Source organism: Nocardia sp. NPDC050435 (genome assembly GCF_040655395.1).
In the GTDB taxonomy this organism is placed as follows: Bacteria; Actinomycetota; Actinomycetes; order Mycobacteriales; family Mycobacteriaceae; genus Nocardia.
Genome location: NZ_JBFAJW010000012.1, coordinates 1 through 56,098 on the forward strand (window position 1 = coordinate 1; position 56,098 = coordinate 56,098).

Annotated in this window: 51 protein-coding genes (1 of these 51 cut by a window edge); 23 read left to right on the forward strand and 28 right to left on the reverse strand. The window is 69.6% G+C overall.

What is annotated here, in order from left to right; genetic code table 11:
- Positions 1-321: 321 nt before the first annotated feature.
- The 4 genes from AB0I43_RS31580 to AB0I43_RS31595 are packed head-to-tail and all read right to left on the reverse strand — an operon-like array spanning position 322 to position 5,634.
- Positions 322-1,644: a pyridoxal-phosphate dependent enzyme gene (locus AB0I43_RS31580; protein ID WP_356976215.1), complete on the reverse strand. Its 1,323-nt coding sequence runs from the start codon at positions 1,642-1,644 to the stop codon at positions 322-324.
- A complete protein-coding gene (locus tag AB0I43_RS31585) occupies positions 1,644-3,125 on the reverse strand; it encodes a decarboxylase (RefSeq protein WP_356976217.1) in 1,482 nt (493 codons plus the stop codon). The genes AB0I43_RS31580 and AB0I43_RS31585 overlap by 1 nt, the downstream gene beginning before the upstream one ends.
- Entirely contained in the window at positions 3,122-4,387 is a 1,266-nt protein-coding gene (locus AB0I43_RS31590; RefSeq protein ID WP_356976219.1) for a heavy-metal-associated domain-containing protein, read from the reverse strand. The genes AB0I43_RS31585 and AB0I43_RS31590 overlap by 4 nt, the downstream gene beginning before the upstream one ends.
- Positions 4,384-5,634: an aminotransferase class V-fold PLP-dependent enzyme gene (locus AB0I43_RS31595; RefSeq protein WP_356976221.1), complete on the reverse strand. Its 1,251-nt coding sequence runs from the start codon at positions 5,632-5,634 to the stop codon at positions 4,384-4,386. Before AB0I43_RS31595 ends, AB0I43_RS31590 begins: the two co-directional genes overlap by 4 nt.
- Before the next feature lie 108 nt (positions 5,635-5,742).
- Between AB0I43_RS31595 and AB0I43_RS31600 the strand changes: the two genes are divergently transcribed.
- Positions 5,743-6,174 carry a pyridoxamine 5'-phosphate oxidase family protein gene (locus AB0I43_RS31600; protein ID WP_356976223.1) on the forward strand — a complete coding sequence of 144 codons (432 nt, stop codon included), beginning with the start codon at positions 5,743-5,745 and terminating at the stop codon, positions 6,172-6,174.
- Here AB0I43_RS31600 and AB0I43_RS31605 read toward each other — a convergent pair.
- From AB0I43_RS31605 to AB0I43_RS31625, 5 genes are all read right to left on the reverse strand, one after another.
- A complete protein-coding gene (locus tag AB0I43_RS31605; RefSeq protein WP_356976225.1) occupies positions 6,168-7,214 on the reverse strand; it encodes an NADP-dependent oxidoreductase in 1,047 nt (348 codons plus the stop codon). The two genes, AB0I43_RS31600 and AB0I43_RS31605, sit on opposite strands and share 7 nt — an antisense overlap.
- A 54-nt stretch (positions 7,215-7,268) precedes the next feature.
- Complete coding sequence (locus tag AB0I43_RS31610) at positions 7,269-7,703, reverse strand: CBS domain-containing protein (protein WP_356976226.1); 435 nt, start codon at positions 7,701-7,703, stop codon at positions 7,269-7,271.
- 97 nt (positions 7,704-7,800) lie between these two features.
- Positions 7,801-9,060, reverse strand: coding sequence for a helix-turn-helix domain-containing protein (locus AB0I43_RS31615; RefSeq protein ID WP_356976228.1), 1,260 nt, complete (start codon positions 9,058-9,060; stop codon positions 7,801-7,803).
- A 190-nt stretch (positions 9,061-9,250) separates the two neighbouring features.
- A complete protein-coding gene (locus AB0I43_RS31620; RefSeq protein ID WP_356976229.1) occupies positions 9,251-9,478 on the reverse strand; it encodes a hypothetical protein in 228 nt (75 codons plus the stop codon).
- 221 nt (positions 9,479-9,699) lie between these two features.
- The gene (locus tag AB0I43_RS31625) at positions 9,700-10,497 is read right to left on the reverse strand and encodes an SAM-dependent methyltransferase (RefSeq protein ID WP_356976231.1); all 798 of its coding nucleotides are present in this window, start codon (positions 10,495-10,497) and stop codon (positions 9,700-9,702) included.
- A gap of 321 nt (positions 10,498-10,818) precedes the next feature.
- On the opposite strand from AB0I43_RS31625, the gene AB0I43_RS31630 reads away from it, so the two are divergent.
- Positions 10,819-11,043, forward strand: a complete 225-nt coding sequence (locus tag AB0I43_RS31630; protein ID WP_356976233.1) for a DUF397 domain-containing protein — start codon at positions 10,819-10,821, stop codon at positions 11,041-11,043.
- A gap of 89 nt (positions 11,044-11,132) precedes the next feature.
- Positions 11,133-12,020 carry a helix-turn-helix transcriptional regulator gene (locus AB0I43_RS31635; RefSeq protein WP_356976234.1) on the forward strand — a complete coding sequence of 296 codons (888 nt, stop codon included), beginning with the start codon at positions 11,133-11,135 and terminating at the stop codon, positions 12,018-12,020.
- 1,167 nt (positions 12,021-13,187) lie between these two features.
- Here AB0I43_RS31635 and AB0I43_RS31640 read toward each other — a convergent pair.
- The gene (locus AB0I43_RS31640; RefSeq protein WP_356976236.1) at positions 13,188-13,493 is read right to left on the reverse strand and encodes a hypothetical protein; all 306 of its coding nucleotides are present in this window, start codon (positions 13,491-13,493) and stop codon (positions 13,188-13,190) included.
- 401 nt (positions 13,494-13,894) lie between these two features.
- Positions 13,895-14,368: a DUF2599 domain-containing protein gene (locus tag AB0I43_RS31645; RefSeq protein ID WP_357433141.1), complete on the reverse strand. Its 474-nt coding sequence runs from the start codon at positions 14,366-14,368 to the stop codon at positions 13,895-13,897.
- Between the two features lie 106 nt (positions 14,369-14,474).
- Between AB0I43_RS31645 and AB0I43_RS31650 the strand changes: the two genes are divergently transcribed.
- The 3 genes from AB0I43_RS31650 (at position 14,475) to AB0I43_RS31660 (ending at position 18,609) form a co-directional block, all read left to right on the forward strand.
- Positions 14,475-15,593, forward strand: coding sequence for a lipase family protein (locus AB0I43_RS31650; RefSeq protein ID WP_356976240.1), 1,119 nt, complete (start codon positions 14,475-14,477; stop codon positions 15,591-15,593).
- A gap of 208 nt (positions 15,594-15,801) precedes the next feature.
- Positions 15,802-16,977 carry a lipase family protein gene (locus tag AB0I43_RS31655; protein WP_356976618.1) on the forward strand — a complete coding sequence of 392 codons (1,176 nt, stop codon included), beginning with the start codon at positions 15,802-15,804 and terminating at the stop codon, positions 16,975-16,977.
- Positions 16,978-17,223: 246 nt separating this feature from the next.
- Entirely contained in the window at positions 17,224-18,609 is a 1,386-nt protein-coding gene (locus AB0I43_RS31660) for a lipase family protein (protein ID WP_356976242.1), read from the forward strand.
- A gap of 19 nt (positions 18,610-18,628) precedes the next feature.
- Here AB0I43_RS31660 and AB0I43_RS31665 read toward each other — a convergent pair whose 3' ends face one another.
- Complete coding sequence (locus AB0I43_RS31665) at positions 18,629-18,838, reverse strand: hypothetical protein (RefSeq protein ID WP_356976244.1); 210 nt, start codon at positions 18,836-18,838, stop codon at positions 18,629-18,631.
- Between the two features lie 310 nt (positions 18,839-19,148).
- Positions 19,149-20,699 (reverse strand): acyl-CoA carboxylase subunit beta, encoded by a 1,551-nt coding sequence (locus tag AB0I43_RS31670; RefSeq protein WP_357433143.1) that lies wholly within the window; start codon positions 20,697-20,699, stop codon positions 19,149-19,151.
- 267 nt (positions 20,700-20,966) lie between these two features.
- Here AB0I43_RS31670 and AB0I43_RS31675 point away from each other — a divergent pair, with 267 nt between their 5' ends.
- Entirely contained in the window at positions 20,967-21,917 is a 951-nt protein-coding gene (locus AB0I43_RS31675) for an acyl-ACP desaturase (protein WP_357433145.1), read from the forward strand.
- Complete coding sequence (locus AB0I43_RS31680) at positions 21,914-22,969, forward strand: alpha/beta hydrolase family protein (RefSeq protein ID WP_357433147.1); 1,056 nt, start codon at positions 21,914-21,916, stop codon at positions 22,967-22,969. Before AB0I43_RS31675 ends, AB0I43_RS31680 begins: the two co-directional genes overlap by 4 nt.
- Here the strand turns inward: AB0I43_RS31680 and AB0I43_RS31685 are convergent.
- Both AB0I43_RS31685 and AB0I43_RS31690 read right to left on the reverse strand, forming a co-directional pair.
- Complete coding sequence (locus AB0I43_RS31685; RefSeq protein ID WP_357433149.1) at positions 22,964-23,923, reverse strand: MaoC family dehydratase N-terminal domain-containing protein; 960 nt, start codon at positions 23,921-23,923, stop codon at positions 22,964-22,966. The two genes, AB0I43_RS31680 and AB0I43_RS31685, sit on opposite strands and share 6 nt — an antisense overlap.
- Positions 23,916-24,533, reverse strand: coding sequence for a YdcF family protein (locus AB0I43_RS31690; protein ID WP_356976254.1), 618 nt, complete (start codon positions 24,531-24,533; stop codon positions 23,916-23,918). Before AB0I43_RS31690 ends, AB0I43_RS31685 begins: the two co-directional genes overlap by 8 nt.
- Positions 24,534-24,873: 340 nt before the next feature.
- On the opposite strand from AB0I43_RS31690, the gene AB0I43_RS31695 reads away from it, so the two are divergent.
- A complete protein-coding gene (locus tag AB0I43_RS31695; protein WP_357433151.1) occupies positions 24,874-26,091 on the forward strand; it encodes an alpha/beta fold hydrolase in 1,218 nt (405 codons plus the stop codon).
- A 211-nt stretch (positions 26,092-26,302) separates the two neighbouring features.
- Entirely contained in the window at positions 26,303-27,355 is a 1,053-nt protein-coding gene (locus tag AB0I43_RS31700; RefSeq protein WP_357433153.1) for an alpha/beta hydrolase family protein, read from the forward strand.
- Between the two features lie 2 nt (positions 27,356-27,357).
- Here AB0I43_RS31700 and AB0I43_RS31705 read toward each other — a convergent pair whose 3' ends face one another.
- The 3 genes from AB0I43_RS31705 to AB0I43_RS31715 all read right to left on the reverse strand — a co-directional run bounded on the left by AB0I43_RS31705 (position 27,358) and on the right by AB0I43_RS31715 (position 34,338).
- On the reverse strand, positions 27,358-28,950 hold the full coding sequence (locus AB0I43_RS31705; RefSeq protein WP_357433155.1) for a glycosyltransferase family 39 protein: 1,593 nt from the start codon (positions 28,948-28,950) through the stop codon (positions 27,358-27,360).
- Positions 28,947-31,325: a hypothetical protein gene (locus AB0I43_RS31710; RefSeq protein ID WP_357433157.1), complete on the reverse strand. Its 2,379-nt coding sequence runs from the start codon at positions 31,323-31,325 to the stop codon at positions 28,947-28,949. Before AB0I43_RS31710 ends, AB0I43_RS31705 begins: the two co-directional genes overlap by 4 nt.
- 901 nt (positions 31,326-32,226) lie before the next feature.
- Positions 32,227-34,338, reverse strand: coding sequence for an acyltransferase domain-containing protein (locus tag AB0I43_RS31715; RefSeq protein WP_357433159.1), 2,112 nt, complete (start codon positions 34,336-34,338; stop codon positions 32,227-32,229).
- Between the two features lie 382 nt (positions 34,339-34,720).
- On the opposite strand from AB0I43_RS31715, the gene AB0I43_RS31720 reads away from it, so the two are divergent.
- Positions 34,721-35,716: an alpha/beta hydrolase family protein gene (locus AB0I43_RS31720; RefSeq protein WP_357433161.1), complete on the forward strand. Its 996-nt coding sequence runs from the start codon at positions 34,721-34,723 to the stop codon at positions 35,714-35,716.
- Between the two features lie 3 nt (positions 35,717-35,719).
- On the opposite strand, the gene AB0I43_RS31725 is transcribed toward AB0I43_RS31720, so the two are convergent.
- Positions 35,720-36,940 carry a helix-turn-helix domain-containing protein gene (locus AB0I43_RS31725; protein WP_356976266.1) on the reverse strand — a complete coding sequence of 407 codons (1,221 nt, stop codon included), beginning with the start codon at positions 36,938-36,940 and terminating at the stop codon, positions 35,720-35,722.
- 307 nt (positions 36,941-37,247) lie between these two features.
- Here AB0I43_RS31725 and AB0I43_RS31730 point away from each other — a divergent pair, with 307 nt between their 5' ends.
- Together AB0I43_RS31730 and AB0I43_RS31735 are read left to right on the forward strand one after the other, a co-directional pair.
- A complete protein-coding gene (locus AB0I43_RS31730) occupies positions 37,248-37,724 on the forward strand; it encodes an HAD-IIIC family phosphatase (protein ID WP_356976267.1) in 477 nt (158 codons plus the stop codon).
- Between the two features lie 102 nt (positions 37,725-37,826).
- Positions 37,827-38,177: a DoxX family protein gene (locus AB0I43_RS31735; RefSeq protein WP_356976269.1), complete on the forward strand. Its 351-nt coding sequence runs from the start codon at positions 37,827-37,829 to the stop codon at positions 38,175-38,177.
- A gap of 8 nt (positions 38,178-38,185) precedes the next feature.
- Here AB0I43_RS31735 and AB0I43_RS31740 read toward each other — a convergent pair whose 3' ends face one another.
- The 3 genes from AB0I43_RS31740 to AB0I43_RS31750 all read right to left on the reverse strand — a co-directional run bounded on the left by AB0I43_RS31740 (position 38,186) and on the right by AB0I43_RS31750 (position 40,906).
- Positions 38,186-39,772: a GMC family oxidoreductase N-terminal domain-containing protein gene (locus AB0I43_RS31740; protein ID WP_356976271.1), complete on the reverse strand. Its 1,587-nt coding sequence runs from the start codon at positions 39,770-39,772 to the stop codon at positions 38,186-38,188.
- 123 nt (positions 39,773-39,895) lie between these two features.
- Positions 39,896-40,243 carry a DoxX family protein gene (locus AB0I43_RS31745; protein ID WP_357433163.1) on the reverse strand — a complete coding sequence of 116 codons (348 nt, stop codon included), beginning with the start codon at positions 40,241-40,243 and terminating at the stop codon, positions 39,896-39,898.
- 81 nt (positions 40,244-40,324) lie between these two features.
- On the reverse strand, positions 40,325-40,906 hold the full coding sequence (locus AB0I43_RS31750) for a TetR/AcrR family transcriptional regulator (protein WP_356976274.1): 582 nt from the start codon (positions 40,904-40,906) through the stop codon (positions 40,325-40,327).
- 84 nt (positions 40,907-40,990) lie between these two features.
- On the opposite strand from AB0I43_RS31750, the gene AB0I43_RS31755 reads away from it, so the two are divergent.
- The 3 genes from AB0I43_RS31755 (at position 40,991) to AB0I43_RS31765 (ending at position 43,249) form a co-directional block, all read left to right on the forward strand.
- Entirely contained in the window at positions 40,991-41,392 is a 402-nt protein-coding gene (locus tag AB0I43_RS31755) for a nitroreductase/quinone reductase family protein (RefSeq protein WP_356976619.1), read from the forward strand.
- Between the two features lie 10 nt (positions 41,393-41,402).
- On the forward strand, positions 41,403-42,284 hold the full coding sequence (locus AB0I43_RS31760) for a sigma-70 family RNA polymerase sigma factor (protein ID WP_356976275.1): 882 nt from the start codon (positions 41,403-41,405) through the stop codon (positions 42,282-42,284).
- A 215-nt stretch (positions 42,285-42,499) separates the two neighbouring features.
- Positions 42,500-43,249, forward strand: coding sequence for an SDR family oxidoreductase (locus tag AB0I43_RS31765; RefSeq protein WP_356976276.1), 750 nt, complete (start codon positions 42,500-42,502; stop codon positions 43,247-43,249).
- 2 nt (positions 43,250-43,251) lie between these two features.
- Here AB0I43_RS31765 and AB0I43_RS31770 read toward each other — a convergent pair whose 3' ends face one another.
- From AB0I43_RS31770 to AB0I43_RS31795, 6 genes are all read right to left on the reverse strand, one after another.
- Positions 43,252-43,845, reverse strand: coding sequence for a TetR family transcriptional regulator (locus AB0I43_RS31770; RefSeq protein WP_356976278.1), 594 nt, complete (start codon positions 43,843-43,845; stop codon positions 43,252-43,254).
- A gap of 22 nt (positions 43,846-43,867) precedes the next feature.
- Positions 43,868-45,337: an FAD-dependent oxidoreductase gene (locus AB0I43_RS31775; RefSeq protein ID WP_356976280.1), complete on the reverse strand. Its 1,470-nt coding sequence runs from the start codon at positions 45,335-45,337 to the stop codon at positions 43,868-43,870.
- A gap of 13 nt (positions 45,338-45,350) precedes the next feature.
- Positions 45,351-45,752 (reverse strand): carboxymuconolactone decarboxylase family protein, encoded by a 402-nt coding sequence (locus tag AB0I43_RS31780; protein ID WP_356976282.1) that lies wholly within the window; start codon positions 45,750-45,752, stop codon positions 45,351-45,353.
- A 28-nt stretch (positions 45,753-45,780) separates the two neighbouring features.
- Positions 45,781-46,659 (reverse strand): NAD(P)-dependent oxidoreductase, encoded by an 879-nt coding sequence (locus tag AB0I43_RS31785; protein ID WP_356976284.1) that lies wholly within the window; start codon positions 46,657-46,659, stop codon positions 45,781-45,783.
- Positions 46,656-47,405, reverse strand: a complete 750-nt coding sequence (locus AB0I43_RS31790) for an SDR family oxidoreductase (protein WP_356976286.1) — start codon at positions 47,403-47,405, stop codon at positions 46,656-46,658. The genes AB0I43_RS31785 and AB0I43_RS31790 overlap by 4 nt, the downstream gene beginning before the upstream one ends.
- Before the next feature lie 84 nt (positions 47,406-47,489).
- Positions 47,490-48,962 carry an aldehyde dehydrogenase gene (locus AB0I43_RS31795; protein WP_356976288.1) on the reverse strand — a complete coding sequence of 491 codons (1,473 nt, stop codon included), beginning with the start codon at positions 48,960-48,962 and terminating at the stop codon, positions 47,490-47,492.
- A gap of 302 nt (positions 48,963-49,264) precedes the next feature.
- On the opposite strand from AB0I43_RS31795, the gene AB0I43_RS31800 reads away from it, so the two are divergent.
- The 7 genes from AB0I43_RS31800 to AB0I43_RS31830 all read left to right on the forward strand — a co-directional run.
- Positions 49,265-50,470, forward strand: coding sequence for a cytochrome P450 (locus tag AB0I43_RS31800; protein ID WP_356976290.1), 1,206 nt, complete (start codon positions 49,265-49,267; stop codon positions 50,468-50,470).
- The gene (locus AB0I43_RS31805) at positions 50,470-51,255 is read left to right on the forward strand and encodes an SDR family oxidoreductase (RefSeq protein ID WP_356976292.1); all 786 of its coding nucleotides are present in this window, start codon (positions 50,470-50,472) and stop codon (positions 51,253-51,255) included. The genes AB0I43_RS31800 and AB0I43_RS31805 overlap by 1 nt, the downstream gene beginning before the upstream one ends.
- Positions 51,252-51,470, forward strand: coding sequence for a ferredoxin (locus tag AB0I43_RS31810; RefSeq protein ID WP_357433165.1), 219 nt, complete (start codon positions 51,252-51,254; stop codon positions 51,468-51,470). Before AB0I43_RS31805 ends, AB0I43_RS31810 begins: the two co-directional genes overlap by 4 nt.
- On the forward strand, positions 51,470-52,018 hold the full coding sequence (locus tag AB0I43_RS31815; RefSeq protein ID WP_356976294.1) for a nuclear transport factor 2 family protein: 549 nt from the start codon (positions 51,470-51,472) through the stop codon (positions 52,016-52,018). Before AB0I43_RS31810 ends, AB0I43_RS31815 begins: the two co-directional genes overlap by 1 nt.
- The gene (locus AB0I43_RS31820) at positions 52,012-53,247 is read left to right on the forward strand and encodes a hypothetical protein (protein WP_356976296.1); all 1,236 of its coding nucleotides are present in this window, start codon (positions 52,012-52,014) and stop codon (positions 53,245-53,247) included. Before AB0I43_RS31815 ends, AB0I43_RS31820 begins: the two co-directional genes overlap by 7 nt.
- Before the next feature lie 16 nt (positions 53,248-53,263).
- Positions 53,264-54,847 (forward strand): acyl-CoA synthetase, encoded by a 1,584-nt coding sequence (locus tag AB0I43_RS31825; RefSeq protein ID WP_356976297.1) that lies wholly within the window; start codon positions 53,264-53,266, stop codon positions 54,845-54,847.
- An 81-nt stretch (positions 54,848-54,928) separates the two neighbouring features.
- Positions 54,929-56,098: the 5' portion of a succinic semialdehyde dehydrogenase gene (locus AB0I43_RS31830; RefSeq protein ID WP_356976298.1), read on the forward strand. It continues 411 nt past the right edge of the window; the window shows 1,170 of its 1,581 coding nt (coding positions 1-1,170); it begins with the start codon at positions 54,929-54,931; its stop codon lies beyond the right edge, outside the window.

Consider the following 56,098-nt stretch of genomic DNA (forward strand, 5'->3'; position numbering starts at 1 on the left):
CGCTTGGCTACACACCTACAATCACCACCGCGGCCACACCGCACTGGGCGGTCACCCACCAGCCAGCCGCGTTCCTAACCTCTCGGGTCAGTACACCTAGGCCGGCGCCGAGGGCGCTGTCATGACGAGCGCGGCCGCCATCGCGCCGAAAGTGGTTGCCGCCGTTGCCGCTGTGCGCTTGGACCGAAACATGCCGGATCACCCTCTCGCGCCAGGCGGGTTGTGCAGTCCCCCGAAGCCCCCTGGCTTCGGGGGACTCGATCCTCCCAGTGTCCGCGCATCGCGCCCCGGACACGCGCGAAACGGCCGTGAAAATCCTGCTCACGCACCGTTTTCCAGGGGCAGTCCGGCGTCGCGCCAGGCCGTGACGCCGCCCGTCAGTGTCGCCGCGTCGTAGCCGTCGCGGCGGGCGAGCGCGGCGAAGCGCCGCGATATCTCGCCGACCGGGCAGACGAAGATCACCGGCCGGGAGCGCGGGAACGGAATGCCCTGGGCGAGCATGTCGTCGAGTTGATCGTCGCGAATGTTCAACGCCCCTGGTACATGTCCGATCCGGTAGGCCATGGCGCCGCGGGTGTCGACGATGACCGGCCGCCCGGCAGCGTCGAGGTCGGCCAGCTCCGCGGGCGTCAGGCCCGGCACCGCGGCCAGCTCCGCGGCGGTAGCGGGCGGCCGGCGATCGGTGCGCCCGAACAGATGCGGGCGGCGCTTCTTGAGGTAGGACAGATAGGGCTCGAGCCGGTCGCAGACGATGACGACCGCGACCAGCGGCTCGGTGCGCCCCGCGAGGTCCAGCGCGCCCAGGGTGTCCAGGGCCGCGGCGTAGGCCGCACCGCTGGTCGGGCCCGCCAGCACGCCGTGGCCGGTGGCCAGACGCAGCGTCGCGTCCACCGCACGGCCCGCCTCGATCGTGACGATGTGGTCGTAGAAATCGGGCTGGAACAGGCCGACATCCCACATCTCGGTCTCCGAGCGGATGCCGGGGATGAAGTCCGAGCGCTCGGAAACGACGGCGACGGTGCGCAATTCGGGATTGTGCTTGCGCAGGTAGGTGGCGGCGCCGCGGCTGGAGCCGGTGGTGCCGAGGCCGCCGATGAGATAGTCGACGCGGGCGATGCCGTCCGCGGCCAGGTCCTCGTGGATCTCGCGGCCGGTGCCCTGGCAGTGCGCCTCCACGTTCTTCTCGTTGGTGTACTGCGAGGGGTGGTGATAGACGCCCGGTTCGGCGGCCATGGTCGCCTCGATCACCGAGTAGACGTCGTTGGGCGTGGTCGGATCCGGGCATTCCGACAGCCCCGGCAGCTCCACGATCTCGGTGCCGAGCAGGTGCAGCAGCTCGCGGACCTCGGTCACCTTGATCCGGTTGGTCACCGCGCGCAGGCCGACGCCGTGCAGCGCGCCGAGCACGCGCAGCGCCTTGGCGGTATTGCCGCTGGACGCCTCGATCAGGCGTTGCCCGCCGGCTTCCAGGCGGCCGAGTTCGTCGCGGATCATCGCCCAGGCCACCCGGTCCTTGACCGAGCCGAAGGGGTTGTGCGACTCCAATTTCGCGTACAGCTCGACACCGGCCAGGCCGTGCACGGCCGGATCCAGGCGCAGCAGCGGGGTGTTACCGATCAACTCGGTGATGTGGTCGTAGCGCATTACGGCGCACCGGTGGACCGTCGGGCGGCGACGTGCGGAGCGTGTGACGGCACGTCCGGGCGGGGCGCGTAGTCGACGTCGCGGCAGATCTGGAAATCGCCCCCGTGCGACTCGACCGCCAGTTTGGCGGGCAGCGGGTGCATCGAGGCCCGGGCGGCCGACAGATCGGAGTGGTAGGCGGCGGTGTTCGGGAAGATCACCGGATCACCGGGTTGCGGGTACTCGGGCAGCCACACCTTGTGGTTGGTGATCATGTCGCGTTCCAGGCACAGGCGGCCCGCGAAATACACTCCGGCAGAGCCTGATCCGGGTGCGGGGGAGCGGTGACCGTGCCCGGGCAGCACGATCGGATCGACCATGACCTCCTGATCGGCCGGCGTCACCGAATCCCGGCTCAGATCCAGGTTGACCAGCACGGTGCCGTCGGCCAGTTCCTTGACGAAGACCACCCGCGCCATCGTCACCCCGGCGTGATCGACGAGTGCCTTGCCGGGTTCGATCCACAGGTCGAGCAGATTGTCCGCGGCGATCCGCGCCACCGTGCGCCCGCCGTGCCGCTCCAGCGGGGCGGTCAGGACATCGGCCAGCATATGCTGTGCCGCAACGGTATTCGCGTACTTGTGGAACACCGGCGTGCCGTGCACCGCGCCGCCCTCGAGGTGGTAGCCGAAGGTGTTGCTGGACCAGCTCATCGGCTCGCCGCGCCCCAGCAGCGACTCCCGCAGCGCGTGCACATAGCCGTCGAAGGCGGCCGCGTCGGCGGTGAACACCTGCCGCAATCCGCCGCCGAGATCGAGCACCGTCGGGCTCAGGCCCTGGCCGTAGGCCTGCTCGATCAGGTCCAGGCACGCTTCGACCGCCCGCACGCGTTCGGCCGTCTCGCCGGAATCGATGTGAAAGGCGAAGCCCAGCAGTGAGATTCGGTCACGATGCGCGCGCAGCAGGGCGAACGCGCGGTCCACGTGTGCCAGCGGCACCCCGAACCGGCTCACCGGAGCGCCGGGAAACCCCGAGACCCGCAGCAGCACCGGGACCGGCGCGCGCGCACCGGCCAGCTCCGCGATCCGGCCCAGCTCCCAGAGGTTGTCCACATTGACGGTAGCGCCGCAGGCGAGGAGCTCGCGCAGGAACGCCTCGTCCTTGGGGCCGGTCGCCTCGACGCGCCGGGCGCCGAAGCCGGCGGCGAGCGCGCTCGCGAGCTCCCGCGGCGAGGCCACGTCGATCGACACACCGGCGCGCTCGGCGGTGCGGACGAAGGCGCGCGAGTCGTTCACCTTGTGCGCGTAGCAGATCCGGTGCCGGGGCACGTGCTCGTCCAGCACCGTGCGCAGGCGCTCCAGGTTCTCGGCGTAGACCTGCGGGAACACCAGGTGCACCGGCGTGCCGAACCGGGCGAGGGTGTCCGCGACGGCGGCACGGCTGTCGAGAAAGGAACGCACCAGTGGGTGGATCTCGGCCGGCAGGGCGGGCGCAGGGGTCATACCGCGGATTCCGTCGGCTGCTCGGCGGGCTTGTCGGCCACCGGGTTGTAGCCGCCGTCGCGGATCGCCTCGAAGGCCCGCGCGCGATTGCGCGGGCTCCGGAACTCGGCCACCACGCGCTTGCTGAGCAGATCGACCTCGGCGACCTTGATGCCCATGTTCTCCAGCACGCCGGTGATGGTGCGGACGCAATGCTTGCAGGTCATGTCCGGCACATAGAAGACCTGATCGGCCGCCGTGGCCGCGGCGTCGGCGGTGAGCGGGTCGAGATCGCCCGGGACCTCGGCGAGTTCGCAGCGCGCGGCGAGCTGGGTGAAGACCGCGACGAACTGATCCACCACCAGCGGCAGCAGGCTGTAGTGCGCGCCGTCGAGCTGATGCGGCATCGCCGCCAGGCAGGCGGGCCGGGTGCCCGCGGGCAGCAGCGCGTACTGGCGTGAGATCTGATCGAGGTCCTCGTGGTATTTGGCGATCGCCTCGGCGGTGCTGAGCCCCTCGGCGGTCGTCGCGCGCCGCATCACCTGGTGCGCGTCGTCGATGGTGGCGTCCTTCATCGCGCGCAGCGTCGCCACCGTCTCGGCGGTGTAGCGCACGGTGCCGTCGGGCTGGGCGGCCAGCGTCACCGGGATCATGCCGCGCCGGTAGGTCGAGGCCTGCAGCTCCCAGTACCAGCGGGTCGCCACGGCGGCGAAGACGCCGGAATCGTGCATGCCGTGCGCGAATTCGGACGCGGTGCGATACGGCGTCTGCCGGGCCAGCAGCGCGTGCTGGGCCAGTGCGCGACCGGTCGCCTCGATGCCGACCCGGAAGATCTCCAGCGGCTCGTGATCGGTGGTGGTGCCGTTGAGTACCGCGTGCTCGCGCGGGCCGAGCGCGGCGATGCGGTCGGCCAGCGCGGTATTCGCGGCGACCGCGTGCCAGAGCACCAGCGCCGCCTCACGGGCCAGGATCGGCACGATCGGGCCCAGGCCATCGGCGCGGTAGTGGCCGGTGCCGGGCACGCCGGCGCTGTCGGTCCAGGTGATCCGGTGCGTGGCGCTGGTGACCTGATAGGGGCGGCACGGGCGCATGAACCGCTCCAGATACAGCCGCTGGGAGTAGGTGAGGTGGCTGTTGGGCTCGGTGTGCAATGCCACGGCGGTGTACTCGACGCGCAGCCGCTCGGGCACCCGCAGCGGAGTGTCGAACAATCCGGGCTGGGCCAGTGTGGCCAGCACCCGGGACGCGGCCCGCCGGTCATAGCGTGGCATATCGATGGTCACGAAACCTCCTCGGCAATCGTCTCGACGCATGCGGTGAACCGGTCGATCTCGTCGAAGGTGGTGTAGACCTGCGTGCTGACCCGCACCGAATCGGCGTCGGCGCCGGAGGCGGTCGTGCAGTGCAGGCCGGTGCGCACCAGGAAGCCGAGCTCGCCGAGCACGAAACCCAGGTCGGCGGCGGTGATCCCGGCCAGGGTGAACGAGACGATGCCGTAGCCGACCGCGCACGGCGCGTAGGCCGGCCCGGGCAGGAACTCGCAGCCGGGCACCCGGCGCAGCCCCTCGATCAGGCGCAGGGTCAGCTCGCGGTTGTGCGCGGCCACGGCGGCCATGTCGAAGGACTCCAGCACCTCCAGCGCGCTGCCGAGCGCGAGGATGCCGGGGATGTTCTGGGTGCCGCCCTCCATCAGCTCCGGCATGCCCGTGCGAGTCAGGCCGGCCTCGGTGAGCTGGACCCCGGAGTTGCCGCCGGGCAGGAACGGCAGCAGCTGATCATGAATCCGGCGGTGGCAGTAGAGGATTCCGGTACCGGGCGCGCCGAGCATCTTGTGCGCGGCGAAAACGGCGAAATCCGCGCCGAGTTCGGTGACGTCCAGCGGCAGGTGACCACCGCTCTGGCTGCAGTCGAAGCAGAGCAGCACCCGGGGATCGAGCCGGCCGCGCAGCTCCTCCAGCGTCGTCAGGCCGCCGTAGACATGGTGCAGGTGACTGGTGGTGACGAGCCGGGTGCGCGGGGTGAGCTTGGCCAGGATGTCGGCCGTGTCGGCCTCACCGGTCGCGGTGCTCCGGTATTCGACCAGCTCGATGCGGCGGCCGAACCGGGCCAGCAGCTGCCGCAGATGGTGCCAGGGATAGACATTGGAGGCGTGGTCGACCGGGTTGTAGAGGATCTGATCGCCGTCGGCGAGCTCGGCCAGCCCCCACGACAGCGCGACGGCGTTGAGCGCCGCGGTGGCGCCACCGGTGAAGACCACCTCGTCGCTGTGCTGCGCGCCGATGAACGCGGCGGCGCGGTCGCGCACCCGCGCCAGCCGGGTGCTCAGGCCGGTCGCCCACGGGTAGGTGCCGCGGCCGGCATTGGCGGTGCGGGAGGCGTGGTAGCGCTCGATCGTCTCGATCACCGGGCGCGGCTTCTGCGTGGTCGCCGCGCTGTCGAGGTAGACCTCGCTGGACTCGGCCAGCGCGGGGAACAGCTCGCGGACGGATTCCGGAATATGGGGCGCTCTTGCGGGCGCTGATGGGGGCAACGAACGCTCCCTTCACAGGATGCGCGTGGACGCAATCCACGATACGCACTTCCCGACACGTGTTCGAAGGTTTCTCGTGGACAACGTTTTTCGTACTACCGTGGTGCCATGCCGCTGAACTCCGAAGAACGACAGCAGTTTCTCGCCGAGCCGCATATCGGCGCGCTCGCGGTGACCGGTGCGGCCGGGCGTGGCCCGCTCACCGTGCCGATCTGGTATCAGTACCGTCCCGGCGGCGATCTCTGGCTGGTCACCGGCGCGGAGTCGCAGAAGCTGACGGCGCTGCGCGCGGCCGGCCGCTTCAGCCTGATGGTGCAGCGGGTGCAGCCGACCGTGCGCTACGTGACGGTGGAGGGCCCGATCCTGCGCATCACCGAATCCAGCGACGACGAGCATCGCGAAGTGGCCGCGCGGTATCTGCCGGCCGACAAGGTCGAGGGCTATCTGAAGGCGGCCGAGGCCTTCGGCGCGATGTCCACCGTGCACATGCGCCCCGAGCACTGGCTCTCCGCCGATCTCGGCGGCGACGAGAACTACTGATCGAGCACGAGCACGACCTTGCCCGGGCCGTGCCCGTGCTCCATCTCGTGGTGCGCCCGCGCGGCCTGGGCCAGCGGGAAGCTCCGGGCCGGGCCGGGCAGCCGGAGGACCCCGCGGCACACCAGTTCCGCGACCTGCCCGGCGAGCCGGACCACGCCCGGTCCGGTCAGCCCGCACACATCGGTGACGCCCAGCCAGGCGGCGGAGAAGTCGACCACGGCGGGCGGGCGCGCTCCGAGCCGGCCGGGGCCGGTCGCGGCCTTGCCGCGTTGCACGGCGTCGAAAACCGCGTCGATGCCGTGCGGCGCCGCCGAGGTCACCCCGAGTTGCGCGGCGGAGAAGTCGGCGAGCGCGACGATGCGGTCGGCGCCGCCCCGCAACGCGATCGCCGCGCCGAGTCCGCCGTGCTGCGCGACATCGAGCACGGCGTCGACGCCGCGCGGAGCCAGCGCCCAGACCCGGTCCGCGAGCCCGGGGCCGTACGTGGTCGCCGCCGCGCCGAACGAGCGCACCAGCTCCTGGTTGCCCGCGGCGGCGGTGCCGACCACGGTGACGCCCGCGGCCACCGCCAGCTGTGCCGCCATCGAGCCGACAGCGCCCGACGCGCCGTTGATCAGCAGAGTCTCCCCGCGCTGCAACTCGAGCAGGTCCAGCGCTTTGACGGCGGTGTTCACCGCGATCGGCAGCGCGGCAGCCGCGGTCCAGCTCAGCTCCTCGGGTTTGCGGGCCAGCGAGCGGCTCAGCGCGTATTCGGCGTAGCCGCCCGCGCGCGTCCAGCCGAACACGGGGTCGCCGATCGCGAGGCCGTGCGCCTCGGGGCCGAGCGCGTCGACCACGCCCGCGATCTCCCAGCCGGGAAACTGCGGGAAGCAGTCGTCCCCGAAGGACAGCGCGCCGCACCGGATCTTCCAATCCGACGGGTTGACCGCGGCGGCGCGCACCGCGACCCGCACCTCGGCACCGGTCGGTTCGGGAATCGGCACCTCCCGGATCCGCAGTACCTCCGGCCCGCCGAACCCGTCGAACGCGATTGCCTGCATGCGCCCCACTTTAGGGGCGCTACCAGGGGTTTCGGTCCAGCGACGCGGGCCGGGCTAGTAACGACCCTGGATGTACTCGGTCAGCCGCTGGCGTTCGGTGGCGAGTTCGGAGATCGCACTCTTGACCACGTCGCCGATGCTGACGATGCCGACCAGCCGGCCGTCCTGCACCACCGGCAAGTGCCGGATCCGGTGCTCGGTCATGGTTTTGCGCAGTCCGTCGACCGGGTCGGCCGGCGTGCAGGTGCGCACCTCGGAGGTCATGATCGCCGAGACCGGACTGTCGAGCACCGGGTCGCCGAACTCGTGCAACCGGCGCACCACATCGCGCTCGGACACGATGCCCGCGATCGCGGCGTTGTCGGGGGAGACCACCACGGCCCCGATATTGTGCTGCGCCAGCACGCCCAGCAGCGTGCGGACGGTGGTGTCCGGTGTGACGGTCGAAACGTCGTGGCCCTTGCGCCGCAAGATCTCCGCTATGCGCATCATTACCTCCAGATGGCCGGGACTTCAGGATCTCGCGTCCCGCCGCCGCGGACCCGGACTTCGGCGCATCGAGTGCACAACAGATTCGCGCGGAAACTTAAAGCCGCCGTGCGACCGTTCGATCGAGGTCGCGGGCCAGCAGCGCGATCGAGGCCTGCGAGATGCCGGCCGAGGTCGCGAGATCGATCGAGGTGAGCTGCGCGATGCGCCGCAGCCGGTAGTCGACGGTGTTCGGATGCACGTAGAGCTGACGCGCGGTGAGCTGGCGGTTCATGTCGTTGCCGAGATAGGCGCGCATCGTGTCGAACAGTTCGGGGTGCGCGTCGAGCGGATCCAGGATGGTGGCGATGCGCCGGGTGGCCGGGCCGCCGCGGGTCAGCTGGTACTCCACCGCGAGGTCGGACATGTGATAGAGCCCGGCCGCGCGGCCGCCGACCCGGACCAGGTTGAGCAGTTCGTGCGCCTGGTCGGCGGCTTCGGGAATCTGATCGGTGTCGGAGGTGACCAGCGTGGCGGTGAGCGGAACCTCGGCGGCGGTGGCGAGTTCGTCCAGCGTCTCGGCGGTGAGGTCGAGCCCGTCCGCGCCGCTGGGAATGAGCAGGGTGCCGCCCTTGGTGGACAGCAGGGCCAGCGCCCGGGAGTCGAAGGCGGTGGCCAGTGCGGACTGCAGTCGGCGTAGTTTGCGGCGGGCCGCCACCTCGGCGGCGACCCGCGGGTCGCGTTCGTCCGGATGCTGCGGAATCGACAGGGCCACCACGTGATAGGACTCGGCCACCGGCATGCCGGCCTGGCGCGCCAGTGCCGAGCTGCCGCGCCCGCTGAGCAGGGCCGAGGCGAGAGTCTGTGCGGCGGTCTGATGTTCGCGCGCGACCAAGTGCTGTTCGTCGACGTAGGCGTCGGAGACCGCGACCGTGATGGCCTCGAGCAGTTCGAGCATGAGGTCGCTGGCGACGAGGAGTTCGTCGACGTCGTCGGCCTTGGCCTGGGCGGTGACCAGGCCGAGGGCGATTCGAATGCCCTCGTGGTAGGCGCGCAGGATGGTGCCCAGGGGTACTGCCTCCCTGGCCCATTGAGTAGCCGCCTCGCGCACCTCGGAGAGGCGTTCGTCGTCGGGGACGGCCCGGCGATCGAACATCTCGGCGGCCAGTTCGAGCACGCTGCGAGTCAATTTGGTGACGTCGCCGCGCAGTTGCTCGCCCGGCAGGGTGCGGCACGGCGCCATACAGGTGGCGAAGTAGCCGACCATTCGCGATGCCACCCGGTCGGTGTTCTGCAAGGGGACCGAGGCTGGTCTGCCGCCGATCTCCAGTGCCACAGCGGGTAGTTCGGTGGTCAGGTCCAACGCGGAGAAGGTCATAGGTGTCGCTTCCGATGCCACATCGGACGTAATAGAACCGCGTCCGAATCGTTGCATCACTATACGAAAAAGTTATGAACGCGGGGAAGCTTCAGCAAGATCCACAGTGCGGGTATCCACTGGGTGGGACGTGGTTCGCCCTGGTAGAGCCCGGGTGATTTGTTGTCAAGGGCACCAAGCGATTTGGTGGTTATTCGTCGTCCAGGCCGGCGGACAGATAGGCCGCGGCGGCGAGCCACTGGCGGCATTGCGGGCCGTGCACCTCGTGGGTGTAGAGGATTTCGCGGGCGCGCCGGTAGGTGAGACTGCCGGGCTCGTTGCCGCACTCGCTGCCGAAATCGGCTCCGGGATGCCGGGTTTGGCGACCGGCGGCGCTCGCGGTGGCAACTCGGTGGGGAGTTCGGAATGCCTGGTTCATGTCGACCGCCCTCGCGTGTGCGATGGGGAGGCGAATCTGTGTGGCAACGCCGGCTCGAACTCCCTGCGTACCTCCCCGGTTAACTGCATTCGAGTTTATGCGTCTGCGCCTTGCAGATGCAAGTACATTTGCACGCTCGACAGCCGCCGCTGAACATTTACTGCCGCATAACAAAAGACAGTTCCGACCAGTTGGTCGGAACTGTCTCGGGGAGAATGTTTCTAAGGCTTGCGAGCGACTCCGCCGTACGCGGAAATCGGGCGGATCTCACCGACCTCGGTGGCGTCGGCGCGCCACTGGGTGATCGAGACGAAACCGGGCTCGACCATTTCCAGCCCTTCGAACACCGCTTCGAGCTGATGCTGCGGGCGCGGAATGTAGGGCGTGCCACCGGTTCCCGCGTAGTTCTCGCACAGCGCGACGTAGGCCTTGCTGTCGTCGGTGCCGTCCCAGAAGACCAGGTAGCTGCCCGAGGGCACCGCGGCGAGCACCGTATCCACGATGCGGCGCGCGTCCTCGTAGGTGCGCGCGTGGCCGAGCACGCCCATGAACATGACGCCGATCGGCTCCTCGAAATTGAGCACGTTCTTGGCGTCGGCGATGATCCGGTCGGGGTAGTGGTAGTCGGCGTCGATGTAGGTGGTGACGCCCTCGGCGGTGGTGCTGGTCAGTAGCGCGCGGGCGTGCGTGAGCACCAGCGGGTCGTTGTCGACGTAGACGATTTTCGCTGTGGGCGTGACGCTTTGGGCCACCTCGTGGGTGTTCTGCATGGTCGGCAGGCCGGTGCCGATGTCGAGGAACTGCGTGATGCCCTGCTCGTTCGCGAGGAACTTCACGGCCCGGATCAGGAACTGCCGGGACTGCACGGCCATGGTGCTGATGTCCGGGTCCACCTCGAGGCCCGCGTCGCCGGCGACCCGGTCGATTTCGTAGTAGTCCTTGCCCCCCATCCAGTAGTTCCAGATACGGGCCGAATGCGGGATATCGGTCCGGATCAGTGGGGCGTGGTCATCAGGCATGGCGGTTGTACTCCTCGGCGAGCGGTGTCCCGCGGCGCGCCGCGAACGGCTGTCGCGAATGGCTGGTGTATCCGATGTGCACTGTGACACTACAAGATTCGCCATCCCGAAGCGGGGCGGATGGCCGAGCTGAACACGCATTTTTCGGGCGTGTCGGGAATGGCACCGAAAAAGCCGACCAGTAGGTATGAAAATCCTTGTGCGCCATGGTGAACTTCGTGCTACCGTTCGAATGTCGGTGCAAATGCAAGAACATTTGAGAGTGCAGATGCAAAACCGGCCTCGAAGGATCTCTACACTGCGGAACCGAGGAGTGGGGAAATGTCCGACACCACCACACACAAGATCGAGAGCGCTTGGCGTAAGAGCTCGTTCAGCGGTCCCAGCGGCGGTAACTGCGTCGAATTGGCGCAGGCTTCCGGCGGCCTGGTGGCGATGCGCAACTCGCGCGACCCCGAGGGTGCGTTGATCTTCTACACCCGTCCGGAGATCGACGCGTTCGTCCGCGGCGCAAAGGCGGGAGAATTCGACGATCTGACTTGCTGAGCGGTAACATTGCGGTCGGTGCGGTGTGTCTCTAGACGGCGCGTTTGTGACACACTGGTGGGCAACCTCGAGTATCGGAGACGAACTCCATGATCGCAGAACCCGATGACGACGGTCGCGTGCAATCGGTTGTCGCGGAACGTGGTCCGACTGTGCTTCGGATCGCGCTCGGCGGACAGTTACGAAAACTCCGGGAGAGTTGCAACATCACCCGAGAGGCCGCAGGCGACGCGATCCGTGGATCGCACGCCAAGATCAGCCGTCTCGAGTTGGGCCGCACCGGCTTCAAAGAACGCGACATCCGTGACCTGCTGACGCTCTACGGGATCACCGATCCCGACGAACGCGAGCGGTTCCTGGATCTGGCCAGGCGGGCCAACGAACCCGGCTGGTGGCATCGCTACTCCGACCTGCTGCCGTCCTGGTTCGGCACCTATCTCGGCTTGGAGCAGGCCGCGAGCAAGATCCGTACCTACGAAGCGCATCTGGTGCCCGGGCTGTTGCAGACACCCGATTACGCGCGGGCCGTGCTGTCGCTCGGCAGCGACGACGCCGACACCGATCGTCGCGTCGCCGTGCGGCAGCATCGCCAGGAGTTGCTGTACCGCGTGGACCCGCCGGTGCTGTGGGCCGTGATCGACGAGGCCGCGCTGCACCGGCCGGTCGGCGGCCCCGGCGTGCACCGGGATCAGATGCGGCATCTGTGCAAGCTCGCCGCGTTGCCGAATGTCACCGTGCAGGTGCTGCCGTACGCCGCCGGCGAACACGCCGCGGCGGGCAGCTCGTTCAGCATTCTGCGCTTCTCCGAGCGCGAACTGCCGGACATCGTGTATCTCGAACACCTCACCAGCGCTCTGTATCTGGATCGCCGGCAGGATCTCGAGATGTATCTGACCGTCATGGACAGGCTCAGCGTGCAGTCGCTGCCGCCGGACAAGTCCATCGAGCTGATCACCGAGTACGCGGCGAAGTTGTGAGAGGCGCGCTGTAACCTCCGTGAGATCCGCGCAACCGTACAAACGCAAGAGTGCGGGCGACCGAATCGGTCGCCCGCATTCTTCGTCGTAGGGGGTAAGACGCGGGAGTGAATTCGCCTCGGCGACGAGTGGATTCGCGGACACTTGCCGCGACGCCACGCGGCCATGGTCGTGCCCGCGGGTGAATCATCCGTTATTCGAACAGAACTGGCCGTGGTGCGCGCATGAGAGGGCCGGTTCGACGGAATGCTGAGGTTCGACAGATCCGGGCTTGGTGCCCGCCTGAGCGGGCCGGGTCGCACGGAGTGCTGGAGTTCGAACAGAACCGGGCTGCGGTGCCCGCCTGAGCGGGCCGGGTCGCACGGGGTGCTGGAGTTCGAACAGAACCGGGTTGGGTGCCCCGCCGGAGCGGGTGGGTTCGCACGGAGTGTTGGCGTTCGAACAGAACTCGGCTGCGGTGCCTGCCGGGTCGCACAAAGTGCTGAGGTCCGAACAGATCAGACTGGGTGCCCGCCGGAGCGGGTCGCGTCGCACGGAATGCTGAGGTTCGAACAGAATTCGGCCGTGGTGCCCACCGGTGCGGGGCGGCGTCGCACGAGATCGTGACGTTCGAACAGAACCCAGAACCCGGCCGTGGGTGCCCACCCGAGCGGGCGGGGTCGCCGGAATGCTGGCGTTCGAACAGAATCCGGCCGTGGCGCGCCATGGGCGGGCCGGTTCGACGGAATGCTGAGGTTCGACAGGCCCGGGCTTGGTGCCAGCCGGAGTGGGTGGCGTCGCACGGAATACTGAAGTTCGAACAGAACCGAGCTGCGATGCGCGCCGGCGCGGGTCGCGTCGCCCGGAATGCTGGAGCTCGAACAGAACCGGGCTGCGGTGCCCGCTGGCGCGGCCGGTTCGCACAGAGTGCTGAGGTCCGAACAGAACCGGGCTGGGTGCCCGCCGGAGCGGGCGGCGTCGCACGGAATGCTGAGGTCCGAACAGAATCCGGCCGTGGTGCCCGCCGGAGCGGGCCGCGTCGCACGGAATGCTGAAGCCGGCCGACGTGGCGCTCCGGTAGGGCGACACGGTATCGGCGGCGAACTGATCTCTCGGGTGTCGCGGTGGCGCCGGTGGGCGTGACCGAACCCGATAGGTATTGCGGCGCAGCGGAATCGGCTGCGGCGCCTACTGCTTGATGCAGCTGGACGCGATGCGCCAGAACGTCGACGGCTGCAGGAGGTTCATATCCCAGTCGTCGGCCATGGCGTGCGCGGTCGAGACGATCCGATCGATGTCGAAATCGTTTCTGGTGGCGGCGCCGGTGGACTCGACGGCATGGATGACGAACGCGACTGCGGTGTCGCGCGAGTGCGCTGCTTTTCGGTGGCCGCTACGGGCCGACGATGTACTCATGGTTGTACCGTTCGCTGGCTGGTCGGCCAATGCGGCATCGGCGAAGCCGAGCCGGCCGCCGTAGTGTGGTTGGTTCATCTGAACGCCCCTCTGGTCTGGCGGCAGCAAACCTTTGGCAACATGACCATCGGCTCGCTCACGCGGCCTCCCCTGGTTGTCCCCTGTAAAGCCCTGCGGGTTGAGTTTAGGGCGGCTGGCCTTTCAGATGCAAGTACATCTGCACTATCGATTGCATTCGCACTGAGCGTTTTTCACGATTCCGGCGGGTATCGGCACCGTCCCGACCGGGTGGTTTGGTTGATCCCCTCGTGACCGCATTGTGAATTCGTGACAAGGGGGCCCGCGGTTGGGTCGAACGGGGTGCGATTCGGCCGGTCGGAGCCGGATTTCTGGAGCATAGCGGCCGACCTCGGGAAGGGGGTCGCGGGAGTGCGTCCAGGGTGCTCGACGGCCGAATAGCTGGCTAATTCCAAGCTATTTCAACGCTCGGGTCCGCCCGGATTGCAGGAGGCGTCGACCGTGGCTTGATAGCCGACCGCCGGCCGCCACGGTTCGAGATTCCAGCTCGGCTTGTCCGGCTGTACCAGCCGCGCCCACACCCAATGGCAGATGAATTGATCGCGCATTCCCGGTGAATTCGCGTCGGGAGCCGCGTCCACCACCTCCTGCCAGGCACGATCGTCCGAACCCGGATAGCTCGTGCGGCGGCCCGCGCTGGTCGGATAGACCAGCAGGCGCGCGCCGTCGACGGCCGTGGTCCACTCGACGTCCTCGATCAGCGGGACGCCCGCATACGGATCGACAGTAGGGGTCGCGGCGACGGCAGCACGTGTGGTAGTCGGCGGCGCGACGGTCGACGGCGCGGCCGCGGGCGGCGCGGCGTCCGAGCCGCAACCCGCCAGCGTGAGGGCGCACGCCAGCGCCGCGAGCCGCGGCCACGGGTGATTCGGCACGGTAGGGGCCTTTCTATCGGGACGATCGACTCTCGAGCCTAGCCAGCGGCGGCCCCACCGATTGTGGTGTCTTGCCCCGGCGCTCCGGCCTGGCAATAGTCAGGCGGTGCGAAGGACTCAGATCATGGCGGGGGTGGCGGGGGTCGTGATCGCACTCGGGGCCGCGCCCCCGGCGGGCGCGAGCGCTCCGGAGGCGGGCGTGGTGACGGAGGTGGCGTCGGCGCCGGAGCAGGTGCGCCTGGCCGACGCGGACTCCGCGCGCCGCCTCACCTATTGGTCGCGCGGGCCACGCGGCCCGATGCAGAGCACCGAGATGGTGTATCTGCCGCCCGGGCCACCGCCGCCCGGGGGCTGGCCGATCGTGGCGTACGCGCACGGCAGCGTCGGCATCGCCGATCAGTGCGCGTTCACCCTGCAACCGCGCGCCTACTACCTCGACGAGGTGTATCCGGCGCTGCTGCGGGCGGGCTACGCGGTGGTGATCTCCGACTATGTCGGACTCGGCACGCCCGGCACCCATCCCTACCTGGATGGCCCCTCGCAGGCGCGCAGTGTGATCGACGGGGTGCGCGCGGCCCGCGCGGTGGCGCCGGAGCTGAGCGATCGCTGGGCCGTCCTCGGGCAGTCGCAGGGCGGGCAGACCGCGTTGTTCACGGCGCACCTCGCCGCGGCGTACGCGCCGGAGTTGCGGCTGCGCGGCGCCGCGGCCACCGGCCCGCCCTCGAACCTGGAACTGCTCGCGCCGCTGCTGGGCCCGTGGGTGCCGCGACTGCCGCTGCGCATGACGACGGCCTACTTCGCCATGATCGCCGCCGGGTTACGGGCCAGCGCACCGGAACTCGATGTCGACAGCTACCTGACCCCGGCGGGGCGCGCGGTGCTCGAGGTCGTGGAGACCACCTGTGTGACCGAGGCCGACGAGCGGGTGCGCGACGTGGCGATCGGCGACATGCTGAGCCGGCCGCTGCTGGATCCCGCACTGCTCGCGGCGGTCTCGTCGATGCTGCGCATTCCGGTGGCCGGGCACACCGTGCCGCTGTTCGTCGGGCAGGGTGTGGCGGACACGGAGGTGCCCGCGCCGCTGAGCGCCAAGCTCGTCGCCGAATTGACCGCGGCCGGCGCGGATCTCGAGGTCGGTGTCTACCCGGGTAATCACCTGGACGCCGCGCGCCAGGCCTTCCCCGATGCTCTGGCATTCCTGGGCCGGGTGCTCGCCCGCGACTGAGCGAAACGCCGAGCCTAAGGCGGATGGTCCACCGGCACAGGTCGTATAGATCAAACTTGTGAATTGCCAACATATTCGCGGCGGGTACTCACGCTCGACCGCGGATTTGATTGAAGATGATCACGAACGTTGGACCAGGGAGAGGCTTACGTCGATGGGTGTTGCCCTACGTTCGGACAAGAGGGGACTGTCGCGGGTGGTGGGCGCGATGGTGCTGGGGTTTGTCATGGTGCTCGCCGCGACCGGCGGTGCGCACAGTGCGCCCCTCTACCCCGAACCGGATCCGGACCCGTTCTATGCTCAACCGCCCGGCCTGGCGGACTCGGAACCCGGCGAGGTGCTGGGCATCCGCGCGATGCCACCGCTGGCGATTTTCCCGGACACGACCGTCACGCTGGTGCGGTTCCGGTCCACCAACTCCGAGGGCGATCCGATCGCGGCCACCACCACGGTGCTGACGCCGCGCTCGCACCAGCCCAACGGGCCGCTGCTGTCGTTCCAGCACATCATCAACGGGCTGGGCTCGGAATGCTCGGTCTCCCGGGTGCTCTACACCAAGGACCCGAACCTGATGGTGCGCGAGGCGCCGGGGTGGAACGTGATGTTGCAGCGCGGCTGGACGGTCGCGCTACCCGATCACCTGGGCCCGCAGTTCGCCTACGGCGCGGCCAAACTCGGCGGCCAGATCACCCTGGACGGCATCCGCGCGGTGAAGCGGGTGCAGGAGTTGCGCGTGCAGGACAGCCCGACCACGATGATCGGCTACTCGGGCGGCGGGATGGCCACGGCCTGGGCTGCGGCGCTGCAGCCGGAGTACGCGCCGGAGCTGGAGATCGCCGGTGCGGCGATGGGCGGCGTGCCGATGAACCTGGTGAAGATGATGGAGGGTCTCGGGCTCGGGTCGCATCCGGTGTTCGGTCTCGCGCTGGCCGCCGGGCTGGGGCTGGAGCGGGAGTACCCGGAGCGTTTCCCGCTCAGCGATCAGCTCAACGATCGGGGCTTGGCGGCGCGCGCGGCGATCGCCAACAGCTGCACCAACGACATCATCGCCACCGGCGCCGGGCGCGGCGCCATGGACTTCGCCAAGACCACGTCGATGATCAACGACGCCGACGCCCGCGCGGTGGTCGAGGAGAACAGTCTCGAGCTCTACCACGGAATTCCGCAGACACCGGTGTTCGAGTGGCATTCTCCGATCGACGGCCTGGTTCCGGTCGACGCGATTGTGAACACTGACAAACGGTGGTGCGCCGGCGGGGTCCGGGTGCAGGCCGAGCAGATTCCGGTCCCGGATCATCTGACGGCCGCGGTACTCGGGATTCCGCAGGCGCTGGGCTGGCTGGACGCGCGCTTCCGCGGGGAGCCCGCACCGAGTAACTGCTGAGTCGCGCTACGCCTTCGATGGCACGCGCATCCCGCTCGTCACGAGTGGGATTCGCGTGCCATTGTTGCGATTCGGCGTCATGACGTCGTCAAGTGGGGCGCAAACGGGCATCCGGTCTTTCGGTTGCGGCTAGCCTGAGTTTCCTGTGCCCGGTTCCGCAGGGCATTTCGGGGGACTGACAGCACACAGATCCGAAGGCGCGGCGGGGTGCAGGAGACATCGTCGTCGCACCCAGGGGCTTGTGTCATGAGATCTTCGCGCCTATTGCTGGTCACCGCGCTGCTTTTGTGCCCGCTCTTCGCCGCTCCGGCCACCGCGCAGCCGCCGCTGCCGCCGGTGCCCGATCTCTCCGGCGGCCTGTTGCCGGGCATCCAGCAGTGGATCGATCAGGTGATTCCGCCGCCGCCGATCGATCCGGTGCCGCATCCGAACGCGCCGGAGCTGGTCGAATCCGCCGGGGGCGCACCGGGTCTGGCGGCGCTGTGGCAGGCCACATTGCCGAGCAATGTCGGGGACGCGATATTCGACGCGTGGCCGGCGAATCTGGACGATTACGCGCCGGGGGAGATCATCGAGGTGCGCGATGTCACCGCGACCGCCGGGGTGCTGGTGCTGGTGCCGTTCCGGCAGGCGCTGCTGCTGAAGTACCGCACCACCGACGCGCACGGGCGGCCCTCGTTCGCCACCGCGACCCTGGTGATCCCGCACGGGGAGTGGACCGGGCCGGGCGATCGTCCGGTGGCGGTGAACAATCTGCCGATCGACGGGCTGGGCCGGGACTGCACGCCGGGCTACAGCCTGGCGCACGGGCTGGCCGCGGAGATCAGCGTGACCGACTATCTGCCGCCCACTACGCAATTGGCGCTGCTGCGCGGCTACGCCGCGCTGATCCCGGATCATCAGGGCCCGTGGATGGCCTATGCCGAACCCTATGTCGCCGGGCACGCGGTACTCGACGCCATCCGCGCGGTGCGCGCGCAGTTGCCGGCCGACTACGGCGCCAGCAAGTTCGCCATGCTCGGCTATTCCGGCGGGGCCATCGCCACCCACGGCGCGGTGAAACTGCTGACGCCCTACGCGCCCGAGCTGACCGGTGTGGTGGTCGGCGCGGCGCTGGGCGGCGTGCCGGCCGATTACGAGATCCTCGCGCGCAGCATGAACGCGAACCTGGCCTCGGCGGTGTTCATGGGCGCCACCTTCGGCGTGGCCCGCGAGCGTCCCGAAATCCTGGGCCGGATGAACAATTTCGCCCAGTGGGTCTCGACGTCGCCGCTGAAGGACACCTGCGGCAGCGTCTTCGGCGCCGTCGGCATCTTCATGCTCCCCATCGACATCGCCGCGAACTTCCCGGACCCGCTGAACTCCGCGTTCGCCGCCGAGATCTATCGGGTGACGCGCATGGAGGACATGAAATCCGCTGTGCCGCTCTACATCTACAACGGCGAGCAGGAGTTCTGGATCCCCGCGGAAGGCGCTCGCAATCTGTATCACGAGCAGTGCGCCCTCGGCGTGCCGGCGGTGTATCGCAGCGTTTTCGGTGAGCACATCATCGGCGCCGCGCTCGGTTACCCCGAGGCGCTGGGCTGGCTGGACGAGCGCCTGCGCGGAGTGGCGCCCACCAGCGAGTGCTGAGTGCCGTTGGCGGGCTTGCTCATTGCCGGGTCATCACCGTGCGCTGCACCGGCCCGGACCAGCCGCACGGTAGGTCGCAGGTGGCCGAGATGGTCACCAGCGCCTCGCCGTTGCGCGCCGACGGCGCTCGAACCTCGGTGGCGCGTGCCGGATATCCGCAGGCCGGGCACTTGCCGAAATAGTTCAGAATCTCCCTGACGACCGTCCCCGGCTCGTCTCCTTCTCTCATAACTCGACAGTAGGCGGTTCTAACATTTTGTGCCGTGGATCACAGTGAGATTTGTCGGTGTCACAACACCGGATCGGGCGAATGGTGAAAGGCGACAAGGGGGCCGGGCGGGTGTGGCGGGTCTGCCGAGATTTGGGTAGGGAACAAACGCGGCCGACCCGCCACCGGCCCGATCCCTACGCGGCGAACGAAGGACCGGGCCTTCCTGAAAGTAGGCCACCCGCAACGGGTTCGGCGATCCGGGCGACAGAATCCGGAGATTCCATCACCCCCGATCACGCCGGTTGTGACGCGCCACAACCCGTTCGGTTCACATCGGAAACAGATTGTGCTTGCGCGGGTTCGGCCGCCGGGTCCCGCTCTTGTCGCGCAGCAGGCGCAGCGCTTTGCGGATCTCCAGCCGGGTCTGCGACGGCTCGATGACGGCGTCGATGTAGCCGCGCTCGGCGGCCGTCCACGGTGTGGCCACCGTGGCGTTGTAGAAGTCGATCATCTGCGCGCGCACCGCGTCCCGCTGCTCCGGGGGCGTCACGGCGAGCTGCTTGCGGCCGACGATGCTGACCATCGACTCCGCGCCCATGACCGCCAGGCGCGCGGTCGGCCAGGCCAGGCTGATGTCCGCGCCGAGCTGCTTGCAGCCCATCACCGCATAGCCGCCGCCGTAGGCCTTGCGGGTCACCACGGTGACGATCGGGACCGTCGCCTCGATCAGCGCGCGGAACATCCGCCCGCCGCGCTTGATGACGTGATTGCGCTCCTCGTCGACCCCGGGCAGCACGCCCGGGGTGTCCACGACATAGATCAGCGGAACGCCGAACGCGTCGCAGAGCCGGATGAAATGGGCCGCCTTGTCCGAGCACGCCGCGTCGAGCGCGCCGCCGAGCACCAGCGGCTGGTTGGCGACCACGCCGACCGGTCGGCCGTCCACCCGGGCGAATCCAGTGATGAGGTTCTGCGCGCTGCCCGCGCCGAGCTCGTGGAAGGCGCCGTCGTCGAAGACGCGCAGCAGGATGTCGTGCATGTCGTAGCCGACCTTGTCCGAATCCGGGATGAACCGGTCCAGCTCGCGGTCGCTGTCGGTGATCTCGGGCTCCAGCCCCGGGTTGATCACCGGCGCCTGCTCCAGGCAGCTGCTCGGCAGGTAGCTCAGGTAGTCGCGGGCCCAGTCGAAGGCGGCCTGCTCGGTCGCGGCGACGTGGTGCACCGTCCCGTTGATCTGCAGCGCCTCGGCGCCGCCGAGTTCCTCGGCCGTCACCGCCGACCCGGTGACCGCCTTGATCACCTCCGGGCCGGTCACGAACATGTAGGAGTCCTTGGTCGCGACCAGAACGTCCATATTGATCGGCCCGTAGACCGAGCCGGCCGCGCACTTGCCCAGCATGATCGCCACCATCGGCACGTAGCCGGAGAGGTCCTCCTGCCAGCGGCACATGTTCGCGTACCAGGCCAGCGAGGTGACGCCGTCCTGGATCCGGGCGCCGCCGGAATCGTTGACGCAGATCACCGGGCAGGCGTTGTTGAACGCGAACTCCATCGCGGCGTTCACCTTGCGCCCGAACATCTCGCTGACCGACCCGCCGTACACGGTCTGATCGTGGGAGATGACCACGACCGGCCGGCCGTCGATGTAGCCGCGGCCGGTGACCACGCCGTCGCCGTACATCGCCTCGCCGCCGCCGGGCTTGCGCACCAGCGCGCCCAGTTCGACGAAGGTGCCGGCGTCGAGCAGCATGTGCACGCGCTCGCGTGCGCTCGGTATGCCTTTGGCCTTGCGTTTCGCGATGCCGGTCTCACCCGCGGGTTCGGAGGCCAGCTCCAGGACATCCCGGAGGTGATCCAGCTTTTCTCGCGTAACGCTCATGTGCTTGGTGTAGCCCTTCGAACTCATCGTGGCCGCCGGTGCTGCCGATCGATCGACGGTAGCCCAGGTGCGGCGCTCGATGCTATCGGTGTGCCGGGGTAGCGCGGAGCGATTCGCGCGAACCCGCCGGCTTGTGACTTCACCCAACCTCTCCGGTAGTCGCTGGTGAGATGCCTGATTCCGAGGTAGAAACAGGCAGCGGGGGGTGTGATTCGGCTTAATCTCGGTTCCACCTCGTAGCCCGGGGGTGGACAAAGGGAGTTAGCAGTGCCGAGCAGCCTGACCGATCTGGATATCCTGCGCGAACTGGAGCCCGCCGCCGAGCGTTTGCTCGAGGACCATCTGCGCAAGGCCAAGTCCTGGAATCCGCACGATTACGTGCCCTGGGACGACGGCCGCAATTTCGCGGCCCTCGGCGGCGAGGATTGGGCGCCCGGGCAATCGCGGTTGTCGGAACTCGCGCGGGTCGCGATGGTGACGAATCTGCTCACCGAGGACAACCTGCCCTCCTATCACCGGGAGATCTCGGATTCGTTTTCCCTGGATGGCGTCTGGGGCACCTGGGTCGGCCGGTGGACCGCCGAGGAGAATCGTCACGGGATTGTCATGCGCGACTATCTGGTGGTGACCCGCGCGGTGGATCCGGTAGCGTTGGAGCAGGCTCGAATGGCGCATATGACCACCGGCGTCGCGAAACCCGAGAAAGGACCGCAGTTTTTGCGTTCGGTCGCTTATGTGACATTGCAGGAGTTGGCCACTCGGATCAGCCACCGCAACACCGGAACGGCCTGCGGTGAACCAGTGGCGGAAGCTATGCTGCAGCGGATCGCCGCCGACGAGAACTTGCACATGATCTTTTACCGGAATCTGAGTGCCGCCGCGCTGGATTTGGCGCCCGACGAGATGCTGCGCGCGATCACCGATATCGTCACCCGTTTCCAGATGCCCGGGCTCACCCAGCCGAATTTCCGTCGGAACGCGGTATTGCTGGCCAAGCACGGCATCTACGATCTGCGCCAGCACCTGGATGTGGTGGTGCGGCCGGTGCTGCGGGCCTGGAATGTCTTCGAGCGCACCGATATCTCCGGGCCGGGAGAGCAGGCCCGCGACGAATTGCACGCCTATCTCGAGGAACTCGAGGTCAAGGCGCGCCGCTTCGAGGAGCAGCGCGACCGGGCCGCGGCCAGAGCCGAGCAGCGAGCCGCCGTCAGCGCATGAACCGACGACTACCCCAGAGCGCCGCGGTGATCCTGACGATCGCCGCGGTCGCCGCTGTGCCGGTGGTCGCGGAAGTCCGTGCCCAGCCCGACATTCCGGTGCTGGACCAGGGCGCGCCCGCCACCACCACGCCGCCGCCCTACGATCCCAAGATGACGCGCACCGGCCTGCTGCGCACCGAACCGGTGGGTCCGCGTCGCGAGCGCCTGCACATCGCCTCGGCGGCCATGCGCCGCGAGATCACCGTCGACGTGCTGCGCGGCAGCGGCGACGGCCCGCACCCGGTGCTGTATCTGCTCGACGGCGTCGACGGCGACCCGACCTCGGCCTGGATCACCAAGGGCCGGGCGGCGGAGTTCTTCGCCGACAAGCCCGTCGACGTGGTGCTGACCAGCGGCGGCACCGGCAGCATGTACTCCGACTGGCTGCGCCACGACACCGCGCTCGGGCTGAACCGGTGGGAGACCTTCCTCACCGAGGAGCTGCCCCCGATCGTGGAATCCCTGCTGCGGTCCAACGGCAAGCGCGCGATCGCGGGTGTGTCGATGGGCGCGCAGGCCGCGATGATGCTCACCCAGCGTCATCCGGGCCTCTACGGCGCGGTGGCCGGGATGAGCGGCTGCTACTCCACCGCGGACCCGCTGGGCCACGCCGTCACCACGATCACCGTCGCCTCGCGCGGCGGGAACGTGGAAAACCTGTGGGGCCCACCGAGTTCCCCCGAGTGGGCGGCGCACGATTCGCTGCTGGGGGCCGAGAAGCTGCGCGGCACAGCGATCTACCTGTCCGCCTCCAGCGGCGCGCCGACCACCGCGGACCTGATCGCCATCGCGAACTCGTCCTCGATCGTGGACGCGCTGGCGATGGCCGGCGGCGGTACGGCGCTGGAGGCCGGTGCGCGCCAGTGCACCGAACGGTTCGCCGCCCGCCTCACCGAGCTGGAAATCCCGGCCACCGTGGAGTATTCGCCGCAGGGCATGCACACCTGGCCGGACTTCGAGGCGCAGCTGCCGCGCGCCTGGGAAGTCCTGGCCAAGGCCCTGGGCCTATAGCCCCAGCGCCGGGAAGCGCATCTCCGCCGCGGCGTAGCCGAACAGCCGCCGCCCGTCGGCGCGCGCTTCCACCGCCACCGTCGCCTTGCGCCGGCGCGCGTCCAGCGAGGTGACCCGGCCGCGGAACTCGATCGGGCAGGGCTGATCCGGCGGCACCCGCAGGGCGTGCGTGTAGTGCGCGAACTGGGCGCGGAAGCGCAGCACCGCGGACGGGTCGCCGGACCAGGCGCTCAGGAACCCGGCCGCCAGGCCGAGTTTGAGCATGCCGGGCGCGATCACGGCGGGGCGATCGTCGGCCGCGCCCAGCACCCGCGCGTAGCGGGTCAGGTCCATGCGATCGAGCTCGATCACCTGGGCCGGGATCTCCGAACCCACCCGCAGGGCGTCGAAATCCAGTGTGGTGCGCGGCATTCGGAGCGAGACCGGCCGGGAGAGGGTGGCCGGGCGCAGCGGGCCGGGCAGTGTCGGCCGGGCCGGGCCGGGCGCGCCCTCGCCGGTACGGGCCAGCAGCGCCGTGGAGCCGGTCAGCACCACCGCGCCGCGCTGGTCGGTGAGCACGGTCTTGATCGCGAGCACGTCGTAGGCGGCGAAATGCCGGAACGATTCGAAAAAGGCGCGGCAGGTCAGCCGATCGCCGGCGACCAGTGGCCGGACCGGGTCGAGCAGCTGATCGGCGTGCAGGATGCGTTGCGGATCGTAACCGGGCACCAGGGTGTCCAGGATTTCCCGCTGGGCCTGGATGAGAATTATCGACCCGAAAGTCGGCGGCGCGATGAGGCCGGGAAAGCCGAGCGCGGCGGCCGCGGAGTCCCGCCAGTGCGCCGGATGAAAGTCGTGCACCGCGAGCGCGAATTCCCGGATGCGTTCCCGGGTGACCCGGTAGCTGGCGGCGGGGAAATTCCGCAGCGTCACGGGCGCGCCCGCGTGCGCGAATGCGGCGGCGAGGTCACTCATGATTTGCCACCTCCCGGGCCGGACCGAACGGCAGGGCCAGCAGGGGAATCCGCTCCGGTGTGAGTGTTCCGCTCACCTCGACCCCGGCCGCCACGAAATCGGCGGCCGCGCGGTCGATGTGATCGGCCGAGGTGACCACGACCGCGTCGCGGGCGCCGATCTCGCGCATGATCCGCGCCGAGTACGCGGCGTTCTCGACCGTGCAGGTGGCGTCGGAGTCCAGGTGGATCCGGTCGGCGGGGATGCCGCGCGCGACCAGCCAGCCGGCCATCGCCTCCGCCTCGGTGACCCCGTTGCGCGGATTGCCGCCGGTCACGATGATCGGGGCGGCCGGCGCGAGCAGCGCCTGGACGAATCCGGTGTGCAGCCGGGAGACCAGTTCCGGGCGCATCTCCCCGTCGGGGAGCAGGCCGTAGCCGAGGACCACGATCGCCGTGCCGGGCGCGCGGAACCCGAGTTCGGTGGACGTCGTCGGCACGGGATCGGCGATGGCCGACCCGGAGTTCTCGGCGTGGGCGACCGCGGCGCCCAGGAGGACCGCGGTCACGCCGGCCACTCCGGCCGCGAGGCGCAGTATCCGGTGGACTGGCCGGGTGTTCGTGTCGAGCATGGCGATCTCCGTTGATTAGCCACAATGTGGCCGCCGGTGGCTGTGATTACTTGAATCATGATTGCCCGGTAATCCGCGAAGTGCGCTCGTGTTTTCCGTATTTGAGGAGAATGCACGCCGGTGAGGCGGCGGAATTGGGAGTTCTCGTACATTCGGAAAATCCGTGCTTCAGATGGCACTGTGCCCGATCCCTGTTCTGGAGAAGCGCTTTCGTGAGGTCTCCAGATACCGATCTGTCACGTCGTTTTCCGGATTGCGCGGTTCTAGCGTTCTGCGCAGTCCCAGTGCTCGCCACCGGCACGGCGGGTGCGGGGCACTGCCGATAACAGGAAGGCTACTCATGAAACGAAGTACCTGCGGCCGCCCGGCCCGTTGGAGAGGGACCGGTGCCGCGGTGGCGATGGGCGTGACCGTCCTGGCCATGAGCTTTGCCGGCGTTCCGGCGCAAGCCGAGCCGGCCCCCGCACCCACCGAGCAGACCCTGGCCGATTACATCCGGGCGGGCCTGAAGGTCCAGCCCGTCGCCGACTCCGGGAGCGGCACCGGGTCGGCCTGCGACTCCGGCAGCGGCGCGGGCTCGGGCAACGGCTCCGGCGACTGCTACGGCGGTTCCGGGTCCAGCTCCGGCTCGGCGGGCGGATACGCCAGCGACACAGTCGGTTACGGCCCCGCCCAGAGCTCCTGGCTGGCCGCCTTCGGCTACGGCCTGCTCAACCCCGACGTCGCCCCGCCGGGCACCAACGATTGGAACTGCAAGCCGACCGCGGAGCATCCGCGACCGGTGATCGCGGTGCACGGCACCTGGATGAACGCCTACAACGGCTTCGCCTACATGGGCCAGCCGATGAAGGACGCGGGCTTCTGCGTGTTCACCTTCAACTACGGCCGCTCCAACCTGCTCGAGGGCGGCGGCCTCGGTTCGGTGCTGCCCGGTGTGATGGGCACCGGCTACATCCAGGATTCCGCCAAGCAGCTGGCCACCTTCGTGGACCGGGTGCTGGCGGCGACCGGCTCGGACGAGGTCGACATCGTCGCGCACTCGCAGGGCGGCTCGATGTCGAACTGGTACACCAAGTTCGAGGGCGGTGCGGCCAAGGTGAAGAACCTGGTCACCTACGGCGCCACGCACCACGGCACCAGCCTGGACGGCATCGGCGCGCTGGGCCGGGCGATCAACAACCTGGGCATCGACATCCTCGGGTTCATCGAGATCTTCGTCGGTCACGCCGGCATCCAGCAGACCATCGGCTCGGATTTCGTGAACCAGCTCAACGCCAACGGTGACACCGTCCCCGGCGTCGACTACACGGTCGTCGGCACCCGCTACGACGAGGTCACCAACCCCTACGAGCTGACGTTCCTCAAGCCGGGACCGGGGGCGCAGGTCGCCAACATCACGCTGCAGGACGGCTGTGAGCAGGACCTGTCGGATCACCTCACGGTGATGTACTCGCCGCGTGCGCTGTCCATCGCGCTGCGGGCCCTGGACCCGGTGGGCCACCCGCAGCTGGTGTGTACCTTCAACCCGTGGTTGATCGGAGGTGGCGGCTCCCTCTGAAACTCGGTGCCCCGCGCGTCGCCTCGACCCTGACTCCCCGAGGGTGGCGCCGCGGGGCCCCGAAACGCCGGACGTGCGCCCCGGACAGGGCTGCCCCTCGCACCTGTTCCCCGACGCCCGCCCCGGCAGCCGGCCCCACCGAGCGGAATCCGCAGACAGTTCCCGCTCGGTGGGTTCCGGCGTTTACTGGTTTCCGACACAAGGAGTTTCGATGCGCGCCTTCACGGTCGCGGTGGTTTCGATTGCCCTGCTGGTGATTTCGCACGGATCAGGGGTCGCGTCGCCCGGCGACCCCGAACCGATACCGGTGCGGGCGTTCTCGGCGGCGCGTCCGGCGCCCAACGGGTCGCACCTGGTTGCGGCGGTACAGGGCGAGGGCCGGGTGGTGGACCTGACCGTGCATTCCGCGGCGATGGGGCGACCGGTGACGGTCGCGGTGCTGCCCGCCGCCGATCCCACGCGGCCCGCGCCCGTGCTGTACCTGCTCAACGGCGTGGACGGCGGCACCGACACGCCCCACTGGACCGACGGGGCCAACTGGCTCACCAAAACCGATGCGGCACAGTACTTCGCCGACAAGCAGGTGACCGTGGTGGTGCCGATCGGCGGCCAGGGCAGCTTCTACGCCGACTGGCGCGCCGACGACCCGGTGCTGGGCCGCCAACTCTGGACGACGTTCCTGACCGGTGAGCTACCCCCGATCGTGGACACCGCCTTCGGCGGCACCGGCGCCAACGCGGTGGCGGGCTTGTCGATGGCCAGCGGCGCGAGCTTCCGGCTGGCGCTGGCCGCGCCCGGGCTGTACCGGGCGATCGGCTCCTACAGCGGCTGCATCCGCACCAGCGACGTCCGCGGCCAGGCCATCGTCGACGCGGTGGTGGCGGCGCGGCGGGGCAACGCGCTGAACCTGTGGGGCCCGCCCACCGATCCGGCCTGGGCGGCCAACGATCCCTACCTGCACGTCGAAAAGCTGCGCGGCACAACGATCTACGTCTCGACCGGCACCGGCTGGCCGGGTCCGCTGGACACGCTGGACGGGCCCGGCGTCGGGCGCAACCCGGTCAAGCTGATCGATCAGCTGGTGATCGGCGGCGTGCTGGACGCGGTCACCAAGGTGTGCACCGAGCAGCTGCGGGACCGCTTCGCCGAGCTGGCGATGCCCGCGACCTTCGATTTCCGGGCCAGCGGCACGCACTCCTGGGGCTACTGGCAGCAGGACCTGCACACCTCCTGGCCGCTGTTCGCCGCCGCGCTCGGCGCCTAGGCTCAGCGCGCGGTGCCGTCGACCAGCGGCAGCCGGCGCATCCCCGGCCACGCCTGCGACCACGGGCGGGCCGGGTAGCGGCATTTCCACACCGAGACATGACGATTCACGCTCGGCACGCCGAGCCGGTCGTCGACGCGGACCAGTTCGACCGCCTCGGCGAATTCCAGCCCGAGCGTGGTCTGCGGTCGGTCGATGCCCACGTAGAGGATGGTGGTCGCCGTGTCCGGCGGCGGCGGGAAGTACGCATAGCCCCTATTGGTGCTGTACACCGCCGGGAAGCCCAGCGCCGGGCCGTAGTGGTCCAGTGCCGCTGCCTGCCAATAGTTCTGGGTGACCAGCACCAGGCCCGGCAGCTGCTCGGCGGGCACCAGGCGATAGGCGGCGTCGACGCCGGCGATCAGCCGTTCCCAGCCGCTGGGCCCGAAAAGCCGCATCCGCCAATCGAATTGCGAGTAGCGGTCGGTGGGCTGGCGCAACTGTGATTGCGGCAGCGGCAGCACCAGCACCACCGACACGCAGATCGCGGTGGCCAGCGCCGTGATCGCGACGCCGAACGTGCGCACCCGGCGCGTGAGCCCCACCTCGGCCAGATACACCGCGCCCGCGGCGAGCAGACCCGGAAACGCGGCGGCCATGTAGTAGGGCCGCAATCCGCCGCCGAGTACGCCGACCAAGCCGAGCGCCACCATGGGAATCAGGAACCGGTAGGGCCGTACCAGCTCCGAGCGGAAACCCGCCCACATCCCGGCCAGGATCAGCAGCCCCAGCGGACCGGTGAGCAGCACGGCCTGCCACGGCATCGCCACCAGCGGGCTCGTGGCCAGCTGCTCGGCCCGGATGACGGCGCTCATGCCCAGCTGCGGCCAGCCGTTGGCGTACTGCCACAGCACCGCCGGCAGACCCGAGAGCGCCAGCACCGCCGAGCCGAGCCACCAGCCCGGCCTGCGGAACACCTCGCGCGGGCCCAGCAGCGCGAAGCCCAGCGCGATGCCCGCCCACACCAGCGGAACCAGCCACTTCACCTGCACGGCGAGCGCGGCCAGCAGGCCCGCCAGCACCAGCAGATGGTCCGCGCGGAATCGGGAGCGCCGGAGTTCGCGGGTGCGCACCCAGCGCAGGAACAGCCAGCTGATCCCCGCGGTCAGCGTCGCGTCCAGCGCATAGGTGCTCAGCATCGCCGCCTGCAACACCGCCGCCGGCGTCACCGCGTACGCCAGCGCCGCCATCGCCTGCGGGCCCCGGCCGCCGCGCAGCTCCCGGGCGATCAGCGCGCTGAGCACGACGGCGAGGAGCGTCATCAGCAGGGCGGGCAGGCGCAGCACCGTCGCCGAGCCAGGGGCGAGATCGTCGGCGAGCGCGGCCAGCAGCGGCACCGCGGGCCCCTGATCGGCGTAGCTCACGGCCGGATGATGGCCCGCCCCGATGAAATACAGTTCGTCGCCGCCGAGGGCGTAGCGGTCCAGCCGCGCGAAATACAGCACCCCCGCGGCCGCGGTGATCGCCGAGACCTCCCGCCAGGCGAAAGCCGGCAGCGGCGCGCCGCCGTCCCGTTCGACGGCCCGGACCGCGCCGGCGACCGTCTCCCCGGTCATTCCGGCGCGCCCGGTGCCGGGAGGGCCAGCGTCAGCGCGGCCAGTACGAGGGCGAGCAGCGCGATCGCCGAGAGCACGGCGATGCCGCCGCCGAGGGTGTACGAACGGAAGAACACCGCCGCCAGAGTCGCCGAGCCGAGCCCCGCACCGAGCTGTCCCGCGCTGAGGAGAACGCCGATACTCGTGCGTGTCCGGACCCGGCGCGCTGCGGTGAGCAGCGGCCGTGCGCCGTAGACGCCGACGCCGAGCCCCGAGAGAAAGATCGGGAGCACCGCGAACCGCAAATCGATTGCGCCGCCGGTGATCTGAAGGTAAGCGCCGCCGAGTGCCGCCCAGGCGCCGAAGGCGGCGATACCGATCGCGAAGACGGCTCCGCCCCAGCGCCGCGCGAGCCCGGGCGCGGCGGCCACGCCGGCGGCGGCACCGAGCCCGAAGGGCGTCAGCGCGAGAGCGGCGCGCAGCGCGGAGAAGTGCAGGCCGTCCTGCAACATGCCGGAGACGGCGAAGACGAAAGTGGTGAGCAGAGCGGCGAACAACGCCACCAGCAGTGCGTCGAGCGCGAAGCGCCGATCGGCGAACAGTTCCAGCGGGACCAGCGAACTGTCACCGCGCCGCGCGAGCGCGGACTGCTGCCGCAGGAACGCACCGAGCAGCACCACGGCGACACCGCCGAGCAGCACAGCGCCCGGCCGCCAGCCACTCTGATGGATCTCGGCCAGCGCAAGCACCAGCGCGAACAACGCGATGCCCGCCATGACAACCCCGCGCATCGGCAACGGCTCCCGCCCCACCGGCCCACCCCGCAGACAACGCGCGCCCAGCACAAAGGCGATCAGCCCGAACGGCACGTTCATCAAAAACGCCGCCCGCCAGCCGAACCCACCCACATCCGACACAAAGAGCCCGCCGACCACCAATCCCACGCCGCCCATAACAGCAGCCAGCGCGATCACCATCGACTGCCGTTGCCGCGCAACGCGCAAAGCCTTCGCCGCCACGCAGGCGGTTCTGTGCGTCGCCCACGTCGGTGCGACTCCGGCGGCTCGCGCCGCCACCCCCGCACCGGCGTCTCCCTGCCCCGCCACTACGACCCCGACGGCTTGCGCGGTCATCCCCGCACCGGCTCGATGCGCCACCCGCGCCGTTTCGATTTCGACGGCCTCTGCCGCCACCCCCGGGGCGACGGCCTTCTGCGCCACCGCCGCCAGTATTACGGCGACGGCCTGGGCTGCCACCCCCGCACCGGCGGCCCCCTGCGCCACCCGCGCGAGCGCGAGCTCAGCCCCGCTGTCCGCCAGCGCGCACCACGCCGACGCCGCCGCATAAGCCGCCACGGACCCGAGAAACATTCCCCGCCAACCGAACCGCTCACCCAACCGTCGCGCACTCCCCAGCGAACAGGCGAACGCCACCGCAGAACCCGCCACGACCAGCACCCGCTGGGCAGGCGAAACCGGCAGCTCCGCAGCGATACTCGGCAGGGCGAGGCAGATGGTCACCATGTCGACCAGCTGCATGAACAGCGCGATCAGACACCCGGCGACCGCCAGCCGGGAAATCCCGGCACCGCTTTCCCGCGCCGCAACCAGCGCACGCCCGCGCACCGGCACCAACGCACCAGTCCGCGGTACTACCTCCATGTCGCGACGAGGCGGAGCGACCAGGACACCACCGCTGCCCGGCGCGGATACCGCATCGCCGCTGTGCATCGAAGCGAACGCTTCACCGTAGCGGGGCGTAATACTCGCGACACCGGCATGCTCTGCGGCGCGCGCACCGTTCTCGTGGAAAAGCGTTGCAGCACTGCTGTCGTGCGGCCTCGGTACAGCGCCACCACGCGACCAAGCCGCTGCATTGTCTGCGTACGACCAGTCCGGGGCGCCGCTGTCGCGCGTCGAAGTCAGCGCGCTCCCGCCGAACGACATGTCGCCGGAATACGGCCGTTGCATTCCGTCACCGGGTGAGAGACCGGCCGCACCGCCGCGGCCGATCGGCCACCCTGCGTCGCCGTCGTGCTGCCGGATCGGACTCTCGCCCGCGCCAAGCCGGAGCGCAGCGTTGCCGCCATGCGCCCAGGCCGAGGTGCCCTGGCTGTGCCAGACCGCGGTGTCGGTCTCGGGCTGGGGCGCAGTGTTACCGCCATGCGTCCAGGCCGAGGTGCCCTGGCTGTGCCAGACCGCGGTGTCGGTCTCGGGCTGGGGCGCAGTGTTACCGCCATGCGTCCAGGCCGAGGAGCCCTGGCCGTGCTGGAGCGCGGTGTCGGTCTCGCGCCGGAGCGCAGCATTGCCGCTAGACGGCCAGGCCGAGGTGCACTCGCCGTGCCGGAGCTCGGCACCAGTCTCGAGCGCCGCGCCGATCACGCCATTGGGGGGCATCGGGGCAGAGCGTTGGTGTGAGGTGGCCAGGCCGGAGGGTACGCCCGTGGCCACGCTGAGCCACCTGCGTCGCCAGGCGAGGCCGCGGCGCTGCTTGCCTGTTGCCTCGGTGAGGTCTCGTAGGTGGTGTTGCCGCGCTGCCGGATTCGGTCGTGACCGTTGTGCGGGCGGACTTCAGCGCTACCGTCGGACTGGGAGACCGGCATTCCGCCGTCGTACGTGTGGGGCAGCACCCAGCCGGCAGGGGCCTCGCTGAGGTTCGACCAGGGCCCGCCACTGTCGCGCCGCGAGATCGGGAGGCCGCTCTCGTCGGGCCGGGGCGGGGCGGGGATTTCATCCGGCCGGGTTGCAGGGCCCTGGCCTTGCCGGCGCGCATTATCGGTCTGGTGCGGCGCGTCGATCACCCCACCGTTGTGCAGCGCACCGGTGTGCGGTGGCCATGTTGGAGAGTCCGCGCGCTGCCAGACGCGGTCTGCCGCGTCGCGGGGAAGCACGACAGGACTTCCGCTGTGTGGTGGGATTGCCGCTCCGGTGTCGTACCCCGTTGCTGCGAAATCATTTTCGAGGAACGACGAACCAGGCTGCTGCGGCGGAGCCATGCGTGAGTGCTGGCCGCCGTTTACCTGTGGCCATGCTGTGCTGCCACTGCGTGGCGTCATGTCCGCGTCGCGCGTTCCGGACTGTGGCCCAGCGCCGGGATCGGTCTGGCCGGTGCGCTCGTATCGCACCTGACGGGCGACCGGTTCGCTCCAGGTCGCCCGGGCGGTGAGGCGGGAGATGGCGTGGCGGGCGGCGGGTTCCTGGGCTTCCTGCCAGGCGATGGGGATGCCTGGTGGGCGCTGGGGGTGGGTTCGCTCGGTGATTCCGGTGTGCGGGTTTCCGGGGTCCGGGTGTATCCCGGTCACTGGACGCCGACGGGTTGGGGGAGGGGTGCGGTCGAGCGGGTGTGGTGCCAGAGGTCGCGGGGTGGGCGGTGCGTGGTGGGGCGGTCGGGTGGGAAGAGGGCCGTCAGGTCGAGGGCGCCGGCGGCGTAGAGATCGGTCAGGGTGCGGCGGACGCTTTCCGAGTCGGAGCGGGTGCGGTCGAGAGTGTGTGCCGCCGCGCCGATTACGCCGGTGTCGCGCAGGATTCGGCGCACCTCGTCCGAGAGCACCGGGTGGGCGCCGATCTCCAGGAACACCCGGTTGCCCGCCGCGGCCGCCGTGCTGACGGCGGCGGCGAAGCGGGCCGGTCCGGGCAGGGTCGCGCACCAGTATTCGGCGTCCCAGTCCGCGCCGGTGACGGGTGCGCCGGTGATCGTGGAGTACAGCGGGATGGTCGGCCGCTGCGGCGCCAGATCGGTGAGCGCGGTGCGCAGATCGCCGAGGGACAGGGGTGTCAGGGCTCGGTGGTGGGCGACCCGCACCGCGTCGCGCAGCGACAGCGCGCCGGTGAGGTAGGCGGCGGCGATCTCGCCGGTGCCGTGACCGAGGACACCGGCGGGCCGGATCCCGAACTCCGCGAGCTCGGCCACTAGGGCGACCTGCACCAGGAAATTCGCGGGCCCGGCGAGGTCGACAGCGCCCGCGTGGCAGTCGGTCTCGCCGCGCATCAGCAGTTCGTCGAGGATCGACCAGCCCGCCACGGACTGGAACTGCGCGTCGACCGCGTGCGCGGTGGCGGCGAAAACACCGTCCGCGCTGAGTAGTTCGCGGCCCATGCCCCACCACTGCGCCCCGGCCCCGGAGCAGACGAAGACCAGCCCCTCGCCGTGCCGCGCCACAGCGCGCGCCGGGTCGGCTCCCGCGCCCGCGGCGAAATGCCGCAGCCGCCGGACCAATTCGCCGGTGTCGCCGAGCAGCATGCCGGTGCGGAACGCGTGGTGGGTCGTCTTGGTCCACACTGTCTCGGCCAGTCGTCCGGGATCCGCGCCCGCCGAGATCAGGTCGGCGTACCGGGTGGCCGTGGCCCGCACCGCGGCGGCGCTGCGGCCGGACAGGGGCAGCACGCCGTAGTGACGCGCGGTCCCGCCTGGCGACCATCGATGTTCCCGCAGCGTGACCCGCGCGTCGCCGAAATCGTTGACCGCGATCGTCATACGGTTGTCCGGCCCCGGAGAGTCGATCGGGATGCGCGAGGCGGCCGCGTGCAGACGCCCTCGGTTCGGGAGGACGCGGCGCTGGATAGCCAGCGCCGATTCGATAACACCGGCGATCCCGGCGAGCGCCGGTTCGGCACCGTCGAGCGTATGTTCCCACGCGCGAACACGGGCGGCTCCCCGAACTGCGCTCCCAGCACGCCCTCTCGTCTCGCCAGCAACTCCCGGGGCCACGCTCCCGGCAGGTCGTGCCATCTCGTCGGCGGTTCCCGGACCCGCGCTCCCAGCACGCCCTGCCGTATCGTCGGCAACTCCCGGACCCGCGCTCCCGGAACGCCATGCTGTCTCGCTGGCAGTGCCTGGAGCCGCGCTCCCGGCAAACCATGACGTCTCGCCAGTGGCCCCCCGCCCCGCCTCGACCACCGCGTAGACCCGATCGCCCGCGCGCACCGCGTCGCCGAGCTTCTTCAGCACCACCATCCCACCGCCCTCATCGCCGTCGAGAGCCGCCTCCAGCAGATGCACCCCACCCGCCACCGCCACAGCGCACTCCCCGCGGTCCAGCGCCCGGCAGGCCAGCTGGAGCGCGTCGAGCGAGGACGAGCAGTCGGTGCCGCCGGATCCGCCCAGCACGTGGGAGATGCGGGGAGCGAGCCCGTTGGCCGCCCCGGCGGCATAGACCTCGACCGGCACACCGGCGACACCCGCGTCGTCCAGCGCGTCCCGCGTGACGTCGAGCAGCAGGCGCTCCCGCGGATCGAGCCCACCCGCCGCGGGCGGCGCGAAACCGAAGAAGTCCGGGTCGATCTCCCAGGGATCGGCCGGGCGATCCGCGCCACCGTGGTGTTTGCCGATGAGGAACTGCCAGAAACTCTCGGGCGTATCGATGCCGCCGGCGAATCGGCAGCCGATTCCGATAATTGCGATGTCAGACACGAAGTTCCTTCCGAACTCGGGCACCGGAATTGCGCCGCGCTGCGCCGACGTTTTCGGTTCCGGATAATGAGTGCCCGAATTCACCGGGCGTCCGGATCTGGTTCACGGTACGCACGGCGGCGCCGCCCGAGAACTGTTCGAGCGCAAGATTTTGGCAGTACACAGCGTTGTCCGGGGTGGACTGTGAATCGCACCAATAGCGGCGGGCGGCCGCCGCGACCGTACCGGACAGTGGTAGTTCACAGCGCGCCCGCCGGGTGAATTGTGTGGCGGCGAGAAGGTTGCCGCAACCGATCGGAAACGCTCGTGCGGTCGGTACTGTCGGCCCCGCCGGCGCTCGCCGGAATGGTCGAATTCACTGTGATTGGGGAGCCGGAAGCCGATGAAGAGACGTTCCTGGGGCCCGGTCCTCGCCCTGCTGGCCGCCGCGGTGCTGGTGCCCGCGCCCGCCGCGGCCGAGCCCGAGCACGCGAAGATCACCGGGGCCTGGCCCAAGGACGACCGCACCGTGCAGGTGCGCGTCTACTCGGCGGCCATGCGTCAGGACATCATGGTCGACGTGCTGCGCCCGGCCGACCGCTCGACGCCCGCCCCAGCGCTGTACCTGCTGAACGGCGGTGGCGGCGGCCAGGATTCGGCCACCTGGCAGAAGAACACCGACGCGCTCGGCTTCCTGGCGGGCAAGCACGTCAACGTGGTGCAGCCGGTGGGCGGCAAGTGGAGCTACTACACCGACTGGCGCGCGCCGGACCCGAAACTCGGTCTCTACAAATGGAAGACGTTCCTCACCGAGGAGCTCCCGCCGCTCATCGACGCCGAATTCGGCACCACCGGCGTGAACGGCATTGCCGGACTGTCGACTTCGGGCACCGCGGTGCTGCAGCTGCCGATCGCCGCGCCGGGCCTGTACCGGGCGGTCGCGGCCTACAGCGGCTGCGCGCAGACCAGCGATCCGATCGGGCGCGAGTTCATCAAGCTCGCGGTGGAGAGCTGGGGCGGCGGCGACACCGCGAACATGTACGGCCCGCCGGAGGATCCGATGTGGGCGGCCAACGACCCGTACCTGCACGCCGAGCAGTTGCGCGGGCTGGAACTCTACGTGTCCACCGGCACCGGTGTGCCGGGCATGTACGACGTCTACAACGGCAGCCACATGCAGCCCGGTCCGCGCGGGTTCGTGAACCAGTTGGTGCTGGGCGGGGTGATCGAGGCCGCGGTGAACTGGTGCACGCACAATCTGCGCACCAAACTCGATCAGCTCGGTATTCCGGCGACCTACGATTTCCAGCCCACCGGCACCCACTCCTGGGGCTACTGGCAGCAGGCGCTGAAGGACTCGTGGCCGGTGCTGGCGCGGGGACTCGGTGTGGCGGAATAGGTTTCAGGTCGTGCGGTAGGACCGCGCGACCAGAGCCGAACGCAGATACCACAATCCGGAGGGCTGGGCCGGGTCGAACCCGGTGAGCTGGGCGATGCGCTTGAGCCGGTAGTCCACGGTGTTGGTGTGCACGTGCAGCACCCGGGCGGTGCGCTGGCGATTGAGGTTGTTGGCGATGTGTCGCTGCAGGGTTTCCAGCAGTTCGGGATGCTCGTCCAGGGTGTCCAGCAGCGATCCCAGGTATTCGCGGCCGGGGCCGGGCCGGGTGAGCTGGTATTCGAGGGCGAGTTCGTCGAAGCGGTAGAGCCCCGGCACCATTTCCAGTCGCTGCACCATGTCCAGCAGTTCGTGCGCCTGATCGGCGGCGTCTGGGATCAGGTCGGGGGTGGCCTGCACCAGCGTCGCGGTGAGGCCGACCTGCGCGGCGTGGGCCAGCTGCACCACCAGGGCGTCGAGTTCGGCGCTGTCGAACATCTCCGCGGGAATCAGCACGGTGCCGCCGTCCACGCTGAGCAGCGAGAGCGCGTTGTTGCGGCAGCGCGCGGCGAGCTCGGTCTGCACCCGGCGCAGCTTGCGCCGCGCCACGACCTGGCCGTCCACCGCCGGGTTGGACTCCTCGCGGTGCGGCGGAATCGACACGGCCACTACGTCGTAGGACGGCGCGATGGTGATGCCGCACTCGCGGGCCATGGTGGAGGTGCTGTGCCCGCCGAGCAGCGCGGAGGTGAGCGTGTGCACCGCGGTGTGGTGCTCGCTGACCGCCGAGCGCAGTTCACGGACGTAGGCCACGGAGATGGCGGAGGTGATCTGGTCCAGCATCTCGAGCACCATCTTGGCGCCGTCGACCATGTTGTCGTAGTCGGTGAGGCTGGCGTTGGCCACGACGAGCTCGAAGCCGATCTTGAAACCCTCGTGGATGGAGTGGTGGATGGTGTCGATGGGCACGCCCTCGCGGGCCCAGCTCGCGGCGGCCTCCTGCAGGCGGGCGAGCTTGGCCGGGATGTCGTTCCCGTCCAGCATGCTGACCGCGAACTCCAGGCAGACCCGGGTGATCGTGGTGACGTCGCCGGAGATGGCGTCGCCGGGCAGCGTTCCGCACGGCACGACGTTTTCCACGAAGTGGCCGACCATCTGCCGGGAGAGCGAGCGAACGTCCTTGAGCGAGGACGACATCGGTTTGCCCGACAAAGTCAGGCTCACCCGACCTGAACTGTCGACGGTCATTGGCGACTTCCTTCCACCCCCGAAATTGCTGTGTGGCGCATTCACACTAACCGGCGTTCTGGATTCACGGATCGATTCGGCGGTCAATGTACGATCGGATAGGCATCTACCAGGCAGAATTGTGATTTTGCACAGATTAGGGGAATTCGAGGGGCTCCCGCGGGGGTCGCGACCCAACCGTTCTGCTCCCGGTACCGGTAGTATCGCCACAACGGCCCGGCACCCGATAATCGGGGGCTTGCCGGAGATGTGCTGGGCACGCAAGGTGGGAAGCGGAGTGGTGCGACGAACGATTGGGGGCAGGGGTATGCGACCGGCTCTGAGATGTCTTGTCTGGGAACTGGACAACACATTGTGGGAGGGCGTCGTCTGCGACGCCACCGGCACCACGCCGAAGCCGGACGCGCTGCGGACGCTGCGCGCCCTGAGCGACCGCGGCATCTGGCACGCCGTGGCCAGCCGCAGCGACCGCGCCCGCACGCTGGACGCGCTCTACCGGCACGGCCTCTACGATATGTTCTCCGCCGTCGAGATCGGCTGGGGCCGTAAGTCGTCCGCGATCGTCCGGATCGCGCAGACGCTCGGCCTGCCGCTGGAGGCGATCGCCTTCGTCGACGCCGAGCCCATCGAACGCGCCGAGGTCGCCCAGGCGCTGCCCCGGGTGCGTTGCTACGCCGCACGCAACGTCGACGTGCTCACCGCGCTGCCCGATTTCCGGCCCGTGCTGCACTCCCGCCCCACCCCGACCCCGCCCATCGGTTTCGACCGGGTGCCCGCGCTGTAGCAGGCCCGGCGGATCGCGCCCGATTCGCGCCGAGCTGTTCCCTCGGACGTCCTCGCGTTCTACATTGGAACGGTCAACGGGGGTGGCATTCGAGGAGACGCTATGTTCGTCGCAACCGTCATCGTTTCAGTTCTGCTGGCCGTCGGCCTGATTCCGTCGGCCTATTTCAAGATCTCCCGCAAGCCGGAGTTCGTCGAGGCTTACGCGAAGCTGGGCGTGCCGGAGAACCGCCTGAATCTGCTGGCCGCCGCCCTGCTCGCGGGCGCGGTGGGCCTGGTAGCCGGGCTGTGGTGGCCGCCGATCGGCATCGCCGCGGCCATCGGCCTGATCCTCTACTTCCTTGGCGCGCTGGCCTTCCACGTCAAGGCCCGCGACTACAAGACCATGGCCCCGCCGGCGATCATCCTCGCGCTGTCGGTCGCGGCGCTGGTGCTGCGGCTGCTGAGCATGTAGCGCCGGGCTCAGGTCGCCAACAGGAACTTCGCGGCCTGTTCCCCGATGAACACGCTCGGGGCGTGGGTGTGTCCGCGAATCAGCGTGGGCATCACCGACGCGTCGGCCACCCGGAGTCCGCTCACCCCACGGACTTTCAGCTGCGGATCGACGACGCTGGCGGGGTCGGTGCCCATGCGGCAGGTGCCGGCCGGGTGATACAGGGTGTGCGAGTAGCCGTTGAGTGCCAGCTCGAGCGTGCCCTCCAGCTCGTGCGGCGCCCGGGGCGGATAGATGAGCGGACCGAGCACCGCCTTCATGGCCGGACTGGCGGCGAGGGTCGCGCACACGCGTAAACCCGCCATGACCGCCTCGCGGTCGGCGCCCGCACTGTCGGAGAGATAGCCCGGATCGATCACCGGTTTCGCGCCGGGATCGGCTGTGGCCAAGCCGATTCGGCCGCGGCTGTGCGGGCGTAGCAACACCGTCGCCAGGATCACTCCGTGCTCGGTCGGCTCCTGCAGCCCCTCGTAGAAGAACGGCGCCGGCGCGTAGATCAGCTCCAGATCCGGCAGCTCCAGTTCGGGACGCGAGCGGATGAAGCCGTAGGCCTCACCGACATTGGAGGTGAGCATGCCGCGGTGCCGCACCAGGTAATCCAGGAGCTGCCGGGGCTTTTCGGCGTCGAAGAGCGAATCGGCGGACACGCTGTAGCCGATGCCCGCGACCAGATGGTCCTGCAGGTTCGCCCCGACCTCGGAATTGTGCTGGAGCGTCGCGATGCCGTGGCGGCCCAGCTCCACCATGTCGCCGATGCCCGAGAGCATCAGCAGCTGCGGGCTGTTGATCGCGCCGCCGCAGAGCACCACTTCGCGGCGTGCGCGCACCGTGAAAGTCTCCGTGCCCCGGCGGTATTCGACCCCGACGGCGCGGGTGCCGTCGAAGAGCACCCGCGTCGCCAGCGCTTCGGGCAGCACGGTGAGGTTCGGGCGGCGCAGCGCGGGCTTCAGGTAGCCGTCGGCCGTGCTCCAGCGCCGGCCGCGGCGCTGGGTGACCATGGTTTCGCTGAAACCCTCGGGCTGCGGGCGATTCGGTGTCTCGACCGGGTAGCCCGCCTCCCGCGCGGCCGCCAGATACGCGGCCGTCGAGGCGCGCGGGCTGCGCTGCTTGGCGATGTGCAGCGGGCCGGTCGCGCCCTCGTCCGGGAACTGCGCGTCCTGCACGTTCTCGATCCGCCGGAACTGCTCGATCGCCGCGCCGAACCCCCACTCGTCGCCCGCGAGCAGTGCCCATTCGTCGTAATCGGCTCGGAACCCGCGTACCCACATCATCGCGTTCATCGAGGACGAGCCGCCGAACATTTTCCCGCGCGGCCAGTAGATCTGCCGGTTGTCGAGTTCGGGTTGCGGTTCGGTCAGGTAATCCCAATCCACTTCGGAACGGAACAGTTTCGAGAAGGCCGCCGGAATATGCGCGAATTTGTTCTTGTCGGGCGGGCCGGCCTCGAGCACCACCACCCGCGTCCCACGATCCGCGCTGAGCCGGTTGGCGAGCACCGCTCCCGCCGACCCCGCACCCACGATCACGTAATCCGCTGTCAGCTCATCGGTTGCCATCGCCTGACTCCATTCCGCACCGCGCCTCCCCAACATACGAGGCCCGCACGGCCGGTAGCCCCGATTTCTGTAAAACAGCGGAGCGCGCCCCGATCCCGCGCGAGGCGCCGCGTTATCCGGTGCTCAGGCGAGGGGAAACAGGGCCGCCGAGGCCGCCGCCGCCAGCAGGAAGGGGACGGGATAGGCCAGCTGGGAGTAGGCGCGAGCGCGCAAGAGGGTGGCGATGGCGAGCAGGAAATAGACGGTCAGCGCGAGGGCGGCGGCCAATGCGAGCGCGGGCGCCGCCAGGCCGATCAGCAGACCGAGTGCGCCGGCCGCCTTGATCGCGGCGAGCGGATAGATGCTCCACTCCGGGATATCGATCCGGCGCATATTCTCTCGAACCCATTGCGCTCGAACGACATCGACACCCGCTGCGATCGCGGCGAGTGCGGCCGCGACGACGGTGGTGACGAGGTAGACGGTATTCATGGAGACATCCCTTCGGTGCCGGACACGGTCGTGTCCGCTACCGGGCTGACGGATGCCGGCCACGAAAGGTGACAACGCAGGTCAGCGGCACAGCGACGCGGCGAGCCGCCGGGCTACGGCGGCGTCGAGCGGTTCCTTCGAGATCGTCAGCCGGTACCACAGCAGCCCGTAGGCCTGGTCGACCAGGACTTCCGGATCGAGGGCCGCGTCGAGATCGCCCCGGTCGATCCCGCGCTCGAGAATGCGCCGCAGCGTGGCGCGCCGGTCGCGCGCGAATGCCGCCAGCAATTCGGCGGTCTGCTGGTCGTGCTGGGCCTCGGCGAGGATCGCGCGCAGCAGGGGAGCGGCGGGCGGAGTGGACGACGCGGCGAAAGTCGCTGCCAGGAAAGCCGCGACGTCCGCGTGCGCGTCGCCGGTGTCCGGATCCGGCGCGCTCGCGCGCGCCCATTCGGCCATCGCCTCGGCCAGCATCGCTCCCTTGGACGGCCACCACCGATAGATGGTCTGTTTGCCGACGCCCGCGGCGGCCGCGATCTCGTCCATCGTGGTGTGCAGGACGTCGCCGCCGGCGCGGCCGAGCAGATCGATCGCGGCGGCGAGGATCGCGCGACGGGCGGCGTCGTTGCGGCGGCGGCCGGTGTGCGGGCGTGGTGAGGGTGGCATCACCGTGAATCCTAGCGTTGACGGAACTCCAAGTCTCGGCAAGACTTGTCGAGACTCGCAGTTTCGACAAGGGAAGTGATCGTGCTGTCTACTTCGACCAAGCGCCGCCGGGTGAGCTGGTTCCATCGGCGGATCGCGAACCCGGTGATGCGGCCGCTCGCGGGCCATGTCCCGGGCAACGCGCTGCTGGAGACGACCGGCCGGCGCACCGGGCTGCCCCGGCGCACCCCGATCGGCGGCCGCCGCGTCGATCAGACGTTCTGGCTGGTCAGTGATCATGGCCGGGAATCGCACTATGTGCGGAACCTGATCGCGGATCCCCGGGTGCGCGTGCGCATTCGGTCGCGGTGGTATCGGGGCGTCGCCGAGATCATGCCCGGCGATGACGCGCGCCGGCGGTTGCGATCGCTGCCGTGGTTCAACAGTATGCTCGTGCGCGTGCTGGGGACCGATCTGCTGACGATCCGGATTCGGCTGGATCTGTGAGGGATGCCGGGTGAGCGGTCAGGACGGGCTGGGGGAGCGGTTCGACGCGCAGCGTGCGCGGCTGCGCGCGGTGGCCTACCGGATGCTGGGCTCGGTGGCCGAGGCCGAGGACGCGGTTCAGGAGGCGTGGTTCCGGTTGGCGCGGGCCGAGTCCGGTGCGATCGAAAACCTGGACGGCTGGCTGACGACGGTGGTGTCGCGGATCTGCCTGGACATGTTGCGCTCGCGCGTGGCGCGCCGGGAGGAACCGCTCGATCCGGCGGGCGAGGCGATCAGTCCCGAGCGCGATCCCGAGCACGAGGCGGTCCTGATCGATTCGGTCGGTCGGGCGCTGCTGGTGGTGCTCGGCGCGCTCACGCCCGAGGAACGGGTCGCTTTCGTCTTGCACGACATGTTCGCCGTCCCCTTCGGTGAGATCGCGCCCGTCGTCGGCCGCACCGCCGCGACCACGAAGAAGCTCGCCAGCCGTGCCCGGCTCCGGGTTCGCGGCGAATCCACTACTCCCGTAGCCGAACTCGTCGAGCAGCGCGACGTCGTGACGGCGTTCCTCGCGGCCGCTCGCGACGGTGACCTGTCGGCGCTGCTGGCGGTGCTCGCTCCGGAGGTGGTCCGCACCGCTGATCCCGCCGCCCTGCCGCCGGGCATGGCCGTCGTGGTGCGCGGAGCCCAGGCCGTGGCCGGGGAAACCCTTGTGCTCCAGCGTCGTTCGCAGGTCGCGGTGGTGGCTCTGCTCGACGGCGCGGTCGGCATCGTCGTCGCGCCCGGCGGTGTCCTGCACTCGGCCGTGCGCGTCACCGTGGACCGGGGGAGGGTCGCCGCGTACGAAGTGATCGCCGACCCCGTGCGCCTGCGCGATCTGGACATCGCGATCCTGCCGGAGCAACTCGCCTGAACGCCGGAGTGGGTGGCCCGCCTCGAACTCGTAAGGGCATCCAGAGGTGTAGATATGCGCATCTAACTATGTCAGCGCCTAGGGCGGCAACGAAGAAAAACCCGCTGAGAGAGCGAGCCGGACGAGCGGACGGCAGCGGTACCGTGACAACGAGGACGGCGGGCGGCGGTCTGCGCGGCCCAGGGCGGTACAGCGTCGGATTGAAAGGCAGACGAGTGGATTTCGGATGCGTGCTGGTGACCGGCGGCAGCCGGGGGATCGGCGCTGCCGTCGCGCTGGAGCTGGGTCGGCGCGGCGAACAGGTGTGCCTGACATACCGGCGCGATCGGGTGGCGGCGGAGGCGGTCTGCGCGGAGATCGCGACCCACGGCGGTACAGCGGTGGCCGTGCGGGCCGATATGGCGGTGCCGGGCGAGATCGAGGCCCTGTTCGACGTGGTCGACGCCCGGTTCGGCGCGCTGCGCGGACTGGTCAACAACGCCGCCGTCCTCGAGAAGCAATGCCGCGCCGAGGAACTGGACGCGGATCGCCTGCACCGGATCATGACCGTGAACGTCATCGCCCCGATGCTGTGCGCTCGCGAGGCGGTCCGCCGGATGTCGACCGCGCACGGCGGCGCGGGCGGCGCGATCGTGAACGTCTCCTCGGCCGCGGCCCGGCTCGGCGCACCGGGGGAGTATGTCGACTACGCGGCCAGCAAGGGCGCGCTGGACACCTTCACCCGGGGCCTCGCGCTCGAGGTGGCGGCGGAGGGGATCCGGGTGAACGCGGTGCGCCCGGGCTTCATCTACACCGGCATGCACGCCGACGGCGGCGAACCCGGTCGCGTCGACCGGCTCGCCCCCACGCTCCCGATGGGCCGGGGCGGCACGCCGCACGAAGTCGCCGAAGCTGTCCTCTGGCTGCTGTCCGATCGATCGTCGTACGTGACCGGCACTTTCCTCGATGTCGCCGGCGGGCGCTAGCCCTACCGGAGAATGTGCAGCGCGGATTTCTCGATGAGGTCGGCGATCTCGGAGTAGGAGGCGTACCCCATGCCCGCGCGGACCAGGGCCCCGGCGTAGACGAGTTCCAGCGATTCGACGACCTCGAGATCCGGATCCGGGCCCAGCGCACGGATCAGGCGCTTGCGGATCTCGGCGCCGATGCGGGTGCGCAGGTGCTCGACGTCGGGGTCGCGGCCGAGCAGTGCACTGGTGACGGCGCCGGAGAGCTCCTGCTCGTCGGCGACGAGCATGGCGATGGTGCGCAGCTCGGCGACGACCCGGACCGTGGGGTCCGGATCCTCGCTGGCGGGCGACGGATTGGAAACCAGGCGGCGCCAGAAGATCTCGGCCACCAGGTGTTCCTTGGAGGAGAAATAGGTGTAGGCCGTCGCCGTGCCGACGCCGGCGGCGGCCGCGACCAAGCGGATGGTCATGCCCGCGAAACCTTCGCGGGCAAGCACTTCCACGGCCGATCGCGTCAGCCGGTCGACAGTGTCGGCCTGCTTGCCGGTGAGGCGACGGCGGGTCGCCTCCCGGATGAGAGGGGTACCGTCGATGGACTGCGCTTCGGACATGTGTCTGAATCCTACTCGGGGGTCAATTCTTGGCGGCGGCGACACCCGCGCGCCGCCCGTAGAAGCTGCCGTCGCCGAGCGAGGCCCCGCTGACGTAGCCGCCGGTACAGATGCCGGTCGTGCACCGGCCCGCGGCGAACAGGCCCGCGATCGGCTCGCCGGACACGTGCAGCACGCGCGCGTCGAGGTCGGTGCGCAGCCCGCCGAGGGTGAACCCGCCGGTGAAGCCGCGCATGTCCCAGCCGGCGAGCGAACCGGTCAGTGGGCGAACCCATTCCGGCTTCTTGCCGAGCAGCGGATCCGAGCCCTGGGCGGCGTGCAGATTGTAGGTGTCGACCGTGGCTTGCAGCGCGCGCTCGGGCAGGCCCATCTCGGACTCGAGTTCGGCGACGGTCTCGGCGGCCCACTTGGGCGGCTGGCGGAAGAACGGCGTGGCGGTCTCGGTGGCCAGCGCCGCCTCGTAGGCGGCTTCGTCGAGGATCAGATATGCCTGGTTGTCCTGCTGGATGAGGGTGAGCTGGCCGATGCGACCGCCGTAGGTGTCCTCGGGGACGTAGCGCTGCCCGCGGCCGTTGACCAGGATGCCGCGCGCCATCATCTGCGGGTCGCCGAAGAAGGCGACCTCGGTGGCGTCCATGTTCGCCAGATCCGCGCCCAGGGCCTGGGCCAGCCGGATGCCGATGCCGTCGTGCTCCTCGATCGAGGCGGCCGGTCGGCCGATCAGGCGCGGGGCGTACTGCTCGACCATCTGCTGGTGGTAGGCGAAGCTGCCGGTGGCCAGCACGACGCCGCGCTCGGCGCGGATGGTGACCTCCTGGCCGAACTTGGTGGCCAGCACGCCGACCACGCGATCGTGCTCGTCGACGATCAGCCGCCGGATGCGGGTGTCGTATTCGGCTCGGACGCCGAGGGATTCGGCGGTGTCGGCCAGCGGCTTCATCAGCATGTAGCCGCCGCTGCGCTGCCCGACCCGCTTGCCGGTCATCTGCGGGACGTGCCCGCGCGGCGCGGGCGTGGCGATCGCGTTGAACGGCGCGGCGTTCTCACCGCCAGAATAGTTCAGCCCCTCGTCGTTCGGCGGCTCCCAGCCCGGCTCGCCCCAGAACACTTCGCGGAACGGCACGCCGGCCGCGACGAGCCAGTTGTAGTGGTCGACGCTGCCCTTGCAGTAGTCGGCGATGCGCGCCTTGTCCACGCCCGGTCCGATCGCGGCCAGCAGGAACTTCTCCATGTTCTCCGGCGAGTCCTCGAAGCCCAGCGCCTGCTGCAGCGCGGTGCCGCCGCCGAGGTAGATGTGCCCGCCGGCCATCGCGGCCGCACCACCCCAGCCTCCGGTGCGCTCCAGTATCAGCACCTCGGCGCCGGCCCGGGCCGCCTCGATTCCGGCGCAGACCCCGGCGATGCCGTACCCGGCGATCACCACGTCGGCGCGCAGATCCCAGTCGGTGATCTCGGCGGCGCGCAGCGGGCGAATGGTGGTGGTGTCGACCATGATCGGTGGATCCTTACTTCTCGGACTGTTCTTTGCGGGCGGCCTTCTTCTGCTGGGCCACGATCGTGCTCACCAGGATGTCGAGTTTGGTGCCGCTGGGCCACCCCACGTAGTAGCAGAGGAACAGCGCGATCTCGCGCAGTTCGGCCTCGGTCAGTTCCTGATTGCGCAGGGCGGCGCCGATCTGGATGCCGGCGGTGTCCATCAGGTTCTGCGCGGTGAGCGCGCCGAGCAGCAGCAGGCGCCGGTCCCGGATGCTCAGCCCCGCACGCGACCACACCTCGGCGAAGAGGTGGTCGGCGGTCATCGCGAAGTGGTCGCCGGGATAGTTCTGGAATTCGGTGCCGTAGACCTCGGCCATCTTGGCCAGGCCGCGTTCCCGGACGGAGTCGCCGTTGGTCGTGCTGTCGCTCATGGGGTTTCACGCTTTCGCAGGGGGACGGTCAGGACTTGGAGCGCTCGGCGGCGATCGTTCCGGCGCCGACGCCCAGGCCCGGGCCCAGGTGGTCGATGGCCAGTTCGGCCAGGGGCAGCCGGACGCCGACCCGGTCGGCGAGGTCGAGCGCGAGGGACAGGTCCTTCTCGCCCAGGTTCCGGACGTGTTCGAGGATGGGCAGCCAGAAGTCGCCGGCGGCGATGGGTGCGGTGCTGTCGCGCAACATGATCGCGCCGGGTCCGCCGGTGACCGCATCCGAGTGCCGGACGACCTTGCCGAGTTCGGTGATGTCGAGTCCGGCGGCCTCGGCCAGGCGCTGGGCCTCGGTGGTGGCGGTGAAGGCGATGAAGTGCAGCAGGTTGCGCGCCAGCTTCATCCGGGTGCCCGCGCCGACCGGTCCGGCGTGCACGAGCAGATCGGCGAAGGCGCCGAAGGGTTCGCGCACCCGCTGGAAGGCGGCTTCGCTGCCGCCGACCATGACCGCGAGCCGTCCGCCGGCCGCGCCGGGCGCTCCGCCGCTGATCGGCGCGTCCACGAATTCGACGCCGTGCGAGGCGCATTCGACGGCCAGCTGCTCGGCGGTCCGGTCGCTGATCGTGGAGTGCACGGCGACGACGGTGCCCGGTTTCGCCGTGGCCAGAATGCCGTCGGGGCCGGTGAGCACCGCCCGCACCTGGTCGTCGTCAACCACCACGATGCTGATCACCGCGCACTGCTCGGCCACCTGCGCGCCCGAGAACGCGGTCGCCGCACCGGAATCGGCGTAGGGCCGCATCGCCTCGGCGCGCATGTCGCTGACCGTGAGTCCGCCCGGCCAGGCCAGCAGCCGCTCGGCCATGGGCGCGCCCATATTGCCCAGCCCGATGAATCCGATCCGATCCGTCATGCCCGGAACACCTGTCCGCCGTCGATATTGAAGATCTGGCCGGTCACCCAGCTCGCGTCGTCGGAGAGCAGATAGAGGCAGGCGCCGACCAGATCCTGCGGGGTGCCCAGGCGCTTGAGCGGAAGCCGGTTGACCATGTCGGTGACGATAGGCTCCGGGGTCACCGATTTGGTGGCCTCGGTGTCGATCGGTCCCGGCGCGATGGCGTTGATCCGAATGTTGTTGCCGCCCAGTTCGAAGGCCAGCTGCTGGGTGAGGCCGTTCACGCCGACCTTGGCCAGGCCGTAGAAGCTGGAGTAGGTCCAGGCGGCGGTGGAGGACTGGTTGACGATCGATCCGCCCTTCTTGCGCATGTGTTTCCACACCGCGCGGGTGACGTTGAGCGCGCCGTCCATGTTCACCGCCATGAACTTCTTGTAGTAGTCCCAGTCCACGGTGAGCAGCAGGTTGAGTTTCATGTCGCCGTAGATGGCGGCGTTGTTGACCAGGTGGTCGATGCCGCCGAACTCGGCGACGGTGAATTCGGCGAGCTCCCTGGCGGATTCGGGGTCGGCGACGTCGACGCGGCGGAAGACCGCGGTGCCGCCGTCGGCGGTGATCTTCTCCGCGGTCGCCTGCCCGCGCTCGGCGTTCAGGTCGGCGACGACGACTTTCGCGCCCTCGGCGGCGAGCGCGGCGGCGTAGGCGGCGCCGATGCCCTGCGCCGCGCCGGTGACGATGGCGGATTTCCCGGTGAAACGGGCCATGGATTCGTTCCTATCCTGTGTCTGATGGCGGTGTTCGCTGGGCCCTGCGTGGTTACGCGGTGCTACCGCCTCCGGGCCCTGAGCTCACACCGCGCTGCTCGAGATCAGCTTGGTTTCCAGGTACTCCTCGAACCCGGCCACACCCATTTCCCGGCCGATGCCGGACTGCTTGTAGCCGCCGAAGGGCGCGTCGGCGGAGTACCAGATGCCGCCGTTGACGCTCAGCGTCCCGGTGCGGACGCGGTCGGTGACGCGGCGGATCCGCTCGGGGTCGGTGCCCCACACCGAGCCGGACAGGCCGTAGGGGGAGTCGTTGGCGAGGCGGACGGCGTCCTCGTCGCCGTCGTGCGGGATGACGACCAGCACCGGGCCGAAGATCTCCTCGCGGGCGACGGTCGCGGTGTTGGGCAGGTCGGCGATGAGGGTCGGTTCGACGAAGAAGCCGCGCTCGTGTCCTTCGGGCCGGCCGCCGCCGACCACGATCCGGCCGCCCTCGGTGCGGGCGAGCTCCAGATACCGTTCGACCCGGGTGCGCTGGCGGGCGGAGATCAGCGGCCCGCACACCGTGCCGGGCGCGCTCGGATCGCCGGGCACGATCCCGCGCAGGGTGGTGGCGGCGATCTCGAGGGCTTCGGCGTAGGCCGCGCGCGGCACCAGCAGGCGGGTGGTGAGCGCGCAGCCCTGTCCGGCGTGCACGCTCACCGAGAACGCCGTGACGCCTACGGCGGCGGCGAGATTCGCGTCGTCGAGGATGATGGCCGCCGACTTGCCCCCGAGTTCGAGGAAGGCTTTCTTCAGGTTGGTCGCCGCGCCGCGCATGACCGCCCGGCCGGTCTGGGTGGAGCCGGTGAAGCTGACCATGTCGACGCGTGGATCCTCGGTGAGCTGCGCGCCGAGCGCGTGGTTGGCCGAGGTCACGATATTGACCACGCCCGCCGGGATGTCGGTGTGCTCGGCGATGATCGCGCCGACCGCCGCCGCGCACCACGGGGTGTCGGGGGCGGGCTTGAGCACCAGTGTGTTCCCGGCCGCGAGCGCGGGCCCGAGCTTGGCGAAGTTGATCTGGTGCGGGAAATTCCACGGCGTGATCGCGCCGACCACGCCGACGGCTTCCCGGCGCAGCACCCGGTGGCTCTTGATACCCATCGGGCTGGCGGTGCCGAGATCGGTTTCCCAGCTGTAGGTTTCGGCGAGGCCGGCCGCGAACTCGAGATCGGCGATGGGGCCCTCGAGTTGCGGCCCCCGGGTGAACATCACCGGCGCGCCCGCCTCGGCGACCGTGATCGCGCGCAGCTCTTCGACATTCGCTTCCAGCGCGGTGCGCAGCTGGCGCAGGCAGTGCGCCCGGAAGGCGTGGTCGCGCGACCAGTCGGTGTCGTCGAAGGCCGTGCGCGCGGCCGCTATGGCGTGGTCGAGGTCGGCGGCGTTCGCGTCGGCGGCGGTGCCGAGCACCTCCTCGGTCGCGGGGTTGATCGTGGCGAAAACGCCGTTGCCGCCGTCGATCAGCTTGCCGCCGATCAGCATCGGCGCCCCGCCGTGCGGGAGGAGGCTCGTCATCGAATGCTCCGTTCCTGTCTGGACACGTGTACGGAATATAGTCTGGACGGCCGAAACGATGCAAGAACGAGTTCCAGTGATCGCACCGTAGCGCGTGCCGGGCCGCGACGCTGCGGTCAGGGTTGGCGGTTTCCGTCGCGATTGTCGATCTGCCTGCGAATTCTGGTGTCGATGCGGTCGAATCATTGTCGAGGGGTCCGGACTCGGGTACCGTCCAGACACATGTCCAGCTATGTGTCTCCCACGGTCGGGCGCCGCCTGTCGCCCTGCGAGAACGCGTTCTCGAACGAGGAGTGTGCGTGATGACTGCCGCGTCGGTGGAGCCGCTGATTTTCGACCCGTACGACTATCGCTTCCACGAGGATCCCTACCCCACGTATCACCGTCTGCGCACCGAGGCGCCGCTCTACCACAACACCGAGCTCGGTTTCTGGGCGCTGTCCCGGCATGCCGACGTGACTACCGGTTTCCGGGACGCGGCCCGGCTCTCCAGTGCCAACGGCGTCTCGCTCGATCCGGCCGCCTACGGCCCGCACGCGCACCGGGTGATGTCGTTCCTGGCCATGGACGACCCGCGGCACCTGCGCCTGCGCCGGCTGGTCTTCAAGGGCTTCACCCCCAAGCGCGTCGCCGAAATGGAAGGCCGCATCCGGGAACTCACGCTGTCCTATCTGGAACCGGCGCTCGCCGGCGGGGCGTTCGACTGGATCGACGAGGTCGCGGGCAAGCTCCCCATGGACGTGATCTCGGAACTGATGGGCGTCCCCGCCGCCGACCGCGCCGAGATCCGCCGGCTCGCCGACCTGGTCGTGCACCGCGAAGACGGCGTCCTCGACATCCCGATGGCCGCGGCCAAAGCCTCGATGACACTGATCGGTTACTACGCCGACATGGTCGCCGAGCGCCGCCGCGCCCGCGCCGACGATCTGACCTCCGCGCTGCTGGACGCCGAAACCGACGGCGACCGGCTCACCGACGAGGAGATCATCGGTTTCATGTTCCTGATGGTGGTGGCGGGCAACGAGACCACCACCAAACTGCTCGGCAACGCCCTGTACTGGGGCGCGCGCAATCCGGGGGAGTACGCCAAGGTCGCGGCCGACGATCACCTGGTCTCGGACTGGATCGAGGAGACCCTGCGCTACGACACCTCCAGCCAGATCCTGGCCCGCACCGCCACCACCGATATCGAATATCCCTACGGCACCATCCCTTCCGGCGCGAAGGTGCTGCTGCTGATCGGCTCGGCCAACCGCGACGAAGACGTCTTCGCCGACGGGGACAGCTTCCGGATCGAGCGCACCGACAAGTCCGCGCTGGCGAGTTTCGGTGCGGGCGTGCACTTCTGCCTCGGCGCCCACCTGGCCCGCCTGGAAGCCACCGTGGCGCTGGGCGAATTCGCCGCCCGGGTCCGCGCCTACGACGTGCACGCCACGGGCATCGAGCGCGTGCACTCCAGCAATGTTCGCGGATTCGCGAAGCTCCCCATCTCCGTGGAGGTCAGGTAATGCCCCGTTTCGCACCCAACCCCGAGCGCAGGCCCGCCCTGATCGCGGGCGCGTCCTCCGGGATCGGGGCCGCCACCGCGGTCGCGCTGGCCGGGCTCGGGCATCCGGTCGCCCTCGGCGCGCGCCGGGTCGACAAATGCCAGGAGCTGGCGGAGAAGATCGCCGCCGACGGCGGCACCGCGTTCGCGCACCGGCTCGACGTCACCGACCCGGACTCGGTCGAGGAGTTCGTGGCGGCGGCCGAAAAGGCCGTGGGCCCAATCGAAATCCTGGTCTCGGGAGCCGGCGACATCGAGTTCGGCGCGGTGCACGAGATGGACCCCGAGCGTTTCCTGCACCAGATCGCCGTGCACCTGGGCGGCGCGCACCGGCTCGCGCACCGGGTCCTGCCGGGCATGATCGAGCGGCAGCGCGGCGATGTCGTCCTCATCAGCTCCGACTGCGCGGACGAACCGCGCCCGCAGACCGGGGCCTACAGCGCGGCGAAATCCGGACTCGAGGCGATGGCGCGCCAGATGCGGATGGAGCTCGAGGGCACCGGCGTGCGCGCCTCGCTGGTGCGGCCGGGGCCGACGCTGACCGGCATGGGCATGAACTCCACGCCCGAGGTGGTCGGGCCGATGTTGCAGGCGTGGAAGGACTGGGGGTTCGCCCGCCATCCCTACATGCTGCGCGCCGAGGATCTGGCCGCCGCCGTCCTCGCGGTGGTGAGCGCGCCGCGCGGCGCGCACCTAGTGCTGGTCGAGGTGCAGCCCGAGGCGCCGCTGCGGAAGGACCCGCGATGACCGAGGCGACGCGCCTGAGCGTCGATCTGGACCTGTGCCAGGGACACGCGGTGTGCCAGGAGGAAGCGCCGGAGGTCTTCTCCGTGCCCAAACACGGCCAGGTCGAAATCGCCGACCCCGCAGCCGATTCCGCGGACGTGCGGCGTGCCGTCCGCTATTGCCCCACCCAGGCGCTGGCCATCAGGCCCGCCGACCGAACCGAAGGAGCCCGGTGATGACCGGATACCCCCGTACCGAACTCGACGAGATGGTGCGCCGCTGGGTGCTGGAGAACCAGCGCTGCGAGGAGAAGGGCGACTGGAAGCCGCTCGCCGAGATGTACACCGAGGACGCCACCTACGGCTGGAACTACGGACCCACCCAGGAATTCATGGCGGTCGGCCGCGCGGAGATCCGGGATTTGGCGCTCGGCCAGGAGATGCAGGGCCTGGAGGGCTGGACCTACCCGTACCAGGATTTCGTCGTCGACGAGCGCGGCGGCAGCGTGATCGGACTCTGGAAACAGATCTCCGAGCGCACCCGCCCCGACGGCACGCACTACTCGCCGCAGGGCATCGGCGGCAGCTGGTTCCGCTACGGCGGCGACTTCCAATGGTCTTGGCAGCGCGACTTCTTCGACTTCGGCAACGTCTCGGCGATGTTCGTGGAGATGATCCAGAACAACGCCCTGTCGGAGGGGATGCAGCAGCGCATCCAGCGCTCGGTGTCGGGTCCGCTGCCCGGCTGGTATCCGATCGGTCAGGCGCCGGCGGCGCTGTGGTGAGCAATTTCGCCGAGCTGGACCGGGCGACGCTGGCGCGCCTGGTCCCGGAACTGCTGCTGTGCGGGCACCTGATCGATCGATCCGGCATGGCGCACTGCATCGCCGCGTTCGGACGTCCGGGCATGACCGCGGTCGCGATCGAGGAGTGGCAGGTCGCCAGCCCCGTCTACACCCGGCGCATGCGCGCGGCCCTGGGCATCGAGGGCGACGGGGTCGACACGATCTTCAAGGGCCTGCAGCTCGATATCGGTGCGCCGCCGCAGTTCATGGACTTCCGCTACCGGGTGGAGGATCACGATCACGGCGAATTCTGGCTCGATCACTGCGGCGCGCTGCTCGATGTGGAGCCGATGGGCCCGGAGTTCGTGGTGGCGATGTGCCACGACATGGAGGACCCGACTTTCGACGCCACCGCCCTGGCCACCAATCCGTACGCGCAGGTGCGCCCGATCCATCGGCCGCCGCGCACGCCCGCCGACCGGCATCCGATGTGCGCGTGGCGCGTCACCATCGACCCGGCCCACGTCCCGCCGCCGGTCCCGCCGAACGCCGAGCTGGTCGCCGACTCCTGCGCCGCCCGGCTGGAACTGGCCGAGATCGATCCGCGCGACGAGGGACAGGGCGATTACGCGGGGCCGCTGCTCAGCGACCTGCGGTTCCCGGACTTCTCGAAGTCGGCGCTGGTGCGCCTGGCCGAGGAGGTGTGCCTGCAGCATCACCTGCTGACCCTGGGCTTCCTGATCGCGGTGCGCGCCCGGACCGACCAGGCCGCCGAGATCGGCCGCAAACAATTCGCCGGCATCGCCGGGATCACCTCCGAAAGGATCCGCGCCGCACTGGATCTCGACGGCGGGCCCGCCGCCGTGGCGGCCGTCCTGCGGCTGCATCCGGCCTGGAATCCCCAGTCCTACACCGGTGTCGTGGTGAGCGAGACGCCGGACTCGGTGTCCGTCCGGCTGCCGCGCCGCAGCGGCGCGCAGTCCGACGGCGTCTGGCCGGCCCTGCTCGACGCCGCGCACCTGGCTCCGCTGGAGGCGATGGCGCGCGGCGTCGACCCGCACTGCTTCATCCGCGGCGTGGCGGCCGACGAATTCGGCTGGAGCGCCGAAATCGCCTTCGCGGCACAGCCGTTCCGGGAAGCTACGGAGGTGGCGATCACCCGCTTCAGCAAAGGCGCGGCCTTCCGCTTCGCCGACCGCGGCATCCCGCTGCCGCTCACCGTGGTGTAGAGACGAGGACCCTCGCATGGCCAACAACTTCGCCGACCTCTACGAGCACTCCGCCGACGCGATGCCGGACCGGACGGCCGTGATCGAAGGTGAGCGCGAGCTCACCTTCGCCGAACTGGACGCTGAAGCCAACCGGCTGGCGCACTACCTGGCCGCGGCCGGGATCGGCGTGGGCACGCACGTCGGGTTCCAGATGCACAACGGCATCGCCACCCTGGCGACGCTGATCGCCTGCTTCAAGATCCGCGCGGTGCCGATCAACATCAACTATCGGTATCGCGCCGAGGAACTGCGCTACGTCTACGACAACGCCGACCTGCAAGCGCTGATCTTCCACGACGCCTACGCCGAGGCGGTGCACACGGCGGCCCCGGCGGTGGACTCGCTGCGCGAACTGATCGTCGTCGGCGAAACCGGCGGGGGCGCGGTGCCTTACGAGCAGGCGCTGGCGGCGGGATCGCCGGAGCGCGACTTCGGCCCGCGCACCGCCGACGACCTGTTCATGATGTACACCGGCGGCACCACTGGCCTGCCCAAGGGCGTGATGTGGCGGCAGGAGGACATGTGGCGGGTGCTGGGCGGCGGCATCGATTTCTACACCAACGAACCCGTGGCCGACGAGTACCAGCAGTCCCGGCTGGGCGCGGGGAATCCGCAGGCGATGTGGTTCGTGCTGCCGCCGCTGATCCACGCCGCGGCCATGATGCCCACCTTCACCGCGCTGTGGTCGGGTAACGCGGTGCTCTTCGAGCCGCGTTTCGAGCCGGGGCGGGTGTGGGAGGTGATCGCGCGACGCGCGCCGCAGGTGCTGGTGATCACCGGCGACGCCATGGCGCGGCCGCTGATCGACGCCTACCGGGCGCGGCCGGTGCAGTCCTCGCTGCTCGCGATCGGCTCCGGCGCGGCGCTGCTGTCGCAGTCGGTGAAGAACACGCTGCTGGAGCTGTTTCCCTCGACCGTGGTCACCGATTCCATCGGGTCCTCCGAAACCGGTTTCGGCGGCATCGGATTCGCGCAGCGCAGCGACGATCCCGGTCGCGGGCCGCGGGTGCAGACCGGGCGGGGCGCGGTCGTGGTCGACGACACGGGCCGTCCGGTCGGGCCGGAACAGGAGGGCTGGCTGGCCAAGACCGGCGCGGTGCCGCTGGGCTACTACAAGGACCCGGTCAAGAGCGAGAAGCTGTTCAAGACCGTCGACGGCACGCGGATGGTGGTCACCGACGACCGGGCGCGCCGGGAAGCCGACGGTTCCCTCACCCTACTCGGGCGCGGCAACATGGTCGTCAACACCGGGGGCGAGAAGGTGTTCGTCGAAGAGGTCGAGGCCGTGGTCAAGGCGCACGCCGGCGTCTACGACGCGGTGGTGATCGGGGTGCCGCACGAGCGCTGGGGCCAGCAGGTCGCGGCCGTGCTGTCCACCTCGGGGGCGATGGAGTTCGGCAATCTCGAGGCGCACGTGCGCAAGCACTTGGCCGGATACAAGATTCCGCGCCGGGTGTGGCTGGCCGACCAGGTGGTGCGCTCGCCGAGCGGCAAGCCGGATTACCGGTGGGCGAAAGAGTATGCGGCACAGCATGAACCGGCGTACCAGGTGGAGTAGCGCTGGGCGTGCGTTCCCGCCGCGCGCGGTGCAGACTCACGCACGAGCAGCTCGCGGCATCAACTGATGGAGGCACCCAGGATGAGTACCACCGAAACACGCGCGACCCTGCCGGGGCGGATCACCCCGGCCCTGATCGAGCGGCTGACGGCCCTCGTGGCGGCGGGCGGCGGCGACCCGTACGAGATGATCGAGGTCTACACCGGCGCGCCGGTCGGCATGCTGCCGCAGTCCGAGCCGGACGACATCTCCGCCGCCTACGCGAAAGCCCGGGCGGCGCAGCGTGAGTGGGCGGCCTGGCCGCTGCGGCGCCGGCTGGCGGTCTTCGAGCGCGCGCACGAATTGCTGCTGGCCGAGTGCGAAACCACCGCCGATCTGATCCAGATCGGTTGCGGCAAGGCCCGGCGGATGGCCGTCGAGGAATCCTGTGACGTCCCGATGGTGATCAGCCACTACCTCAAGACCGCGCGCAAGGTGCTGCGGCCCAAGCGGCGCGGCGGGCCGATGCCGGTGCTCACCAGCTCCACCGAGGAGCACCGGCCCAAAGGCGTGGTCGCGGTGATCGCGCCCTGGAACTTCCCGTTCGCGCTCGCGCTCTCCGACGCGATTCCCGCGCTGATCGCCGGCAACGGCGTGGTGCTCAAGCCGGACAACAAGACCGCGCTGTGCGCGCTGTTCGGCGTCGAGCTGCTGTACCGGGCGGGGTTGCCCGCGGGCCTGTTCCAGGTGGTCTGCGGTGAGGGCCCCGAGGTCGGCCCGACGCTGATCGACAACGCCGACTTCGTCATGTTCACCGGTTCCACCGCCACCGGCCGCGTCGTCGGTGCGGCCGCCGGTCGCAACCTGATCGGCTGCAGCCTGGAACTCGGCGGCAAGAATCCGATGATCGTCTGCGCGGACGCGAACCTGGACGAGGTGATCCCCGGGGCGACCTTCGGCGTGTTCGCCAACTCCGGCCAGGCGTGCATGCACATCGAACGCATCTACGTGCACGAGAGCCGCTACGAGGAATTCGTGCGCCGGTTCGTCGCCGCGGCCGAGGGGCTGAACGCGAAGATCGGCGCGTCCTACGACTACACACCGGAATTCGGCTCACTGGTCTCGGTGCAGCACCTGGAACGCGTCGCCGCCCACATCGAGGACGCGCGCGCCAAGGGCGCGACCGTGCGCACCGGCGGCCGGGCGCGCCCCGACATCGGACCCGCCTTCTACGAGGCCACCGTGCTCACCGAGGTCACCCCGGAGATGACG

What these genes read in the sequence shown, in the direction of transcription:
- AB0I43_RS31580 (WP_356976215.1), bottom strand. Translation starts at nt 1,644, where the DNA reads ATGCGCTACGACCACATCACCGAGTTGATCGGTAACACCCCGCTGCTG.
- AB0I43_RS31585 (WP_356976217.1), bottom strand. Translation starts at nt 3,125, where the DNA reads ATGACCCCTGCGCCCGCCCTGCCGGCCGAGATCCACCCACTGGTGCGT.
- AB0I43_RS31600 (WP_356976223.1), top strand. Translation starts at nt 5,743, where the DNA reads ATGCCGCTGAACTCCGAAGAACGACAGCAGTTTCTCGCCGAGCCGCAT.
- AB0I43_RS31605 (WP_356976225.1), bottom strand. Translation starts at nt 7,214, where the DNA reads ATGCAGGCAATCGCGTTCGACGGGTTCGGCGGGCCGGAGGTACTGCGG.
- AB0I43_RS31610 (WP_356976226.1), bottom strand. Translation starts at nt 7,703, where the DNA reads ATGCGCATAGCGGAGATCTTGCGGCGCAAGGGCCACGACGTTTCGACC.
- AB0I43_RS31615 (WP_356976228.1), bottom strand. Translation starts at nt 9,060, where the DNA reads ATGACCTTCTCCGCGTTGGACCTGACCACCGAACTACCCGCTGTGGCA.
- AB0I43_RS31620 (WP_356976229.1), bottom strand. Translation starts at nt 9,478, where the DNA reads ATGAACCAGGCATTCCGAACTCCCCACCGAGTTGCCACCGCGAGCGCC.
- AB0I43_RS31625 (WP_356976231.1), bottom strand. Translation starts at nt 10,497, where the DNA reads ATGCCTGATGACCACGCCCCACTGATCCGGACCGATATCCCGCATTCG.
- AB0I43_RS31630 (WP_356976233.1), top strand. Translation starts at nt 10,819, where the DNA reads ATGTCCGACACCACCACACACAAGATCGAGAGCGCTTGGCGTAAGAGC.
- AB0I43_RS31635 (WP_356976234.1), top strand. Translation starts at nt 11,133, where the DNA reads ATGATCGCAGAACCCGATGACGACGGTCGCGTGCAATCGGTTGTCGCG.
- AB0I43_RS31640 (WP_356976236.1), bottom strand. Translation starts at nt 13,493, where the DNA reads ATGAACCAACCACACTACGGCGGCCGGCTCGGCTTCGCCGATGCCGCA.
- AB0I43_RS31655 (WP_356976618.1), top strand. Translation starts at nt 15,802, where the DNA reads ATGGTGCTGGGGTTTGTCATGGTGCTCGCCGCGACCGGCGGTGCGCAC.
- AB0I43_RS31660 (WP_356976242.1), top strand. Translation starts at nt 17,224, where the DNA reads ATGAGATCTTCGCGCCTATTGCTGGTCACCGCGCTGCTTTTGTGCCCG.
- AB0I43_RS31665 (WP_356976244.1), bottom strand. Translation starts at nt 18,838, where the DNA reads ATGAGAGAAGGAGACGAGCCGGGGACGGTCGTCAGGGAGATTCTGAAC.
- AB0I43_RS31670 (WP_357433143.1), bottom strand. Translation starts at nt 20,699, where the DNA reads ATGAGCGTTACGCGAGAAAAGCTGGATCACCTCCGGGATGTCCTGGAG.
- AB0I43_RS31680 (WP_357433147.1), top strand. Translation starts at nt 21,914, where the DNA reads ATGAACCGACGACTACCCCAGAGCGCCGCGGTGATCCTGACGATCGCC.
- AB0I43_RS31685 (WP_357433149.1), bottom strand. Translation starts at nt 23,923, where the DNA reads ATGAGTGACCTCGCCGCCGCATTCGCGCACGCGGGCGCGCCCGTGACG.
- AB0I43_RS31690 (WP_356976254.1), bottom strand. Translation starts at nt 24,533, where the DNA reads ATGCTCGACACGAACACCCGGCCAGTCCACCGGATACTGCGCCTCGCG.
- AB0I43_RS31695 (WP_357433151.1), top strand. Translation starts at nt 24,874, where the DNA reads ATGAAACGAAGTACCTGCGGCCGCCCGGCCCGTTGGAGAGGGACCGGT.
- AB0I43_RS31700 (WP_357433153.1), top strand. Translation starts at nt 26,303, where the DNA reads ATGCGCGCCTTCACGGTCGCGGTGGTTTCGATTGCCCTGCTGGTGATT.
- AB0I43_RS31705 (WP_357433155.1), bottom strand. Translation starts at nt 28,950, where the DNA reads ATGACCGGGGAGACGGTCGCCGGCGCGGTCCGGGCCGTCGAACGGGAC.
- AB0I43_RS31710 (WP_357433157.1), bottom strand. Translation starts at nt 31,325, where the DNA reads ATGCCCCCCAATGGCGTGATCGGCGCGGCGCTCGAGACTGGTGCCGAG.
- AB0I43_RS31720 (WP_357433161.1), top strand. Translation starts at nt 34,721, where the DNA reads ATGAAGAGACGTTCCTGGGGCCCGGTCCTCGCCCTGCTGGCCGCCGCG.
- AB0I43_RS31725 (WP_356976266.1), bottom strand. Translation starts at nt 36,940, where the DNA reads ATGACCGTCGACAGTTCAGGTCGGGTGAGCCTGACTTTGTCGGGCAAA.
- AB0I43_RS31730 (WP_356976267.1), top strand. Translation starts at nt 37,248, where the DNA reads ATGCGACCGGCTCTGAGATGTCTTGTCTGGGAACTGGACAACACATTG.
- AB0I43_RS31735 (WP_356976269.1), top strand. Translation starts at nt 37,827, where the DNA reads ATGTTCGTCGCAACCGTCATCGTTTCAGTTCTGCTGGCCGTCGGCCTG.
- AB0I43_RS31740 (WP_356976271.1), bottom strand. Translation starts at nt 39,772, where the DNA reads ATGGCAACCGATGAGCTGACAGCGGATTACGTGATCGTGGGTGCGGGG.
- AB0I43_RS31745 (WP_357433163.1), bottom strand. Translation starts at nt 40,243, where the DNA reads ATGAATACCGTCTACCTCGTCACCACCGTCGTCGCGGCCGCACTCGCC.
- AB0I43_RS31750 (WP_356976274.1), bottom strand. Translation starts at nt 40,906, where the DNA reads ATGCCACCCTCACCACGCCCGCACACCGGCCGCCGCCGCAACGACGCC.
- AB0I43_RS31770 (WP_356976278.1), bottom strand. Translation starts at nt 43,845, where the DNA reads ATGTCCGAAGCGCAGTCCATCGACGGTACCCCTCTCATCCGGGAGGCG.
- AB0I43_RS31775 (WP_356976280.1), bottom strand. Translation starts at nt 45,337, where the DNA reads ATGGTCGACACCACCACCATTCGCCCGCTGCGCGCCGCCGAGATCACC.
- AB0I43_RS31780 (WP_356976282.1), bottom strand. Translation starts at nt 45,752, where the DNA reads ATGAGCGACAGCACGACCAACGGCGACTCCGTCCGGGAACGCGGCCTG.
- AB0I43_RS31785 (WP_356976284.1), bottom strand. Translation starts at nt 46,659, where the DNA reads ATGACGGATCGGATCGGATTCATCGGGCTGGGCAATATGGGCGCGCCC.
- AB0I43_RS31790 (WP_356976286.1), bottom strand. Translation starts at nt 47,405, where the DNA reads ATGGCCCGTTTCACCGGGAAATCCGCCATCGTCACCGGCGCGGCGCAG.
- AB0I43_RS31795 (WP_356976288.1), bottom strand. Translation starts at nt 48,962, where the DNA reads ATGACGAGCCTCCTCCCGCACGGCGGGGCGCCGATGCTGATCGGCGGC.
- AB0I43_RS31800 (WP_356976290.1), top strand. Translation starts at nt 49,265, where the DNA reads ATGACTGCCGCGTCGGTGGAGCCGCTGATTTTCGACCCGTACGACTAT.
- AB0I43_RS31805 (WP_356976292.1), top strand. Translation starts at nt 50,470, where the DNA reads ATGCCCCGTTTCGCACCCAACCCCGAGCGCAGGCCCGCCCTGATCGCG.
- AB0I43_RS31810 (WP_357433165.1), top strand. Translation starts at nt 51,252, where the DNA reads ATGACCGAGGCGACGCGCCTGAGCGTCGATCTGGACCTGTGCCAGGGA.
- AB0I43_RS31815 (WP_356976294.1), top strand. Translation starts at nt 51,470, where the DNA reads ATGACCGGATACCCCCGTACCGAACTCGACGAGATGGTGCGCCGCTGG.
- AB0I43_RS31825 (WP_356976297.1), top strand. Translation starts at nt 53,264, where the DNA reads ATGGCCAACAACTTCGCCGACCTCTACGAGCACTCCGCCGACGCGATG.